Raw genomic sequence first — 57671 nt, 5'->3', positions numbered from 1 at the left:
ACACCTGCCCCAGCAGCGACAGCCCCGCTACCTTCGACACCCGGCCTTTGTTCGACACGGGCTGGTGGTCGGGCAGCGGACTGTTGACCACCTCTGTCAGGTCGGCTACGATCTGCTCGTAGACCTTTTCTTTTTTCTCGCGGAACGTATTGGCCTGCACCTCATCGGCGGAATTCAGCGGCCTGGTCACCAGGGGTACATCGCCCCATTTGCGAACCAGGTGAAAGTAGACCAGCGCCCGGATGAATTTTGCTTCGGCCTGGTACTGCGCTTTGGTCTGGGCATTGGCGAAGGTTACGTTCTCCATCCCGGCCAGTACCTGATTAGCACGGGTGACGATCTGGTACAGGGCCAGCCAGTGCGACTTCAGGTACGTATTGCTGGGCAGGATCGAAAAATCGTTGAACTGGAACGGTTCGCCCGCGTTCGACTGGTTGTCGTTCCGACCAGTATTGTCCGAGCGTTCTTCCGAAAACAGGCCGCTGCTTTCGGCAATGCCGTTGTTGTTACGCAGAGACTGATATACCCCGTTCAACCCAAGCAGTACATCGTTTTCGGAGCGGTAGTAATCAGCCGCGGATACGGCATTGGGGTCCGTCTGCACCAGGAAATCCTCGTTGCAGGAGGCCAGCGGTAAGAGTGCACAGATGCACAATACGCGTAAGAATGTATGGTTCATGAATGTAACGTCTTTTTGTAATCCACTAATTATGAAATGACTACCCAAGGCCTGGACCGTGATTATTCGTTGTCCTGCGGTCAGACCTACCGTTTCGCCTACTCGGTCTGACGGCACGTCTGACCGCTAAACGACTGTCTCGAATCTGCCGGTCAGACGTGCCGTCAGACCTACCGTTCGCCTACTCGGTCTGACGGCACGTCTGACCGCAAAATGGGTATTCCTGAAACCTGACCGCAGGTAGCCTGCGTCTTATCAGAATGTCAGTTTAACCCCTACGTTGTAGCCACGCGCCAGCGGGTACACCCCGTAATCAACGCCCGGCGTCAGGTTGCTGCCCGCGCTGGTCGTACCGCCCGTTGTGCCGGTAGCCGCATCGTAGTACGTGTTGTAGTTATAATCCACCTCCGGGTTGTAGCCTTTGTACTTGGTCAGCGTGAAGGCGTTGTTGATGTTCGCGTAGACGCGCAGACCGCTCACCCGCACTTTGCTCAGCAGACTAGCGGGCAGGTTGTAGCCCAGCGTAATGTTCGAGCACCGCAGGAACGAGCCATTTTGCAGGTAGAAGGTCGACAGACGGGTGCTGTTCGATTGCGTACCACCCCGCGACGCCCGGTAGATCTGCCCGTTGCCCGGCTGTGCTTCCGAGCGGTAGCGCTCCGTCACGACCGAGTACTGGTTGCCCGACGCTTCCATGTTGAATACGTAGTAATCCTGCCCGTCGAGCACCTGGTTGCCATACGTACCGTTGAAGGTTGCGTTGACATCCAGCGCTTTGTAGCTGGCCGTTACCGAGAAGCCATACGAGAACTTCGGATAGGGCGAACCGATTACGCGCTTATCGGCATCATTGACAACCCCATCGCCGTTGACATCGTCAAAAATCAGGTCGCCCGGGCGTAGCGGGTTGCTGGATGCCGTCGACCGGGGAGGTCCTTTGCGGACGTAGCCCGGGGTAAAGGTCTGCGTCGCGGAGTTATAATTGGCATTGTCCTGCGCGATGGCTTCCATATCCGACTCGCGCACCATGCCGACCACCTTGAAGCCGTAGAACATACCGATGGGTTGCCCTTCCTGCGTAATGTGCGTAATGTACGACCGCTCGGCTCCGATCCCGAAGATGGTGTTGGCCCCACCCATATCAAGAACCTTGTTGCGGTTCAGAGAGAAGTTACCGCTGAGGTTCAGCCTGAAATCACCGCTCGATATAGCCCGGCCGTCTACCTGGAATTCAAGACCTTTGTTCTGGATTTTTGAGTTGCGCAGGTTGGTCAGGATGCTCGAAGTACCCGATACGGCCGAAATCGGCTGGTTGAACAGCAGGTCGTACGAATTACTGATGTAGCCGTTGGCAATCAGCAGCAGGCGATTGTTAAACAGGCCAAGGTCAACTCCCAGGTTGTACTGCGACGTCGACTCCCAGCCTAGCCCCTGGTCTTTGATGGCACCGGCCCAGACGGCCGTCTGGATGGTACCGTTGCCGAACACCGTACCGCCGGGGCTGGCCATCGTTTGCAGGTAGTTGTAGTTCCCGATGTTGTAGTTTCCGGTCAGACCCCAGCTTGCCCGCAGTTTCAGCGTCGACGCATCGCCCAGCCAGTCCTGGTAGAACGGTTCGTTCGATACGGTCCAGCCGGCCGACACCGACGGGAAGTTACCCCAGCGGTTCAGCGGACCGAAGCGCGACGACCCATCGGTCCGGAACGCGGCCGTCAGGAAGTACTTTTCGTTGAAGTTGTACGTAGCGCGGGCCAGGTACGACAGCAGCGTTTCGTTGTATTTACGCGTTCCGTTGTTCAACGCAAAAAAGCTCGGATCAGCCCCTTTTGCCGTGATCTCCTGCACGCGGTCGTTCTGGAATCCCTGCGCCGTTACGCTGATGATATCGCCGGTCGTTTTCTGGGCCGTGTATCCCGCCAGCAGGCTCAGGTTGTGCGGACCAAACTGCCGGTTATACGTCGCGGTAAATTCCCCCAGCAGGTTCTGCGTCGACGTAGTAGCGGCCGTTGCCCGCGCGGCTGCAATGGCGGCCGGCGAATACGGCGGGTTGTTACCGCTGCTCAGGCTGGTCGGCAGGTAGTATTCGTATTTCTCGTTATACGTCTGGAAACCCAGATTGGCCCGAGCCGTCAGCCCCGGGATAATCTCGTAGCTGGCCGTTCCATTGATCGTGCTCCGCAGTCCTTTGCGGGTGATGTTGTTCTCGCGGGCCAGCGCCAGCGGATTCTCGATGGTCTGGTAGCCGAACTGCGGAGCTTTTGAAGCCGCTTCGTTTTTCAGCAGGTTGCCGTTATCGTCGAACGCCCGGAAGATCGGCATGTAGATCAGCGCCCCCAGAATCGGGCCCTGATTGAAACGTCCTTCCTGCACCTCCCGGCTGTTGGTCGACGTCACGAAAATGCTCGTTCCTACCTTGAACTTCTTGCTGATATCGCCGTCGATGTTGGCCCGTACGTTCAGGCGCTCCTGCCTGGTCGGGTCCAGGATGCCCTGCTGGTTCAGGTAGCCCGCGCTGATCAGGTAACGGGTAGTGGCGTTACCGCCCGAGAAGGTCAGGTTATGCCGATTAACGGGCGCGTTCCGGTACAGCACATCCTGCCAGTCGGTGTTGTATTGCGGGGCGATCATTCGCTGGTTCGCGAAATCGTAAAACTCGGTCGGGATCTGCACCGCACCCGCGTTACCTACGTTGCCCACCCGGGTTGCGTTATCGTCCGAAAAGTTGGCGTTGGTAAACGGCTTCCCGGCGTTCTGCATCAGGTCGCGGTACGTATTGTTGCGGGCGTCGATCAGCAACTCAACAAACTCAGTCGAGTTCAGCAGCTTCACCTTCTTAGCCAGTTGATTGATCCCGAACTGGTATTCGTAATCGATCCGGGCTTTGCCTTCTTTGCCGCGCTTGGTCGTAATGAGCACTACGCCCCCCGACGCCCGTGAGCCGTAGATAGCCGCCGAAGCCGCGTCCTTCAGGATGTCGATGCTTTCAATATCGTTGGGGTTGATGAACACGTCGTTACCGGCCGGAAATCCGTCGATCACGTACAACGGATCAGAACTGGCGTTGATCGAGCCGATACCCCGCACCCGGATTTTGGTAGCAATGTAGGGCGCTCCACTCACCTGCGATACCTGCACCCCGGCCAGCTTCCCGACCAGCGCCTGCCCCAGCGTTGGGGCCGTTACGTTCAGCTCGCGGGCTTTTACGTTGGCGATCGCACCGGTTACGTCGCTTTTCCGCAGCGTCTGGTAACCCACCGCCACCACTTCGTTCAACTGCGTAGCACTTTCGGCCAGTTGCACGTTCACCGTGGTCTGCGACGTAATGGGTACTTCCTTTGTTTCAAAGCCGATAAACGAAAACACCAGCGTAGCGCCCGACGCTACCTCGATCGAGAACTGCCCGTTCGCGTCCGAAACGGTGCCCCGCTTGGTTTGTTTTTCTACGATACTTACCCCGGCCAGCGGCTGATTGGCCTGGTCGGTAACGGTACCCGTGATGCGCGCCAACTGGCTGTCCGGCGCACCGGCGGCTTCGGCCCTCTGCCACAGTAACGGGCTCAGTGTTAGTAGTAAAGCAAGCAGATACCGTACGTATCCACTCCTACAACTTGCGTAAAGGTTCATAGTGCATTTTGAGTTGGTTAGAACTATAGAGCAAAAAGAGAATACGAGGAAGCACCGGGCCAGCATCCACCGGGTTTCTCGTAGGTGGATGCTCAACTGGTCATCAAAAGCGTCGGTTGCTTACTGCCGGCGTGGCTACCAGGCCAGTTTCATAAAATGTGCGTTGTTTGACCGGGAAGACGTAACGGAAATGCCCGTTGTCAGATCATCGAGGAGCGTGAATCCTTCCAGTTCATCGGCCTTGTCGACGTCGATGGTGTTGATCACGGCCTCCCTACCCGACTCGATGGATTTCGCCAAATCGACGAACGTGAAGCGCCACCGACGTCCTTCAATCTGGTTCTGAATCAGCACCAGTACGCCCTTCGACGGAATCCAGTGCAGGTTCTGCACCCAGGGTGAGCAGGTGAATTTTTTGACCACTACGCCCGCTTCACTGGTCTTCCTGGCGGTGCGCAATTTTTCGGGATCGTATAGCCGGACTTCGTTGCGCTTGTTGCCATAATCGGCCGTTGCGACGTACCATTTGTTGTTGTACCGAACGTATTCAGGGCGCGTTCCCTGAATGCAGGCATCGTCCTCAATGGTATTGAGCAGGTTACCATCCAGGGTGCCGGTGCGCAGCAGCCCTTCCCAGTTGATACAGTAAATCACCGCCCGCCAGGCCGTTCCTTCCGGATTCAACCGGATGCTGTTGCCCATGAACGTGGGACCGGTTCCGTTGTAGGCAATGCCCGTCGGGTGATTGATGACGTCCTTGCCGTTCTCAGTCAGTTTAATTTCCCGTTTTGTGTAGACCAGTTGGCGGTCCTTGACGTCGTAGATACGCATCATGCCTACCTCACGGTCGCCGTAGAGGTACGCCTTGCCGTTCAGGTAACTGACGCCCTGGCAGGCTCCCAGCGAATCGATGGTGGTCGAACTAACCAGCTCCACGTTCACATTAGCCGTCAGAAATGGCAGCGCACCCAGCAAACCAATCAATACAAGTGTTTTCATAGCGTTCGTTTATGGATCAAGCGGTTCGGTTGGGTTAATCTGAAGCGATTCCAGCAGCGGGTAAAACTCGGACTCGGTATCCGACAGGCGTTTGCCGTTGCGGTACGGAACGTAGCCCAGCTCCTGCTGACACCGTTTTTCGAGTACTCCTTCCGATATGTAATAGCTCTGCGACTTGGTAGTCGACGTCAGGCAGGGCTTATCGAACGGCATACCGTACCGGAAAATCAGCCGGGCGCAGTTGCGCATATTCGTGGTCGTATGCCGGGCGTGAGGTTCGATGATAATGGCATCTTCGGGAATCCCCATGACTGCCATCAGGTAGCGCTTCATTTCAAAAGCCTCACTGAATCGGGTCTTGTAGGGATGTACGCGTCCGCCCGACACGACCACAAACGGGGCCATTCCCTCGCGGTACCGCAGGGCCGCCACCCGGCAGCGCAGCATCCCCGACGCACTGAGCGGAACCGTCGGGTCGTCGGGACCGGCACCAGGCACCAGAATGACCGTGTAGGGATACTTGCTCCAGTTCACCTTGGCTACCTTCTCGTAAGCGGCCCGGTTTTCGCCGGTTGCCATCGGCTCAAAATCGGCCGCGTGTTCGCGCTCGTTAATTTCCAGAAACCGCAGGGCACTGGTCAGCGACGGCTCGAAGAACAGCGTCGAGTTTCGGGTTTCGTCCCAAACGGCCTGCGTACAGGCGTTAACCAACTGGGCGTAGCGGGCGTCCCTGACATTAAACCCGATGGAATCAATCGCGGGGTAGTTCGGTTTCTGCCCCTGGGCATAAACACCAATAGCGAAGTTGATGCCGGCAGCGTCCTGCTCCCAGGCTTTCACCAGCAGTTTGTCGGGTGACAGGTTCTTGTGCAGGTAATACGTGCCCGAGGGAATGAGGTGATCGGTAACCAGCTTCCCCAAAGCATTGCTGGGGCTATAGAGCCGGGCCAGTTGACTGCCGATTGTCTGGATGTCGTCGGGCGAAAACTTCATCCGCTCGGTGTAACACCGGCTCTCGGATTTACACTCGCTCAATGATGTTTTTAACTGCTGCACTTTAGTACGGGCCAGTCGGACCAATACCGAATCCGTCTTCAGCAATGTTCTGGCTTCTTTGTTTGCCTGGATTAACGCAAGCAGGTAATAATTTTTAGACTCAACACTATTATTACCCTGAATAATCCTATACTTCTGACTAGGTGAGAGATGCTGGGAAAGGGAGAAATAAGGAATTGAAAAGAAAAGAAGTAACAAAAGTCGTTGCTTCATAAGCGCTGAAAAGAAAGCACAAAACAACAGCCTGTAAATTACTTGAATGTTATGACAGTGTTTCGATATTGTTGTCTTTACGTAGCCTACACACATGAAACTATGTGGTAATCAGCGCAATGCAACAAATTCCCGGTAATTTTCCGGGTTTATTTTGGCTTTTCTCAACAACTAATGAAGCTACTTAGTAAGAGTTTTAGCCCTAAAGCGTTGGAAAAGCGAAAAACGAACGGTAGTTTTTGTTCATGATCCGATTATTCCTTTTCCTGCTCCTTTTGCCTGCATTATGGCAGCACGCAACGAAACCCTTGCCCCTGTTCGATGGCCGCAGCTTCCAGGGCTGGGAGGGCGATACGGCAACGACCTGGCGTATTGTCGACGGCGCACTGGTAGGTGGCTCATTGACGACGACGGTGCCCCACAACAATTTTCTGTGCACGCGCAAGTCTTACGATGATTTTCAGTTGACACTGCAGGTAAAGCTCGAAGGAACGGGCTTTGTGAACGGCGGCATCCAGTTCCGGAGCAAGCGGGCGCAGAACCCGGCCTACGAAATGATCGGCTACCAGGCCGACATGGGCGATAAATTCTGGGGGTGCCTGTACGACGAATCACGCCGGGACAAGGTGCTGGCTGGCCCCGACTCAACCGCCCAGCGCAGGCTCGTAAAGACTAACGACTGGAACGACTACCGGCTCCGCTGCGAAGGCCGACACATCCAGATCTGGATCAACGGCCAGCAAACCGTCGATTATACCGAGCCAGATCAGAACATCCCGCAAACCGGCATCATCGGATTGCAGATTCACGGGGGCGGCAAAGCCCTGGCGTCGTTCCGGAATCTGATGCTGGAGGAGTTGTAAGATTTTTTTGCACGGCACCTTGCCCCTTCAATTGCACGCTTACAATCTCTAGGCTTTACCAGACAAGATAACCCTTTCGTCGACACTCTAAGTAGTCGAAAATTGCTGTCAGGATTACAGCGAAATCAACTGCTTGCGGTACTGCGCGGGCGACATGCCCATTTCCCGACGGAACAGCTTCATGAAGTAGGTCAGGTTATTGAAGCCGCATTCCAGACTGATGTCGGCCAGACAACGGTTGGTCGTGCGGAGTAGTTTGGAGGCTAGTGCGATCCGCTGCTGATTGATGTAGTCGACGGGCGTCATGCCGAAGGTCTGCTTGAAGGTCCGGTAAAAATTCGGTTCGCTCATGCAGGCTTCGTCGGCCAGCTCCCTAATGTGCAGACTCCGGCTCAGGTGTTTGTTGATGTACTGCGCGACATGAGCCAGCCGATTTACGTTCGCGTACGACGCCCCGGAACTCAGCAGCAGGGTCCGGGCCTGGGTTTGCATCAGACGAACCACTAACTCCTGCAACACCAGATTAGCAATAACCTCCTTAGCCCGGTTGTTTTCCGTAAAAATGTAAATCAGGCGGGAAATGAGGTGATAAATCGGTTCGTCGTTGGTCAGGTAGAAATTGGTCTGTCCAAACTGCCAGCCCTGGGGCGTATCGACCAGCGGCACCTGATCGTTCAGCAAATCAGTCACCTGCCGGACCTTATCGGGAGCGATGGCCAGGGCCAGGCACTGCGTCGGGTTCTGGGTCTGCGCTTCGGGAAAGTCGATGCGCATGGTTTCCTCGCTGGGTACGATCACGGATTCACCGGGTAGGAAATCAAAAGAAGGAGTACCGGGAAGGTGCATCACTTTTTTGCCCCGGATCATACTGGCCAGCACTGGACTATTGAAGGTAAGCTCGACCTGTTCGGCAACGTGATGCGTTTCGTAGATATTTAGTTCGGCCGTATCGATCGTGTAAGCCGTCCGGTTTTCTACTTCCTGTTCCAGTCGCCGGGCGGTCAGGTGGCGGGAAATATCAAAGGTCGGTGTCTGTACACGCTTCATGTGAAAGGCCGGGTTAGTATTCCATCGATTGCTGATGAATAGCGCTTAGAGCCTAAAAATAAGCGTTTACCTCCGTAATAAAAATAAAAAACGTTATAATCTTTATTGGTATCGCCAAATACGTTACGCTGCCTCTTTAGTCTGATACCCTGTTGATTAAACCCAATTTACCCGCTGGAATTAACCAGGCTTACTACAAAAACCGAAAATCAGCCAGGCGATCCATTGGCGTATCAGGACGAAGCAATACGTACTGGGGTTGGTGTCAGGTTCGGAACCTGACACCAACCCCAGCCCTGTAGATCACCCACCGCCAGTAGGGCATGAATTGATGACTTACTCGCGATACGACATGGCCTCATCGATCATATCCAACGACCCAATGTACAGCGGACTTCGCTGGTGTAACGTCCGCAGGGGCACATCCAGGATACGCATCCGGCCGTCGGTAGCGGCTCCGCCAGCCTGCTCAACCAGGTAGGCCAGCGGGTAGCATTCGTACAGTAACCGCAGCTTGCCGGTGGGCGTTTTGACCATCGGTGGGTACAGGTAAATCCCCCCTTTGAACAGGTTTCGATGGAAATCAGCGACCAGCGAACCAATGTAGCGGGCCGTATAACGCTGGTTCCGGCAGGTGTTCAGGTAGCTTTGTATCGGCTTCGGAAAATCAATAAAATTGCCTTCGTTGCACGAATAGATGGTGCCGCTACGGGGCGTTGTGATACGGGGGTGAGAAAGAAAAAACTCGCCCAGCGACTGCTCGTAGGTAAACCCATTTACGCCCGATCCGGTGGTGTACACCAGCATTGTTGAGGTGCCGTAAAGCACGTAACCGGCCGCGATCTGCGTGTGACCACCCTGCATGAAGTCTTCCTGAACGGCCAGCGAATGCACCGGACTGACGCGTCGATAGATGGAGAAAATCGTACCGATCGATACGTTCACGTCAATGTTCGACGACCCGTCGAGCGGATCGAGTGCTACTACGTATTTGCCGTGGTTGTTGCCGGTGAAGATGATCCCGTCTTCTTCCTCCGAGACGATGGCGGCCACCTCGCCCCCGTTCCGTAACGCCCGCAGAAACCGGACATGAGCACTCACGTCGAGCCGTTGCTGACGTTCACCGTGCAGGTTCTCGGTACCGAACGCCCCCGTAATGTCGGCTAACCCCGCCCGGTTAACCTCGCGGTTCACGATTTTGGCGGCTAATGCAATGTCGCGCAGCAGTTGCGACAATTCGCCGGTGGCCTGCTGGAAGTGATCCTGGCTCCGTTTGATAAAGCGGTCGAGCGTTACGCCGACCGGCGTGGCAATGGTATCCTCATTAACCATAGGGCGAATTAAAAAGCGTGAGACACCTGATTTATAGTAACTACCTGACTATCTGCATATTTGCTAAAATTCACCTGAAAGGCATCCTGTAGTCTCAGGGCCTGCTCCCGATAAGCAACCGGATCAGACCACGACAGCTCCGGCCGCAGCAGTTCGGCCGGTACGTCGGGGCAGCTTACCGGAATCTGCACGCCAAATACGTCGTGGTTCTCAACCGGTACGTCGGTCAGGTCGACGTTCAGCACAGCCCGCAGCAGCGCCCGGGTATAACGGAGCGAAATGCGGCTCCCGATTCCGTATGGCCCTCCTACCCAACCGGTGTTCACGAGCCAGACCGTCGTGTTGCTGCTGCGGAGTTTATCGCCCAGCAACTGCGCGTACCGCTCAGGAGCCAGCGGCAGGAAAGCCGCACCAAAACAGGCCGAGAACGTAGCAACCGGCTCGGTCACTCCCATCTCCGTACCGGCCAGCTTGGACGTGTAGCCCGACAGGAAATAAAACATGGCCTGCTCAGGCGTCAGTTTCGATAAGGGAGGTAACACGCCAAACGCATCGGCGGTCAGGAAAAAGATAGTGGTTGGGGGAGCCGCTACCGAGGGGATCAGTGCATTATCAATATAGTTCAATGGGTAAGCCGTGCGGGTGTTTTCGGTAACCGAGCCATCCGAATAATCGACTTCCTGACCGTTGGGTCGGAAACGGGTATTTTCGAGAATGGCACCGAACCGAATAGCGTTGTAAATCTGCGGCTCCTGCCCGGCGCTTAGGTTAATCACCTTGGCATAGCAGCCACCTTCAATATTGAACACTCCCTCGTCGGACCAGCCGTGTTCATCATCGCCGATGAGCTGGCGACCGGGATCGGCCGAGAGCGTCGTTTTGCCGGTTCCCGACAGCCCGAAGAACAGGGCCGTATCCGGTTTTCCGTCGCGCCCCTGCTGGCCAACATTTGCCGAGCAATGCATGGACAGTACGCCGTGCTCCACCGGCAGGATGAAATTGAGGGCCGTAAAAATGCCTTTCTTGATTTCGCCCGCGTAGCCCGTTCCGCCGATCAGGATCATCTTTCGGCTAACATCAACGATGGTAAAGTTTGCTTGCCGCGTCCCATCCACCTCCGGATCGGCTTTGAACTCCGGGATACTCAATATGGTCCAGACGGGCTCAAAATCAGCCAGTTCCTCGTCTGTCGGCCGAATGAACAGGTTATGGCAAAACAGGTTCTGCCAGGCTTTGGTCGTCACGACGGCAATCGGCTGTCGATAGGCAGCGGCTGCCCCTGCATAGGCATACCGGACAAACGTTTCCTTTCCTTCCAGAAAGCGCAGCATACGAGTGTGCAACCGACCAAAGGCGTCGGCATCAAACGGGCGGTTGATGTCCCCCCAATCCACCTGGTTCTCTGTCGTGTCGTCGCGCACGATGAATTTATCCTTAGGCGAGCGGCCGGTGAACTGCCCCGTATCGCACATCAGTGCCCCCGTACTGGTCAGCACCCCTTCGTTTCGGGCCAGCGCCAGTTCGACCAGCCGCGACGGCTGTAGGTGCAGAAAGACCTTCCGACAGGACGACAAGCCAAGTTGCCGAACTGGCTCAATGGTTACGGTGTCCATAGACCGGATAATGGTAGTGTTTAACATATAAAGGTTGTTTGTTGATGAAGAGCTGTGTTGCAACAAATGTATTTTTGCGAATTGATATATTCAAGCGAATATTCGCTAATTTATCATAAGTTCGCTAAGTAGTATATTTCAGCTACCTTTGTCCAAACGATTTGTAGTATGATTTCGGCAACTGAGCGCGTACGGGTAATTTTTGGCTTAAAATTGAAGCAACTCCGGCAGGATAAAGGATTTCAATTGTACGAGTTAGCCGATAAAGCCGGCTTGTCACCGTCGTATCTCAATGAGATTGAAAAAGGAAAAAAGTATCCAAAATCAGAGAAGATATTTGCGCTAGCCGACGCGCTTGGGACCGACTATGATACGTTGGTTTCGGTTAAGCTCAGCAAACAACTTGAACCCATCGCCGAACTACTCAACTCTAACATCCTTAGCGAGTTACCACTTGAACTATTTGGCATTGAACCCGCCGATCTGCTGGAACTGCTGTCGCAGGCTCCGTCGCGGGTCAGTGCGTTCATCAGCACCATTATCGAGATCAGCCGTAACCACGGCATGAACGTCGAGCAGTTTTATTTCTCCGCACTACGATCGTTTCAGGAACTCCACAACAACTATTTTGAGGACATCGAATCCGTAGCCGCTGACTTCCTCAGCCAACATACGGGGAACAACCAACCGACGGAACCACCGTTTGGTGAGTCAAGTCTTCGGCAGATTCTTGAAGCAGGATACAATTACCGTATTGACGAATTTACGGAGTTGGATTTTCCGGCGCTGACTGGCATTCGGTCGCTGGTGCTGCCGGGCTCCCCCACGGTGCTTATGATAAATCAGGCGCTGGAGCCCCAGCAGCGAGCTTTCACGTACGGTCGTGAGATTGGTTTTCGGGTAATGCAACTTGCCAACCGACCGCTGGTTTCGTCGCAGCACGAAGCCGAATCGTTTGAGCAGGTCCTGAACAACTACAAGGCGTCGTATTTCGCCGGAGCAATTCTAATACCCCGGCACATGCTGATTACGGGTCTGGCAAGCTTCTTTGTCCAACCTACCTGGGAGCCCCAGATGCTTCTGAATCTCATGTACCGCTTTGACGCAACGCCCGAGGTATTTATGCACCGGATCAGCAACGTCATGACGAGTCATTTCGGCATCGATCAGTTTTTCTTTCTGCGCTTTGACAACGCTCTGGCCGACAACCGCTTTACGTTGGCGAAGGAATTGCATCTGGTCAAACATCAGGCTACGCACGGCACCATCTATGAGCACTATTGCCACCGCCTGGTCTCTTTGACGCTGCTTCAGGAGCTTGCCCGGCAGCAGCAGACAGGCGTCTGGAACGGGCAGCCACTTTGCAGCGGGCAGATTGCAGCATACATGGATACCGGCAATCAATACCTGATGCTGACCATCGCCAAGCCCTCGCCCCCGCGGGTTGGCTACAACAGCAGCGTTACGCTTGGTTTCGCGATTAATGAACGATTGCGTGCGCAGATGCGCTTCCTCGACGACCCGAACCTGCAACATCGGGCCGTAAACGAAACCTGCGAACGATGCGGGGCTCTCGACTGCCTGGAACGGGCCCATGCTCCTGTACTCTGGAAAAAACAACGGCGCAACGAGCAGATCAAACAGGAGCTTGCATCGTTGCGAGCCGGGTTGCCGGCCACATAAGGCCTGAAAAGCCACGTATCGCTTTGTGTACACCCAAAGCCAGCTCCATCCGGTTGAGGTACGCTGTCTACCTTTGGGGCTGAGCCTCCACCGTCCTGATGCGGTTTCGCGTATGTACCATAAACACGTTTACCGCTAAGTCAAGAATGCGATACGCAGGGTGGTAGATTGCGTAGCTTTAAGCTGTTCACCTTCTTTTGTATGGCCAATGAAAGCCTCTCGGTTAGTCAACCTTCTTTTTAGTCTCTGCTGCCTGTTCTCCCCCCTGTCCCTCGCTGCGCAAAGTAAGGCCGACACACTCGCCCTACAAGCGATTATCGCCGAAGAAACCAGTGCCTGGAATCAGGGCGATGCAGTGGCCTATTCACGCCATTTTGCTCAGAACGGTACGTTTACCAACATTGCGGGTATGTTCATGACGGGGCATCCGGAGTTTCTGAGTCGGCACGAGGTTATTTTCAAGGGAATTTTCCAGAAAACGACCCTGCAACAAAGCATTGTGTCCCTGCGCTTTATTAGTCCGGATGTGGCTACGGTGGAAACGCTATGCCGGGTGAGCGGATTTACGGGCTCCGGACCAGCCGTTCCGGCACAACTGGATACAAAGGGGCGCCTGCATACCCGACTACTCCAGGTGTTTGCCCGACAGGCTGGAGCCTGGCAAATTGTCAGCTACCACAACGTAGACGTAAAGCCCGGCGTACCGATACCTGAGTAGGCCAATTCCCCTTCGGGAACGCAAGTACCAGCGCTTTCTTCTGACGTTGGGTTTCTGGCCGAGGGCGGAGGAATGCCAACTGATCCGGGGCTTTGTCCCAAAGCGTCACTTGGCGGGCAGCCTGTGGACCGCACGTCCACGTAGCTCAGGCACTAAGCCTGAAGGTAGTCGACCAGCGGGGCCCGCTGGTTGATGAGCTGGTGACGCCAGTAGCTCAGGCCATGGAGGTGCTGCGGGTGTGAGAAGCGGCTGGCCTGTTACGTGGCCGTTACATCGACCCGTGAAGTCCTCCCCTGCGTGCGAAATCGACGCTGCCACAGATTACACCTTGAGTGCTTTAGGCGAATACCCGAACTGCTCCTGAAATAATTTAGCAAAGTATGACTGCGAGCTGTAGCCTAATTCATAGGCAACCTGGGCCACATTAAATTCACCCGACTGCAAAAGCTCGGCCGCCCGATCGAGCCGGACGCGGTGAATAAACCGATTAGGAGTAAGCGATGTAAGCGCGGTTAGTTTGCGATGAAGCTGGGTACGGCTCATACCAGCTTGTTCGGCCAGCCAGTCGACATCCATCCGGTCGACTTCATGCAGGTTAGAGAGGATGTGCTGGCGTAGGGTATTAATAAACCGCTCTTCCCGATCAGACGCTGGAGTAGATGAGGTAGCCTTCAATGCGGAAACTGCCTGCTCTGTAAATCGCTGCTGCCACTGCTGACGAGTGCGGAGCGCATTGCCCAGCCGCAGGTTTAATTCGGCTAAGCTGAACGGTTTGCCCAGGTAGTTGTCGGCCCCGGCCTGCAAACCCACCAGTCGACTGTCGGGTGAGGAACGGGCCGTGAGCAGTACGATGGGAATATGGCTGGTCCGGTCGTCGGCTTTGAGAGTTCGGGTAAGCTCATAGCCGTCCATTTCAGGCATCATCACATCGCTAACGATCAAATCGGGAATCTCCGCAATGGCCATCTCCAGCCCTTCCCGACCTGTAGCGGCCGTAGCAATCCGGTATTGTTTAGACAAATACGTAGCCATCTGCATCCGGAGGTCGGAATTGTCTTCCACCAGCAGCAGCAAAGGCTTCTCGCCAATCGACGTATCGGAATTTTTAGCCGGCAACGGACGATTCCTGGCCGCGGTTCCCAGTGGAACGGTTTGGCGTTGCGCTGTCTCTGGCGCTGATTGGCTGACCGGCGCTGCCTGCCTCTGCGGATTGTCGCGGTCTGAGTCAGAGGTTGTGTCTGTTTCGTTCAGTTGCTGGGCATACGGGTTCGTGATGGGCAATTCGACGGTGAAAACGCTGCCCTTCCCTTCGTCACTCTCGACGGTCACGCGCCCTCCGAGCCAATCGGTCAGTTCCTTCACCAGGGCCAACCCAATGCCGGTTCCAGAGTAGGCGCGGGTTGAGCCGGAGTCAACTTGATAAAACCGGTCGAAGATATGCGTAAGCTGCTGCGCCGGAATGCCAATACCCGTATCGGCCACGCGCAGCACGAAACGGTCGGGGGCTACAATACGCCCCGATACGTTCACCTGCCCGCCTTCGGGCGTAAACTTAAGCGCATTCGACAGTAGGTTATACGCAATTTTCTCCCATTTGTCATCATCAAAGCTGTACACCAGTTCATCCGTACCCGGATCGCCCTCCCAGGTCAGGGTTATACCCCGTTGTCCGGCCAGCCCGTCAAACTGGGCAGCCACCTGTCGGATAAACGCTACCGGATCGCCCAGTTGGGGATGAGCGTCCAGTTTTCCGGCATCCAGCCGCGACATATCGAGCGTTTCGGTGATTAGCCGCAGAAGCTGATGAGCGTGCCGCTGAATGGCATCGGTTTGTTGCTGCTGCGTGGCGTTCAGGGGCGTATCAACGAGCTGCTCGGTTGCGTTGAGGATGATGGTCAGGGGCGTCCGGAACTCATGGGTAATGTTGGCGAAGAAATTACTCTTCATAATGTCCATCTTCCGAAGGGTTTCGGCTTCGAACTCCCGGCGGGCCAGTTCCTGCCGAAGCCTACGCCGGCGGTTCCAACTTCGGATGAGCCAGAATCCCGTAACGCCCAGCACCAGAATTGTCAGGCTAAGAAACCAGGCTGTTCGCCAGAACGGCGGCTCCACCTGAATTCGAATGTAGGCCACCTGAGGGTCCCAGCCGCCCATAGGTCTGGCCCGATTAAGCGCAAAGGAGTAGGTACCGGCTCTAAGCTGGTACGTAGCGTGTCCGTAAGTATCGCTGTAAACCGCCCACTGCGAATCATGGCCATCGAGTTTATAACGGTAGTTCGACGATACAACCCCAACCTGAGGCAGAAAACGCAGCGACAGAAAATCACCTTCCTTCAGGTAAATAGAAGCCTGCCCCGACGTATCGCGCCTGAAGCGCTCTTCCCGTTGCTTTTCGTTCTGGACGAGCCGGGTACCGTTAATTGATACGTCGAGAATATTCAGTGGAGGAACGGCCCGCAGCCGACCCAGGTCATACGCGTACAGTTGCTGCCCCGCATTCACCCAGAGCCGGTTGTTGCCCAGCCGTTGCCCCTGGCTGACCCAGATACTGATCACTTTTTCGGCTGGATAGGCAAATTCCAGCCGTTGCAATTGATTCTGTGGGTTCATCCGGAAAACCAGGGTACCCACAGAAAAATAGGCGTTCTTCTGACTGTCAACGACAATCTTATTGGTCCATAACCGACTGGTTGGCGTGGGAAGCGGCAGGTCAACTTGCCGAATCTCTCCCGACGACGGATTGACAACAGCCACTTTATTGTACAGCCCCAGTACGAGTTCTCCACTTGACCGGACGCGCAGGGCGGTGATGGGATTATCCGCCTGAATGCGGAGAGGGCCATCCTTATCAAAGTAGCGCCGAACCTGGCGGCTGACCGGATTAACCGAGTACACCCCCGTGGAAGTCCCAGCCCAAAGCATACCGTCGGAACTTTGGTCAATGCTGTTCACCTCCGTTTTGTCGAGTAAAAACGGCTCAACGGAAAGAGTGCGGGGATCGACGCGCAGCAATCCGGTCTGTATCCGGCCAATCCAGAGGTGATCGTGCCGATCGACAAACAGCGTTCGGATACCGTCTTTGGCCAGGAACTCCCGCACCAGCCGGGTGGTGTCGGAAATAAACTGGATTTGCTGGGTCTGTGGGTCAAAATAAGCCAGCTTACTCTCATCGTTGCCGAAGGAATAGCGTAACCAGACCCGCCCCCGACTATCGGTAGTTACCCGGCCCAGGGCATCGTCCTGAGGGTGCCCCGGGGCATGGAACACGCGCAATTGCCGACCATCGTAGCGGATCACACCATTAGACGAGCTAAGCCACAAATTCCCCCGGTTGTCCTGAGTCATGAACGCACTGAACAGATTGATACCGGGCGGTTGCGTAAGCGTGCGTTCAGCCGGGGGCAGCATGAATTGCTGGGCTTTTAAGGGTGGCCCCGTTAGTACGCTGCCGACCAACAGAGGGCTAAGAAGTAAAAAGCGGAATAGGAGCATCATGAGGCTGACATGACTACTCCGAAGGTACTAAAATATGTTGGAAAGTTTGCTGACTTGGTATAATTCTGGCCAAAATGGAACAATCCTGGTAGACTTTGGCCCCGGCTGTGGGCTAGGTTTGCGCAGCTTAATTACGCTCTATCATCATGCTCTTAATACATCTTTTTGTCCGACCAGCTGCTCGTATGACCTCAACGCTGCTTTGTGGGCTGCGCCTAGGACTGCGGGGTCTTTCTTCCTTCTCCACTTTTGTTTCCAACTAACTCAATGCAACCAACGTTACCTTATCGACTCCGCATCAGCGCCCGGACGCTGACCTTACTTTGTTTGACCTTGTTGGCAGCGCTGCTGCCCTGGAGCGGGCAGGCCCAGTTCTGCCCCAACGGCACCACCGTAGCCGGGGGCAATGGTATAGGCTCCGCCCCCAATCAGTTGAGTTTTCCAGGCGGGCTGTTTGTGGACAGCTCGGGCAATGTCTATGTGGTTGATACTAGTAACGACCGCATCCAGAAGTGGGCCCCCGGGGCCAGTGCGGGGGTGACCGTGGCCGGGGGTAATGGAGAAGGCTCCGCTCCCAATCAGTTGTTCTCTCCATATGGGGTGTTTGTGGACATGTTGGGCAATGTCTACGTGGCCGATGCTAGTAATAACCGCATCCAGCGGTGGGCCCCCGGGGCCAGTGTGGGGGTGACCGTAGCCGGGGGTAATGGAGAAGGCTCCGCTCCCAATCAGTTGAATTTTCCAACTGGGCTGTTTGTGGATGGGTCTGGCAATGTCTATGTGGCTGATAATTTCAACCACCGCATCCAGAAGTGGGGCCCCGGTGCAACATCCGGCACTACGGTCGCCGGGGGCAATGGTCTAGGCTCCGCCCCCAATCAGTTATTAAGTCCAAATGGGCTGTTTGTGGATGGCGCGGGCAATGTCTACGTGGCTGATACTGGTAACGACCGCATCCAGAAGTGGGCACCGGGAGCCCTATCCGGCACCACAGTGGCTGGGGGTAATGGAGCAGGCTCCGCCCTCAATCAGTTGGATTTTCCAACTGGGGTGTTTGTAGACGTGTCGGGTAATGTCTATGTGGCTGATTATGATAACTACCGCATCCAGCGCTGGGCACCGGGTGCCGGTACAGGGGTGACCGTAGCCGGAGGCAATGGACAAGGCTCCGCCCCCAATCAGTTGAATCGTCCAAGCGGGGTGTTTATGGATGGCGCGGGCAATGTCTATGTGTCCGAGCAATTCAACCACCGCATCCAGCGCTTTTCGCCTGGTACCGAAGTCGGTATCACCAACCAGCCCCCCACCAGCCAGAGCGTCTGCGCCGGGGCCTCGGTCACCGCGTCGGTCAGCACCAGCGGTACCGTCAGCGCCTACCAGTGGTACAAGGACGGGGGTGTGGTCAGTGGCCAGACCTCGGCTACGCTCTCGCTGCCCACCACCACCACGGCCAGTTCAGGCAGCTACTACGTGGTCGTCACAAGCTGCAACAGCGTTACCTCCACGGCCTTCAACCTGACAGTTCAGCAACCTACGGTCAGCATCAGCCCCTCGGCCCCGGCCATCTGTGGGGGCCAGACCGCCACGCTCACCGCTTCCGGTGCCGATACCTACCGCTGGAGTACGGGTCAAACCTCCCCCGCCATCAGCGTCTCAGCCACCGGCACCTACTCGGTGACGGCCACCACCACGGCCGGCTGCTCGGCCACCGCTGCGGCCAACCTGACGGTCAACCCCACTCCCACCGTCAGTCTGTCCAGCAACGGCCCTCTGAGCTGCTCCCAGACCAGCGTCAGCCTCACGGCCCTGCCCGCCGGGCTAGGCACTTACACCTTCAGCGGACCCGGCCTCAGCCAGAGCAGTGACAACAACGCGGCCAGCGTCAGCCAGCCCGGGACCTACTCAGTGACCCTTACCTCGCCCCAGGGCTGCTCAACCACCGCGACCACCACCGTCACCGGTGCTACGGCCCTTACTATCACCCAGCCCCCCGCCAGCCAAACCGCCTGCGTGGGCACTTCAGTTACCTTCGCCGTGCAGGCCCAGGGACCTCAGGGCCTGACCTACGCCTGGTTCAAGAACAGCGCCGACGCGGGCCAGCCTGTGCTGGCTACTACGCCCACTTATACCGTCAACGTCAACGAGGGTGGCAAGGCCGGCCGCTACATCGTCCGTGTCTCGGCCGAGGGTTGTACCAGCCAGCAGGCCGAAGCCCGCCTGACAGTCAACCAGCGACCGGTGGCTCCCCCACCCACCTCCACCCGCCGTCAGCTCTGCCCCAGTGAGGGGCCGGTTGAGCTCAGCCAGTTCGTCAGCCGCACCAATGCCAGCTACCAGCTCCGCTACAGCACTGAACAGGGCCAAGTGCTCACTGGCTCACAGGTGGTGTTGGCTCAGGCCGGCAGCTACGCCTACCAGGTCAGCCAGGTGGACCCGGCCACCGGTTGTGAGAGTGTGCCCACCCGCTTCACGCTGACAGTCAACGCCACTACCCAGCTCCTGAGCGTCCCCCCGGCACAGAGCGTGTGCGCGGGCAGCGATCTGACCCTGACGGTACAGGCCAGTGGCACTGCTCTCAAGTATGAGTGGTTCCGCGGCAGCGTGGCCACTGTCAACAAGCTGCCCGACAACCCCAGCAAGCAGACGGGCACGACCACCAACAGTCTGAAGCTGATCAGGGTGAGCCAGAGTGAGACCTACCTTGTACGCATCAGCGGGGAGTGTGGGGTGGTTACCTCCGAGCCCATCGCGGTGACGGTGCAGAGCTGCCAAGCCCGGCAGGGGGCAGCCGAATCACCCGAGGTGGCCTTGCAGGTGGTGGTGCTGGGCAACCCAGTGATGGGGGAAAGCGTGGAGGTGGACGTACGCGGAACGCAGGGCCAGCCGCTGAACCTGCAGGTGGTTGATCAGCGAGGTCGGCTGGTTGATGGGCGTCAGCTCAACGTAGCCCGGGCCGTGGAGGTGGTGCGGCTGCAGGTAGGCCAGGCAGCTGGTCTGTATCTGTTGCAGGTAGCCACGCCCACGCAGCAGCAAACGGTGAAAATACTCAAGCGATAGCTACTCGATGGCTCGTCCCGGCTCACTCGCCCAGCGTGAGAACGAGCCGGGACGGTTGTTGCCCCGGTAGGCGCTGAAAAAGGCATCGTTTCGCTCGTTTTGGTATAATTCTGGCCAAAATGGAACAATCCTGGTAGCCTTTAACCTACCCTACGACCTACGTTTGCCCCATACTTTACTAATCCATTACGTATGAAACTACCTTTACTTCGTAGGGGGCTCATCAGGACGATGACGATACCCCTGCTTTGTTTGACGCTGCTGACGGCTCTGCTGCCACTAAGCGGATGGGCTCAGTGTCCAACCGGTAAAATCATCTTATCCACGCAGGCCGATGTCGATGCATTTCCACCGGGATGCGTCAACCTCCCCGGAGCGTTAGAGATTAGAGGGCCTTTTATTTCTAACCTAAACTCTTTGAGCGGTATCCAGTCTGTCAATGGTAATTTAGATATTCGGTTAAGCCCGGGGTTAACCAGTGTTGATGGCTTTAATAACCTTACTACCATCACTGGAAGTTTAACTATAGATGAGTGCGTCCGGATCGAAAATCTGTTCGCCCTAAGCAAGCTGACCAGCATTGGCGGAAACCTGCGAATCTCAAATTGTGGCTCGCTACTAAGTTTGGGGGGCCTAAATAACCTGACAAACATCCCCGGAAATTTAACTCTGTTCTTCAACGATGACCTGGAAACCCTGGGGGCTCTTAACAAAGTAACCCAACTGACACGAGTATTTATTGACAATAATCCGAGGTTAAGTAACCTCGAAGGACTAAATAACCTGACCACGGTCTCACAAGCCTTAGTTATTCATACGAACGGTAGTCTAACCAGTCTGACCGCCCTGAACAAGCTGACCAGCATTGGCCATTTAGCCATTTTTGATAATACTAGATTAAGCGAATGTGCAATCACGGCATTCTGTCAGTATCTTGCCCAGCCATCAGGATCAGTCGAAATCAACAATAATGCCCCAGGCTGTAGCTCGATAGCTGATGTACAGGCGGATTGTAATCCGCTAACCATTACTACCCAGCCCCCCAGCAGCTCCACTGTCTGCCCCGGAGCGACCGTTACGGTCGGCGTCGCCACTTCGGGTAACGTGCGGACCTACCAGTGGTATCGCAACGGACAAGTTATAGCCGGCCAAACGTCGAGCACGCTCTCGCTGGCTAATGTGCAGCCTTGGGATACCGGTGCGTATGTAGTCGTCGCCAGCAACTCGGTTAGTACTCTGACTTCTACGACCTTCAACCTGATGGTCAACCCCAATCCCAGCGTTAGCATCAGCCCCTCGGCTACGGCTATCTGCCAGGGCCAAACGGCTAGGTTTACCGCTTCAGGAGCGGATACCTACCAGTGGCAGGGGCCGGATAATTTTACTAGCTCGACCAACCCCGTTACGGTCACACTCCCCGGTACTTACACCGTAACCGGCACCAACGACCAAGGCTGTTCGGCTTCGGCTTCTACTACACTCATAGTCAACCCGATTCCCAATCCTCCCACCGTTAAAACCCCTTCCGGCCAGCCCGGACAACTCTATCCTGCGGGGCAGTCTACCCTTACAGTGCCTCAGTATTCCGGCACAGTCACCCTGCTTATTGAGGGTTGCCCGGGCGCTATAAGCTGGACAGGACCCGATGGCACCACTGGCTTAGGCACCACCATCACCGTGCCAACCATTCAGACTGGCACCCTGGTCTATCAAGCCACCTGTCAGGTAAGTAGTTGCGTCAGTGAACCCGCATTTGCCACTATTATCGTGCAGGCCCAGCCGCTCAAGTTACTGGTGGAGAGCTACGACTGCGCCAGCCGCCAGCTCACGTTACGCAGCACGGGGGGCAACGGCCAGCCTGTTGAGTACCATATTAACAGTGTGACCAACGGTTGGGAGAGTATGAGCAATCGCTTCGTTCTGGAGAGCAAGCACCTGGGTCGGGCTCTCAAACTGCGGGCTCGCCAGCGCAACACCAGCGGGGGCTGGAACGAAACTGACCTTAGCTTCACACCCAAGGCATGCGGAGCCCGTCAGGGCGTGGTTGAAGCCGTGGACGAATTGCAGGTGGTGGTGCTGGGCAACCCTGTGGTAGGAGAAAGCGTGGAGGTGGACGTACGCGGAGCGCAGGGCCAGCCGCTGAACCTGCAGGTGGTTGATCAGCGAGGTCGGCTGGTTGATGGGCTGATTCGGCCGGTGGCCCAGGCCGTGGAGGTGGTGCGGCTGCGGGTAGGAGAAGCGGCTGGTCTGTATCTGTTGCAGGTAGCCACCCCCACGCAGCGCCAAACGCTGAAAATACAGAAGCAGTAGGATTAGATCGGTACCCTTAGTATACTCGTATGATCAGTGAAAAATGCTGATGGTACCGACCACGCGACCAACAACACGCTCATCTTCAGCATGAACTATATCCAACGAATAGGAATAAGCCTCATACTCGTAACGAGTGTTGTGACAGGTTACGCACAATCTGACGAGGTCGACAGCCTCAACCGAAAATTAGCTACGCAACCCCAAGATACCCTCCGGGTGCAGATGTTGTACCGCCTGGCGAATCTGTATAAATACGAAAAACCGGATACTGCCTACCGTCTGGGGCAACAGGGGTACCAACTGGCGCTGCGGCTGGGCGACCGACGCGGAGAAGCCAAGGCATTGAACATCATGGGGGGCGCCCTATCCGATCTGGGCGATTACCCGAAAGGGATTCGGCTCCTCCAGCAATCACTGTCCATCACTCGGTCGATCAATGACCTGGAAGGTACCTTCAAAGGGTTAAACAACCTGGCAATCCCTTACGTTGAACAGAAAGATTACCAGCGTGCACTGCAGTACTTTAGAGAAGCGATGGAGCTTTTCGAGCAGTCAAGTCGCCAGAATAACCGCTTTGACGGATTAACACCCAGTATCTTATATGGAAATATCGGCGAAACCTATCTGTATCTCAATGAGCTGGATTCCGCCGAGCATTATTTGCAACAGGCACTTCCGCTGGCCCGCCAGCCGGTCGGACGGGCAAACCTGGATAACCTGCTTCATGTGATGGGGCAGATACAGGCCAAACGGGGCAGAAATGCGATTGCGCTCGATTACTTTCGGCAGGCAATTCCTATAAGCCGTGAAAATAGCAATGCGTTTGTTGAAGCTGATGCCCGGCTGAATATGGCGCGCCTGTTTCAACAGCAGGGCGCTGTTGATTCCAGCCTGATGTATGCCCGCTCGTCGCTCGATCTGGGCCAGCGTAGTAAGTACCTCCGGGGAGTCTTGCGCGCCAGTGAACTGCTGGTTGAGCTTACCCGGGGGCGTAACGACGCTCAGGCCCTGCGTTACTTCCAGGTAGCCGTGGCCGCCAAAGACAATCTTTTCAACCAGGAGAAGGTTAAACAAATGCTTACCCTGGATTTTGAAGAGCAGCAACGCCAGCAGGATATCGAAGCCGCTAAGGCCGAGTACCAGAATCGCATCCGTATCTACGGTCTGCTGACCCTGGTCATAGGTGCTCTCCTGGCCGCCCTGCTGCTGTGGCGCGTCAACCGGCGACAGCAACGTACCAACGCCCTGCTAAGCCGCCAAAAAAAAGACATTGAACAGGAGCGCAGTAAAGCCGAGCAGGCGCTGGCTCAGCTACAGGCTGCCCAGCAACAACTGATTCAGAAAGAAAAAATGGCTTCACTGGGGGAGCTAACGGCCGGCATTGCTCATGAAATTCAGAACCCCCTCAACTTCGTCAACAATTTCTCGGAAGTAAGTTCAGAGCTGATTACCGAACTGGCCGAAGGTCCTATCCGGCAGTTGCCCGACGCGGAAAAAACCTACGCCGACGAACTCGTGAACGACCTGACGCAGAGCCTGCAAAAAATTCACCAGCACGGGCAGCGGGCCAGTGCGATTGTCAAGGGAATGCTGGCCCACAGCCGCCAGCGATCAGGCGAAAAACGCCCGACCGACCTGAACGCGCTGGTTCATGAATACCTGAATCTGGCGTATCGGGGCCAACAGGTAAACGATAAGCAGTTTCAGGCTGAGCTGGTTACCCGTTACGATCCAGGCATCGGCCCGGTTGAGCTGATTCCGCAGGACATCGGGCGTGTACTGCTCAACATCTACAATAATGCCTTTTATGCTATCCGGCAACAGCAACATACGGATGGCGACACTACCTACCAGCCCCAACTGATCGTCCGGACGCAGGCCGTTGACGGACATGTGGAGATTCGGGTCAAGGACAATGGAACGGGCATTCCTGACGCCCTCCAGCCCAAAATATTTCAGCCTTTTTTCACAACGAAGCCCACCGGCGAGGGAACCGGCCTTGGTCTTTCTCTGAGTTACGAGATAGTTACTAAAGCTCACCAGGGACAACTACACGTAGAAAGCAAGGAAGGCGAAGGCACGGAGATTATTATCGCCTTACCAGCCCATCCCCCCATCGTCAGCTAATTCCCGATTATCAGACTACTTTATTGATTTATCGCTGGTTTTCAGATGGATTTCTGAAGCAGCGACGGTACGTTTACGCTGTTCACTTACATTCCAACATCTAATTGTACTGATTTTTCTAACAATACTTCAATCTATTAAGTTATCCTATTCGTATATATCTAAACAACGCAGTATCACTACATACCTTATCATAAATAAGCAAACCCTTGATTCTGGCCAATTGCCCTATACACAAGGCATTAGACGTAACAACATTAGATTTTGGACGACTTTTTGTGGTTTAGTAAACCATGATCCGGAGTTCAACCATCTGATGTCTGACGCTGAGAGCAATTGACTACATCCGTTCCACCTATCACCTGACTGTATGAGACCCACCTGCATCCTCCCTGTCCGTTCCAGTCGCTTCAACCAGGACCTTTCCAGGTGGCTTGTGGCCGCCAGTCAATTCTATGGCGTATACGGGCAGGTCTGTCAGCGGTTTGCGTATCAGTCTCCCAACCGCTCTGTCTGGGGGACTCAGGCCCTTATGCTGGAGGATGAGGAATTATCGTACGCGCTGACTCAGATGCGTCAGCAAATCAAAGCCATGCTGGTGTCGATCGATCAGCGCTCCTTTACTACACGCGAGTTTACGGTACCAAACTGGGGCGTACTACCTGCTCAGACAAAACAACTAAACCAGCTTACCCTACAGCTTCAACTTTTGCTAGCCAGCACTCAACTACCTCAGGCTTAGACTACTTCGTTTCTCAATACTCAAGATCAGCCGGCCAGCCGATTTAGTTATCCGTGGTTAACGGTACGCCATGACTATTGGATAGTTTGATAGGATTGTGCAATGAGACGATATGATCGCTCAACTTTTGTTTGAACTATACAAACAAACTTTGTGACGAATCCAATTTAACATCTCTGCACGATATGGAAGTATTAGAAGCCCCCAGCAAGATTCTGCCCCGGCCGATGTTTAAGACCCAATACGAAAACTACATTGGTGGTAAGTGGGTCGCTCCCGTAGATGGTGAGTATTTCGCCAATCACTCACCCGTCGACAACAGCCTCATCGCCCGGGTACCTCGCTCGAAAGCTGCTGATATCGAGCTGGCTCTGGATGCCGCCCACAAAGCTTTTCCGTCGTGGTCGAAAACATCGGCGACGGAGCGTAGCAACATGCTGCTGAAGATTGCCGACGTTATCGAACAGAATCTGGAGTTTCTGGCTCGGGTCGAAACGGTCGAAAATGGGAAAGCCGTTCGCGAAACGCTGGCCGCCGACCTGCCGCTTTGCGTTGACCATTTCCGGTATTTCGCCGGGGTGATCCGCGCCGAAGAGGGTTCCATTGCTGAACTGGACAGCACCACCGTATCGATGATTATCAAGGAACCGATCGGTGTGGTTGGTCAGATCATTCCGTGGAACTTCCCGCTGCTGATGGCCACCTGGAAACTGGCCCCGGCCCTGGCTGCCGGCTGCTGCGTAGTCATGAAGCCCGCTGAGCAGACCCCAACCTCAATTTTGGTGCTGATGGAATTGCTCGAAGGGCTGATTCCGCCGGGCGTCGTGAACATTGTCAACGGCTTTGGTCCGGAGGCCGGAAAGCCGCTGGCGCAGTCGAAGCGCGTAGCTAAGGTGGCTTTCACGGGCGAAACCACGACGGGCCGTCTGATCATGCAGTACGCGTCTGAAAACCTAATACCGGTTACGATGGAACTGGGCGGTAAGTCGCCGAACATTTTCATGGAGTCGGTCGTAGACGCCGATGACGAGTTTTTCGACAAGTGCGTGGAAGGAGCCGTAATGTTTGCCCTGAATCAGGGCGAAGTCTGTACCTGCCCGTCACGGATGCTGGTTCACGAAAAAGCATACGACCGCTTCATGGAGCGGGTCATCCAGCGCACGGAAGCCATTAAGCTAGGCCACCCGCTGGACCCCGAGACGATGATGGGGGCGCAGGCATCGAACGACCAGTACGAGAAAATCCTGTCGTATATCGACATCGGGAAGAAAGAAGGGGCCGAAGTGCTGACCGGTGGCGGTCCGGCTACGCTGAACGGCGGACTGGAGCAGGGCTACTACATCCAGCCGACGATTTTCAAAGGCCACAACAAGATGCGTGTTTTCCAGGAAGAGATCTTCGGCCCGGTGGTGTCGGTCACTACGTTCAAGAACGCCGACGAAGCGCTTGAAGTCGCCAACGATACGATGTATGGCCTGGGCGCTGGTTTCTGGTCGCGCGATGCCCACGAACTGTACCAGATCCCGCGGGCCATTCAGGCTGGTCGGGTGTGGGTTAACTGCTACCACCAGTATCCGGCCCACGCTCCGTTCGGCGGCTACAAGAAATCGGGCTTTGGTCGGGAGAATCACCACATGATGCTGAACCACTACCGGCAGACAAAGAACCTGCTGATTTCGTACAGCAAGAATAAGCTGGGATTCTTTTAAAAAAGGAGGAAGTGAGGAGAGGAGAAAAGGAATTTCCCCTCCTCCTTTCCTCCCTTTCCTCCTCTACTCCCTTTTTCATGACTCCCCAAACCATTTCCCGCGTTGATGTGACGCCCGCTGCGGCCGAGGTCATTCACCAACTACGCGACCAGCACGGTCCGCTGATGTTTCACCAGAGCGGTGGTTGCTGCGACGGCTCTTCGCCCATGTGCTTTGCCAAAGGTGATTTCATTATTGGCTCGTCGGACGTATGGCTGGGTCAGATTGAAGAGTGTGATTTCTGGATGTCGGAAGACCAGTTCGAGTACTGGAAACACACCCACCTGACCGTTGATGTTACCCCCGGTCGGGGCGCCAGTTTCTCACTGGAGATTCCGCTGGGCGTCCGGTTTATCATCCGGTCGAGGTTGTTTGATTACGAAGAACTCGACCATTTAACCCCCATTCGTAGTGGGGAGTAACAGCAAAGGCACGCCGGTTGACGTGCCTTTGTTCGTTTTAAGCTGACTGATGAAATCCTGTTTTATTCAATAGCTCCAGGCAGGTTTTGTCACCTGATGTTACGGCTGTTAGCGGTTAAACAGCTCGGTCCACTGCCTGAGCTGCTGCTCGACAGCCGTAGTTAACTGGCCGGGCGTCAGACGCCATATCCAGTTATGTTCAGTGGAGCCGGGCGTATTCAACCGGGCCGTTTCGTCCAGTCCCAGCACATCCTGAATGGGCAGAATGGCCGTCTGCGCAATCGATCCATAAGCCAGCCGGGCCAGCACTTGGTGGCTGTTTTTCTCCGTCACCGAAAGGCCCGTGTACTGCTCCAGTTGTTTCCGGTACGCTTTAGCATTTTCGTTAAACCAGCCCCGCGTCGTATTGTTATCGTGAGTACCGGTGTAGGCAATGCATACGGGCGAAGGGTAATTATGCGGGATATACAACGACTCCGGCATGGTGTCACCGAATGCAAACTGTAGCACCCGCATGCCGGGAAAGGCGAACATATCCCGCAGTTCATAGACCGGCTCGTCAATGTCGCCCAGGTCTTCAGCGATGAAAGGCAGCTCACCGATTTCATCCAGCAGTACCTGAAAAAACTCGGCGCGGGGGCCGGTTTTCCACTGACCGTTACGTGCCGTTTTTTCTCCGGCCGGTACTTCCCAGAAGTCGGCAAAAGCCCGGAAGTGATCCAGCCGAACCACATCGTACAACTCCAGATTTTTCCGCACCCGGCTAACCCACCAGTCGTACCGACGTGCTTTCAGGACATCCCAGCGGAAGGTTGGCATCCCCCAAAGCTGCCCGTCTTCGCTGAAATAATCGGGAGGAACGCCGGCCACACCGGTCATGTTGCCCTCCTCATCCAGGCAAAAGATATCGGGGTTCGACCAGACGTCGACCGAATCGTAGCTTACGTAGAACGGCAAGTCGCCGAAAATCCGGACGCCGAGGTTATTACAGTACGTTTTTAGCTCACTCCACTGCCGGAAGAACAAGAATTGCAGCCACTTGACTTTTTCCAGTGCTTCGGCTTCCTCTGCCACTACCTGCGCCAGAGCATCGAGCTGACGTAGTTTGTACTCCTCCGGCCAAGCAAACCAGGGCGTTTTGTCGTGGCGCAGTTTCAGCACAACGTAGAGGGCATAATCGTCGAGCCACGCGGCTTCCCGTTCGCAAAACTGCCGAAACGGCTGGTGCAACTGGGCGGCTTTGCCCTGCTGGTAGTGCAGCCATGCCTTCCCGAAGAGTTCATCCCGAATCCGCTCGGCCGCTGCGAAGTCGGCCTGGCTTTCAACCGGCAGTTTGTACTGTTTCAGTTCTGCCGGATCGATTAGTCCATCGGCCGCCAGCAGTTCGGGACTGATCAGCAGTGTATTACCGCCCATGCTGGAAATGGCGCTGTAGGGCGAATGACCCTGCCGGTCCTCCGTCGGGCTGAGCGGCAGCAACTGCCAGTACGTTTGGCGACTGCGGCTCAGAAAATCGGCAAACGCCTTCGCTTCCGGGCCTACATCCCCTACTCCAAACGCCGACGGCAGCGACGTAACGGCCAGCAATATACCTGCGTTCCGGTCTTTTTGTCGTCGTTGTAATTTGAGTACAGCCAGCGGCAGTGGCCCAACGATGTCCTGCACATCGATACCCTGATCCACCTTACCCGTTGTTCTCAGCCACAGATGCTCCCATTCATTGGGTGCTTCATCGGGCAGTATAATCCGGGTATCGTTCCAGTCGAGCGCAGGCACCTCCTTTTTCTGTTGTCGACTCAACTCGGCCAGGTGGAGCGGCACCACGGTTACGTACCATAGCTGCCCCTGCTTCCGGGCAAACGCCAGTACGTAGTCCTTGTATTGGCCCGTTACCTGAAGCGGAATGTAGTCACCCTCGGTGAACAGGTCAGCCGCCTGTTTTCGCTCCTGCAGCAGTGTGTACACCAGCCAGAGTTTAATACGAGCATCAAAACGGTTGTCCCACAAATCCTGCAGCAGTTCTACCGGCTTATCCACCGCCCGGGCTTCGAGTTCGTTGAGCCACCGCTCGCGCTGGTCGTAGCCTACAGCCCGGCGATTGTCGGGGTCAACCAGACTGAAATCCCAAAGCTCGGTACCCTGATACACGTCGGGCACACCCGGACAGGTAAACTTCAGTACGACCTGCGACAGCGAGTTTACGACACCAAAATCGGCCACTTTCCGGTGAAGCTTTTCAAAGGTTTTCCAGAAGGGGCGTTTCTTGTCCAGCAGGCCCACGGCAAACGCCTTGGCTGCGTTTTCGTATTCTTCGTTCGGCGTCGTCCAGTTGGAATGTCGTTTGGCCTCCCGCAGGGCCTTTTCGAGGTACTGCTGGAGCCGGTTGGCGTAGTCATCGTCGTCCTGGTTCGGCATGCGGTACGTACCGATGAGTGTCTGATAGATGAAATACTCATCGTTGGCGTCGGGGGCATATCCATGCAGGGCACTGCTCTGCTTCAGGTCGGCATTCAGCTTCTGCCACTCAGGAATCGACTTGACCCACTCGTCGGCCAGGTCCGTCAGGACGTTCAGCCGGGCGCGGGCATCCTCCCCGCGTTTGGTATCGTGCGTCGACGTACCGTTGATGGACAATGGCCAGTTTTTCCGGCGTTCCTGCATCGTCCGGTGAAACTCGTCGGGCGAAATACCGACCACCTCGGGCGAATCCCCTACTTCGTTATGACCAACGAAACGGCTGTACGTATACATCAACGTATCTTCCACACCCTTGGCCATCAGGGGGCCGGTAAACTGCATGCACCGCTGGTAGAACCGGGCCACCCGGCGGTTGTAGTCTTCATCGTCTCCTTCCTGGGGTTTGTTCAGCAATACCGTTTCGAGCACATCAACGGCCAGGGCCAGGGGCCTATCCGTTGCAGGGGGCACAACTGCAATGGGTGTGGTCACGGGTTCGCTCTCCCGGATGCTGGCCAGAATGGCCTGTACGGCCTGGGTTTCCTCTTCGCCCAGCGGAAAGTTGTTGCCGTAGTAACGGTAGACCGGGCAACGAATCAAAAACTCGCCGATGGCGTGTTTCAGCTCCTCGGCATTTACCGCCGTTTCGTCATCGACCAGATTCAGTTCCATGAACAGGTGAAACAGATTGTCGAGCTCACCGGCCATGTGTTCGTACAGAATGTGAGCCTTTTTCTCGAGGATCTGTTCATGAACAGCGGCTTCCTCGCCGACCAGCCTGCGGTACAGTTCCGTAAAGGCCGATTCGCTACGGCTCTGGGTAAACAGATTATTGACGTACGCCAGAAAATCATAGCCTGTATTCCCCTGTATCGGCCACCATTTTGGCAGGTCCTCGCCCGGCTCCAGAATCTTCTCTACCACGATGTACGCATCTTCGCCGACCAAGGCGCGGAGTTGCCGGAGGTAGCCGCTGGGGTCGTACAGACCGTCGATGTGATCGACCCGTACCCCCTGAAAGACCCCATCGTCGACCAGTTGTTTGATGTACTTGTGATAATACTCAAATACATACGGGTCCTGTATATTCAGGCAGATCAGCCCGTTTACGGTGAAGAATCGACGGTAGTTAATCTGCTTGTCGGTATCCTGCCAGTAGGTCAGCCGATACACCTGCTCGTCGGCAATCTGTTTGATCTGTTCGGGGCTGCGGTTGATGATGTCCAGACAGGCATCAACGTAGTCGCTGACGACCTCATTTTTCATCAGCGATGCCAGTTGCAGCCGGAGTTCAGCGAAACGCGTTGCGTAGGCATCCTGATCATCGATCTGGTGAATCTGTTCCAGTTGGGTCAGCAACTGCTGAACAGCCTGATTTTTCTCCCCACCGGCCAGCAGTATCGTGGCGTAGGAGCGCAGATGCAACGGATACGTCGAGTCAAAGTAGTTGAATACGAACCGATCCTGTTGGTAAGCAACAGTCACTTCGCCGTGCTGAATCACCTCGTTCAGCGGAGCGCCCAGAAACGGTACCATCAGGCGACCGTGGTAAAGTTCACTGTTCCAGGCAATATCGAAAAACCGGGCATAGTGCGACAGTTGGCCTTTTTCCAGTACGTCCATCAGCCACGCATTACCCGAATCGAATGCCATATGATTGGGTACAATGTCCTGCAGCCAACTGATGTTTTTCTCCTTGAGTTGGTAGCTGATCTGCTGGAGTTGGTCTTCGGTGCCGATTACAGCATTAATGCCGTGCGGGTTTATCCCGTCATAGCCATGATTGCTTTCGTCGGGTGCGTCAAAAACCGGCGACGCATAGATTGTCCCTACGCCCAGTCGCTGCAGATAAGGCAGAATCCGCTCAAAATCGTCGAACGTGAAGCCTTTATGAAACTGAATGCGATAGGTAGAAAGAGGATTATTCATAGGGTTGAGTGTTTTAAGGAGCAAACCGCAAAGACGCCAGGGGTACGCACAGATCGCAAAGCAACCCTACTGTTCTTGGTGTCTTTGCGGTTCAATCATTTTGAAAAATCACCAGCGACTCCGGTTGCAGTGTAATGCGCTCGTTCGCTGAGATGGTTTCGGGAGCAGCCGCCGGGCCATTCCACTCCGGGTCAGCCGAATCCAGCAGTTTATGCCATTGCTCCGCCTGATCTGATACGGTCACGGTCTGCGGCTCCGGCGAAAAGTTCATCAGACACATTACATGCCGACCGGCGTGCCAGCGGTGCAGCACCAGCGTTTTCCTGGCTTCGTTTGTCGTTACGTCCAGATCGTTGCGGCTGAGATGACTCAGCACAGGATGCCCTTTCCGCAACGCAATGAAGGCCTGGTAATAGCGCCACATTGTCCGATGAGGCTCCTGCTCCAGCAAGTCCCATTGCAGTTTCGAGAGCTGAAACGTATCGTCTGCCATAGGGTCGGGGGCTTCGCCTTCGAGGTGGAAGTACGCAAATTCGGCTTTCCGGCCTCTGCGTACCGCTTCAGCCAGTTCAGGATCGGTATGACTTACGAAATATTGAAACGGATGTGGTTCGCTCCACTCCTCCCCCATAAACAGCATCGGCAGATACGGGCTGACCAGCACGGCTCCGGCCATCAGCTTCTGCATCTCGAAGCTAACGAGCTGGCTGGTTCGTTCGCCCAGCATTCGGTTGCCAACCTGGTCGTGGTTCTGCGAAAAGACCACAAACTGCTGTCCCGGCTTGTTCTCAGCCGGGATACCAAACATCTTGTTCCGATGGGGCGAGTACTGGCCGTCGTATACGTAGGCATCCCGGTAGGCTTTAGCCAGGTGCGCGATACCCGTAAAATCGGAGTAGTAGCCGCTCTGTTCGCCGGTGGCCGTTACACGTAGCGCGTGGTGAAACTCGTCGATCCACTGCGCATCCATGCCATACCCCTGCTCCGACAGCGGATTGATGAAGCGTGTATCGTTCAGGTCCAGCTCCGCAATCAGGTAGTGCTGTCGACCGGTTTGCGCTATCAGTTGATCAACGCGCAGCTTAATCTCGCGCAGAATGTGCGTTGGACTCAAATCCTTGATGGCATGAACGGCATCGAGCCGGAGCGCATCGATATGAAAATCCCGGAACCACATCAACGCGTTCTCGACGAAGTAGCGCCGGACACCGTCGCAGTAAGCATCGTCGAAGTTGATGGCTTCCCCCCAGGGCGTATTGTATTTGGAGGTGAAATAAGGCCCAAAGTCGCGGAAGTAGTTGCCTTCCGGTCCCATATGGTTGTAGACTACATCGAGGACCACCGCCATCTCCTTCCGATGGCAGGTATCGACCAGATGCTTCAGCCCCAGCGCCCCGCCATAGGAATTCTGCACAGCAAAGGGATAAACGCCGTCGTAGCCCCAGTTGCGCGAACCGGGAAACTGCGCTACCGGCATGATTTCGATGGCATTAACGCCCAGGCTTTTCAGGTAGTCCAGCTTTTCCTCAATAGCCGCGAAATTACCTTCGGGCGTAAACGTACCGGTATGCAGTTCATACAATACGTATTCGTTGAGGGGCAGATTCGACCAGTCTTTGTCAGTCCACGGAAAGCTAGTGAGGTCTACGGCCTGCGAAGGACCATGCACCCCCATCGGCTGGGCCAGCGATGCCGGATCAGGGCGTTCGATTTCGCCGTTCAGGTAAAACTGATACAGATCGCCGGGCTTCAGTTGATCCGTCGTGAGGGTCCAGTACCCGTAGTCCTGCCTGTCCATTGGAAGCAGCGTCTGGCCACCCGTGACAGACAAGGCAACCCCATTGAGGAGGGGTGCCCAAACAACAACCTGAGCGACCCCGTCCGACGTAAAGTTTACGCCCAGCGCTCGTTTTGATACGTCAACTGAATCCATCATAGTCCACTATACGGCTGCATGAGTACCACGATCGATCGGCCCTCGACCAGTATCGAATCGCCGGTTTGGTACACGTCTCCCTCTTCTTCAATCATATCCTCGCTGGTATCAACTACTTTACGCCACTTCTTTCCCCACTTTTTGGGAGGCAACGAAAACGTCAGCGGTTCGTGATAGGCGTTGAAGATAACATAGAAGCTATCGTCCAGAATATGCTCTCCTTTCGGGCCGAGCGACCGGATACCCCGTCCATTCAGGAACACAGCCAGCGACTTGGCAAAGTCATGGCTCCAGTTCTCTTCGGTCATTTCTTCGCCACTGGGCTGAAACCACGCTATATCCTCTATACCAACTCCTTTGATCGGCTGGCCTTTGAACCAGCGACGTCGGCAAAATACGGGATGATCTTTCCGCAACTGAATCAGTTTTTGCGTAAACTCCAGCAGCCTGGTATCAGCATTCGCCCAGTCGAGCCACGATATTTCGTTGTCCTGGCAATACGCATTGTTGTTCCCATTCTGGGTCCGGCCAAATTCGTCGCCTGCAACCAACATCGGTACGCCCTGCGACAGAAACAACGTAGTCAGGAAATTCCGTTTCTGCCGGTCGCGCAGTACGCAGACGGCCTTATCGTCGGTTGGTCCTTCGACACCGCAGTTCCACGATCGGTTGTGGCTTTCGCCGTCGTTGTTGTCCTCGCCATTGTCTTCGTTGTGTTTTTCGTTGTACGACACCAGGTCGTTGAGCGTAAACCCGTCGTGGGCCGTAATGAAGTTGATGCTGGCGGTTGGTCGGCGGTAGTCTTCCTTGTAGAGGTCCGGACTGCCCGTGAAGCGTTCGGCAAATTCGCCCAGCATACTATCGGCCCCCCGCCAGTAATCACGTACGCAGTCGCGGTATTTACCATTCCACTCGGCCCAGCCCGGCGGGAACTTACCAACCTGATACCCGCCTTCACCCACGTCCCAGGGTTCGGCGATGAGCTTCACCTGCGAAATGACGGGGTCCTGGTGAATAATGTCGAAGAAGGCACTCAGGCGGTTCACTTCGTGCAGTTCCCGGGCCAGTGTTGACGCCAGGTCGAAGCGGAACCCGTCGACGTGCATCTCAAGAATCCAGTACCGCAGGCTGTCCATAATCAGGCGCAGCACGTTCGGATACATCGCATTGAGCGTATTTCCCGTGCCGGTATAGTCCATGTAATAGCGGCCATTCTCAGCCAGTCGGTAGTAGGCCGCATTGTCAATCCCTTTGAACGACAAGGTCGGCCCCATCTGGTTCCCTTCGCCGGTGTGGTTATACACAACGTCCAGAATCACCTCGATTCCGGCCTTGTGCAGTTCCTTCACCATCGTTTTAAACTCCGCTACCTGGTCGCCCATCATGCCACTGCTGGAGTAGCGCACATCCGGAGCGAAGAACCCGATGGTATTGTATCCCCAGTAGTTCGACAGGCCTTTTTCCTTCAGGTGCCGGTCGTTGACGAACTGATGAACAGGCATAAGCTCCACCGCCGTTACGCCCAGTTTTTTGAGGTAATCAATGGCCGCCGGATGCGCCAGCCCCGCATACGTACCCCGTATTTTTTTAGGAATATCAGGATGTAGTTTGGTAAACCCTTTGACGTGGGTTTCGTAAATGACCGACAGGTGATAGGGTATCTTCGGCGGTTTATCCCCTTCCCAGTCAAAGTCAGGGTCAATCACAACGGCCTTCGGCATAAACGGTGCACTGTCCACATCACTGAAACTCAGGTCACCGTCGGGATGTCCGACCTCGTAGCCGAAGAGGGCGTCGTCCCATTCAATAGTTCCGCCGATGGCTTTGGCGTAGGGGTCCAGCAGCAGTTTATGGGGGTTAAAGCGGTGACCATTTTCGGGTTCATATGGCCCATACATCCGATACCCGTAAAGCTGGCCGGGTTTGAGCCCGGGAACGCACACGTGCCATACGTGGTGGTCACGTTCCTTCATCCGGATTTTTAAAGGTTCAGTTTCCCCGTCGGGTGCATCGAATAAACAAAGATCAACACCAACGGCATTTTCAGCATAGATAGCAAAATTGACGCAATCGTCTTTCCAGGTGGCACCCAGAGGGAAGGGTTCGCCAGGGTATACAGTTATGTTCATACCCACTCCAATCATATTGCCCGGCAGAATGTTTGATCTCCCCGCCCATTTTTATAAAACAGGGCTTGATAACTGAACGGGTGTTTTTTTGTTTATGCCCAAAAGAATACGTTTCTTTGCACCTTCAACGCTTCGTCGTCAGGCGCCACTCATTCGTGGCGTTTTTCATAAAACAGTTAGTATATTAATTCGATATACTTTATTCACTATGCAAGTAAAGCCGGACGATACGTCTTCATCAACGGAAGTAATAGTCCCTTCCACTCCGCTTCCGTTCGATCTGAATGGCCTGCATATCACGCTTGAAGGAGAGAATGCCACCGCGCAGGCTGAGGCTTTACAAACCTATTTTCCGCTGGCTCAGGTAACCACGGCCCCTTTGGTCAGTGAAATCCCAAACTCGCCGATTAGCAAGCAATCGGTGCTGCTACGTCGGCGGACCCGCACCGAAATTGCGATCTACGTTTCGGCGGCCCTGGCTTTGATGATTGTTGGGCACCTGGTGTTCACCTACGTCACCCTCGATCGCCTGACACTGCTGTACCACTCGATTCCCGTTACGGAAGACATTTTTTACTACATCCTTGGTGGTTTCATCGCGCAGATGATTGATGGTGCGCTCGGTATGGCCTATGGCGTTACGGCCTCCACGTTTCTGCTGACGGCCGGGGTATCGCCGGCTGCCATCAGCGCCAGCGTTCATGCGTCCGAAATCTTTACCAGTGGCGTATCGGGCTATATGCACCTGCGATTCGGCAATGTCAACAAAAAGCTATTCCGGACTGTGGTAGTACCGGGAGTTATTGGGGCCTTTCTGGGGGCTTATGTACTCGTTACACTGGAGCAGTATTCAGGTTTTATCAAACCTGCCGTAGCGGTCTATACGTCCATTCTGGGCATCCTGATCATTCGAAAGGCCCTGGCCAAACGTACCGGCCGAAAGCAGCGGCTCAAGCGCGTCGGCTGGCTGGCGTGGTTCGGCGGCACCATGGATTCGATTGGAGGTGGCGGCTGGGGACCCATTGTCTCGTCAACATTGATTGCCAGTGGCCGACACCCGCGCTACACCATCGGTTCGGTAAACCTGGCCGAATTTTTCGTCTCGCTGGCCAGTTCCCTGACGTTTGCCACCCTGATCGGCCTGCAATTCTGGCAGGTGGTCGTCGGGCTGGTGCTGGGCGGGATGATTGCCGCGCCCATTGCCGCTCATCTGTCCAAACGGCTCCCCATAAAAGCCATGATGATACTGGTCGGGGTTGTGGTGATTATCGTAAGTTTGCGGAATATTTTATCAGTTTTATGACGTTGGGTACCGGACGTTAGATGTTAGAGCTACTGCTGTTGAGTGCCTGACATCGAGCGTCTAATGGCCAACGTCTAAGTACCATGAGAAAACAAACCAGAGCCATACGTACGCAGACGGATCAGTCGCAGTACCGCGAACACTCAACGCCGTTGTTTCTGACGTCGAGTTTTACATTTGAAACGGCCGAACAAGGGAAAGCGTTGTTCGACGAAACCGAGGAAGGCAATATCTATTCGCGTTTCTCGAATCCGAACGTAACGGAGTTCGTTGATAAGGTGTGTATGCTGGAAGGGGCTGAGGAAGGCATCGCCACCGCAACGGGTATGGCCGCCGTTTTTGCCAGCATGGCCGGTCTGCTGAAATCCGGCGACCACATTGTGGCCTGCCGCGCGTTGTTCGGATCAGCCCACCAGATCATTACGCAAATCCTCAGCAAATGGGGCATTACGCATACCTACGTCGACGCTACGGCCAGCGAAGCCGAGTGGGAAGCCGCCATCCAGCCCAATACCGGAACCCCGGCCGCCCGTATGGTGTACCTGGAAACCCCGTCGAACCCAGGTCTCGAACTGGTGGATCTGGCTATGCTCGTGCGGCTCAAAGAGAAATACGGCTTTATCCTGAACGTAGATAACTGTTTTGCCACACCGATTCTACAAACTCCTATTGAACTGGGCGCAGATCTGTCGGTGCATTCGGCCACGAAATTCATGGATGGGCAGGGTCGCGTGCTGGGCGGGATCGTTGTGGGACGGGCTGACCTGATTCAGCCGATCCGGTTTTTTGCACGGCATACGGGGCCGTCGCTGTCGCCGTTCAACGCCTGGATTCTGTCTAAAAGTCTTGAAACACTCGATCTGCGGATGGAGCGGCATTGTGCCAACGCCTTTAAACTGGCGCAGGCGCTGGAGCAGCACCCCGACGTAGCAACGGTAAAATACCCGTTCCTGCCGTCGCACCCGCAGTACGAGCTGGCGAAGCAGCAAATGGCGGCCGGTGGTGCCATCGTGACCCTGGAACTGGAGGGTGGTTTTGAGCGCGTGAAAGCGTTCTACGACGCGTTGCAAATCCCGACGCTATCATCGAACCTCGGCGATTCCCGAACGATTGTTACCAACCCGTTCACCACAACGCACTCCAAACTAAAGCCGGACGAAAAAGCTGCGCTGGGTATCACGGAGGGCCTGATTCGCGTATCGGTCGGTCTGGAAGCGATTGACGATCTGATTGACGATTTTACCCAGGCGGCAGAGGTGAGCGCCGAGGTGGTGAAGGAAAAGATTATGTAAGGGCTACCTTTAGCTTTTCACAATAAACTCTCAAAGATTATGCAATTCATGTCCTGCTTAGCGTTGCTTACACTGGTTCTTACTTCGGTTTTGAACTCAGCCGCCAACGCTCAAGCGCCCAAAAAACCGGTTCGCGTCGGCGTGGTGGGTCTGGTGCATACGCATGTTCACTGGATACTGGGCCGGGCCAAGCAGGACGACATTGAAATCGTTGGTATTGCCGAGCCGAACCGCGAACTGGCCGAACGGTTTCTGAAGCAGCATAAACTACCGATGAGTCTCCTTTATCCAACCGTTGAGGAGATGCTCGACAAGACAAAACCAGAAGCTGTCACCGATTTTGGAATGATCGTGGATCATCTGAAAACGGTGCAGATCTGCGCCCCTCGCGGGATTCACGTGATGGTGGAGAAACCCCTGGCCGTGAGCCTCAACCACGCAAAACAGATGGAAGCGCTGGCGAAAAAGCACAACATTCACTTGCTGACCAACTACGAAACAACCTGGTACGGCAGCAACCACAAGGCCTATGCCATGGTGAACGACGGAGCCATCGGCGACATCCGTAAGATTGTTGTACACGATGGTCACCAGGGTCCCAAGGAGATCGGCGTGAACAAAGAGTTTCTGGATTGGCTGACTGACCCGGTCACCAACGGTGCCGGCGCCCTCTTCGACTTCGGCTGCTACGGTGCCGATCTGGCTACGTGGTTGCTGAAAGGCCAGCGCCCACTGACGGTTACGGCCGTGACCCAGCAGATCAAGCCCGACATTTATCCAAAAGTCGACGATGAAGCCACCATTATCCTAACGTACCCGAAAGCGCAGGTGGTTATTCAGGCTTCCTGGAACTGGCCCTTCAGCCGGAAAGACATGGAAGTGTACGGTCAACATGGCTACGTGTTCACCGTGGATGGCAAACGGATGCGCATTCGCCTGAAAGATGACAAAACGGAACAGGTTCAGGAAGCAGCTCAGACCGAAGCGCCGGCTGTTGACCCGTTTGCGTATATGGCTGGTATCGTACGAAATGAAACCAAAAAAGAAGACGGATTGTCTTCCTTGCAGACAAACCTGATTGTCATGGAAATTCTGGATGCAGCCAGGCAGTCGGCAAAGAGCGGCAAGCCGGTAGCGTTGAAATAGTAGGTCTGACTCCCACTGATTTCAAAAGTAATGATGCAAAAGCTTTTTGACCGGGAAACTGAGCGAAAAAGCTAAACCATTCAGGTCAGCCACAACAGTTGGCGAACCATAGTTGCTGGTTTACAGAATGACTGGGGCTAAAGGGACGAGAATTACTGATTGACATTTTAAGGCAATTGACCATTGTAGCCATAAATCTTGAGCCGATCATCCAGAACTACGCTGAGATAGACGCTTTTAGTCAGAATGAACTGGCAGAACACCCACTTGGAGTTTCGGCCAGAAACATGGGCAAGGATGACCTTTGGATTGCAGCTTCTGCCTCATTAGAAGGAGCTTCGCGTATCACAACAGACAAAGATTTCGACCATTTGCATGGGCAATTCGTGGAAGTAATTCGGATTGACCCCGATTTATACTGATAAAACTAGATGATAGCTGCACAACCGTACACCCTCGAAGCGCTGACCGAACAGTTAGCCGGTAAAACCGAAGTGGAAAGCCTTCGGACGCTGGCCGACCTGTTTCCGGGCGAGGTTATTTTCTCGACCAGCCTCGGCTACGAAGACCAGGTCATCACCGACCTGATTCTCGCCAACGACATCCCCATTAAGATCTTCACCCTTGATACGGGCCGGATGTTCTCAGAAACGTATTCGGTCTGGAAAAAAACCAACGACCGCTACGCCACCCGAATCGATACATACTTTCCGGACCAGGCCGCCGTGGAAAAGCTGATGACCGAGAAAGGCCCGTACAGCATGTACGAATCCATCGAAAACCGGAAAGAGTGCTGCTTCATCCGCAAAGTACAACCGCTGAACCGGGCGCTGGCGGGCAACAAAATCTGGATCACCGGCATTCGGGCCGAGCAGTCGCAGAACCGGCAGGGTATGACCCACTTGGAATGGGATGGTAGCCATAACCTCTTCAAATTTCACCCACTGATGGACTGGACGTTCGATCAGGTGAAGGAATACGTCCGCGTTAACAACGTACCGTACAACCCGCTCCACGATCGGGGATTTGTGAGTATCGGTTGCCAGCCCTGCACCCGCGCTATCCAGGAAGGCGAAGATTTCCGCGCCGGACGCTGGTGGTGGGAAGACAATTCCAAAAAAGAATGCGGACTACATGCTAAATGAGCGAAAGAGAAAAAGAGCGAAAGAGTGAACTACTGCTTGTGTTGACCTCTTTCGCTCTTTCACTCATTCGCTCTTTCACTCTTTAAACATGAAACTTGACTATCTCGATCAGCTCGAATCCGAAGCGATCCACATCATGCGGGAAGTAGCCGGGCAGTTTGAACGGCCGGCCCTGCTGTTTTCGGGCGGTAAGGACTCGATAACGCTGGTGCATCTGGCCCGTAAAGCCTTCCGGCCGGGTAAGTTCCCGTTTCCGTTGGTTCATATTGATACGGGGCATAACTTCCAGGAAGCGCTGGATTTCCGCGACCACCTGGCCGAAAGCCTAGGCGAGCGGCTCATTGTTCGCTACGTCGAAGACACCATCCGCGAGAAGAAGCTGAAGGAACCTACCGGTCGTAACGCTACCCGAAACGGGCTGCAAACGTTTACGCTGCTCGACACCATCGAAGAGTTTGAGTTCGATGCCTGCATTGGAGGTGCCCGCCGGGATGAGGAAAAAGCCCGCGCCAAAGAGCGTGTGTTTTCTGTCCGCGATGAGTTTGGTTCATGGGACCCCAAACGCCAGCGGCCCGAACTCTGGAACCTTTACAACGGCAAAATTCACAAGGGCGAGAACGTCCGGGTGTTCCCGATTTCTAACTGGACCGAGCTGGACGTATGGAATTACATCCGACGCGAGAATATTGCTCTGCCCAACATCTACTTCGCCCACGAGCGTGAACTGATTCAGCGCGACGGCAAGCTGATGGCTACTGAAGGCGGCATCATCAAACCCGATGAAGGTGACCAGATCGTGACGCGCCGGGTTCGTTTCCGAACCGTCGGTGACATCTCCTGCACAGCCGCCGTTGAATCGGAGGCCAGCACACTTGATGCAGTTATTGCCGAAATTCAGGCCACGCGTATCTCCGAACGGGGCGAAACCCGTATGGACGACCAGATGAGCGAAGCCGCCATGGAGGATCGAAAAAAGGGAGGCTATTTCTAATGAGTGAACGAGTGCATCAGCGACAGAGTGATCTACTGCGTGTCGTGACGCTTTTCGCTGATTCACTCGTTCACTCGTTCACTCAGTAATATATGGACTTACTTAGATTTATTACCGCAGGCAGCGTCGACGACGGCAAAAGCACACTGATCGGACGCCTGTTATACGATTCAAAATCCATCCTGGCCGACCAGTTGGAAGCCATCGAACGGGCCAGTAAAAACCGCAACACCGGCGATCAGTCCGGCCGGTCCGCCAGTGCGGCTCCGGTTGACCTGGCGCTGCTAACCGACGGCCTTCGCTCGGAGCGTGAACAGGGCATCACCATCGACGTAGCGTACCGTTACTTCCAGACGCCGAAGCGCAAGTTTATCATCGTCGATGCGCCGGGCCATATTCAATACACCCGGAACATGGTGACGGGCGCGTCGAACTGCCAACTGGCCATCGTGCTTATCGACGCCCGACAGGGTGTCGTAGAACAGACGCGACGCCACTCGCTGATTGCATCGCTGCTGGGTATTCCGCACATCGTCGTGGCGGTGAATAAAATGGATCTCGTTGGTTACTCGCAGGATGTGTTCTCCAATATCTGCATTCAGTACAATGAACTGGCGCAGAAACTGAATACAAAGCACGTAACCTACATCCCAATGAGCGCCCTGAACGGCGACAACGTGGTCGATAAATCGGAAAATATGCCGTGGTACGAAGGGCAGGCGCTGCTCGACTACCTCGAAACGGTTGAAGTTGATGACGATCTCAACGTCGATCAGGCCCGTTTTCCGGTGCAGTACGTGATCCGTCCGCAAACGACCGAACTGCACGATTACCGGGGCTACGCGGGTCGAATTACGAGCGGTATTTTCCGCAAGGGCGACGCGATAACGATCCTGCCGTCGGGCGAAACCTCAACCATTGATGCGATTGAGGTAGCCGAAACCCACTATGACGAAGCCATTTCACCCATGTCGGTGGTGCTGCATCTGGCCGATGACGTAGACGTTAGCCGTGGCGATCTCATTGTCCGTTCGAATAGCCAGCCGGTGGTTACACAAACCGCCGAAGCCATGCTGTGCTGGATGGATACCAAAGAATGTAAAGTAGGCAGTAAATACCTGTTACAGGTGGGTACGTTCCGGACGCGCTGCTCGATTCGTGAGATTCTGTTTCAGGTAAACGTAAACACCTACGAAGAAATAGAAGGCGTAGAGAGCCTGAAACTGAACGATCTGGCCAAAGTAGTGCTGCGCACGGCTCAACCGATCAGCTTCGATCCGTACGACCGCAACCGCACTACAGGCAGTGCTATCCTTATCGATGAAACATCGAACGTAACAGTAGGAGCCGTCATGCTCGTTACTGAAGCATAAGGAAGCTGCCAACGGGTAGCCGATAACTTTTGTTTATCCTTCATAACGAAAAGCTATCGCCTTCCGGAACCTATCCCAATAGGATTTACTTTATCATTGTACAGTAATTAACGAAGCGCCGGAGATCCGGCCTTTGTTTACATGTATTAGTTGATTAATTCTATAGACTACATACTATTATGTCTATCCGAATCTCAGATAATGTTGGTGCTGCCGCCCGGCGCGACATCATAGACCTCGAAAAGAAGATCAGTAATTTCGTTTCCGGTGCTATGACCGACGAACACTTCCGTAAGTTTCGACTCACGCGGGGAGTATACGGACAGCGCCAGCCGGGGGTGCAGATGATTCGGATCAAATTGCCTCACGGACGCATCACGGCCGATCAGCTTATCCGAATTGCTGACGTATCAGACCGCTATGCAACCGGCAATCTCCACGCCACGACTCGTCAGGATATTCAGCTTCACTTTGTAAAACTGGCTGATTCGCCCCAGCTCTGGGCCGATCTGGAAGATGCCAGCGTTACGTTGAAGGAAGCCTGCGGTAATACCGTTCGGAACGTAACGGGTTCGGCCCGCGCCGGTATCGACCCCGAGGAGCCGTTCGACATTACACCCTACGCCTATACCATTTTCGATTACTTCCTGCGCAACCCGATCTGTCAGGATATGGGCCGCAAGTTCAAGATTTCTGTGTCGTCATCAGAGCAGGATTCGGCCTATGGCTACATGCACGATGTTGGCCTGGTTGCCCGGGTTCAGGACGGTAAGCGCGGCTTCAAAGTTATGCTTGGCGGTGGACTGGGGGCGCAACCCTTCGCGGCCCAAACAGCTTTTGACTTTCTGGAAGAAGACCGCATCATCCCGTTTATTGAGGGCGTTATTCGCGTGTTCGACCGCTATGGCGAACGTACGAAGCGCCACAAGGCCCGGATGAAGTATCTGCTCAATGACCTGGGTCTGGATGAAATGCTGCGCCGGATTGAGGAAGAAACCCCGGCGTTGAAAAATAAAACGTTTGAGGTTCCGGGTTTAGCGCTTGACGTTCGTCCGGATCGGCCGGAAGTCTCCGGCTTCAAACTGGAAACCTCCGATGCAAAATTGAGCACCTGGTTCAGAACCAACGTTTTTGAGCAGAAACAAAAGGGCTGGTACGCCGTACAGCTTCGGGTGTTGCTGGGCGATATGTCGTCCGATACGGCACGGGCGCTGGCGGGTATCGTGAAGAAATATGCGGCCGACGATATTCGGGTAACGGTGAACCAGGGCTACCTGCTCCGTTTTATTCGTCCGGAAGATTTGACCGCCGTTTTCCATGAACTCGACGCGTTAGGTCTGGCCGAACCCGGCTTCGACACCACGGCCGACATCACCACCTGCCCCGGCACGGATACCTGTAACCTGGCCATTTCGAGCAGCTACGGGATCACGCGGGCGCTGGAAACGATGATGCGCGAGGAATTCCCGGACCTCGTTTTCAACGACGACATTAAGATCAAGATCAGCGGTTGCATGAACGGCTGCGGTCAGCATTCGGTCGCGAACATCGGCTACCACGGCTCGTCACTCAAGAACGGTGCCTACGTCTTGCCTGCCCTGCAGGTACTGCTGGGTGGTGGCTTCAACGGCAAAGGTGAAGGCCTCATTGCCGATAAGGTCATCAAAATCCCGACTAAGCGCGGACCGGATTCGCTACGTCTGCTGCTACGCGACTACGAAGCCAATGCGTTTGACGGCGAATACTACAGCGATTACTACGCCCGGCAGGGTAAGAACTATTTCTACACGCTGCTGAAGCCGTTGGCTGATCTGAAAACCGTGGTTGACAGCGATTACATTGACTGGGATCATACCGAGCAGTTCGTAACGGAAGTGGGGGTCGGCGAGTGCGCCAGCGTTATTCTCGACCTGGTGGCCACTACGTTGACCGAAGCCCAGGAGAAATTGAATTGGTCCAACGAAGCCCTGGCCGAAAGCCGGTGGGCAGATGCCATCTACCACGCTTACAATACGTTCATTACCGGTGCCAAAGCGGCCCTGATGAGCCGCGACGTACCGACGAACACCCAACACGGTATCGTCAGCGACTTCGATAAGCATTTCGTCGGCGAATCGGGTTTCCACGAAGCCGAAGGCGACTTCAAAACACGGGTCTTCAGCATCAACAAGCAGGAGCCTTCCGAAGCATTTGCCCGGCAGTTCATCGCGGATGCTATAGAGTTCCTGACCAATGTTCAGGCCTACCGCGAACGGCAGATCGAACTTGAAGGTGCACCTGAATTGCAGGAACTTACGCAAGCACAGGACAGCTAATTCAATGAGCGAAAGAGTGAATGAGTGAATGAGCGAATACAATTCCAGACATTCATTAATTCGCTCATTCACTCATTCACTAATTGAACCCATGAAGTTAACCCTCGTAGGTGCGGGTCCTGGTGATCCGGAACTAATAACTCTGAAAGGCATTAAAGCACTCAAAGCGGCCGACGTTGTTATGTACGACGCGCTGGTAGCTCCTGAGTTGCTGGAATACTGCCGTCCTGATGCACTCAAAGTGTACGTCGGCAAACGCCGGGGTGCGTATTCATGCGTGCAGGAAGACATAAACCCGCTGATTGTACACTACGCCCAGCAGTACGGCCATGTCGTACGGCTGAAAGGTGGCGATTCGTTCGTCTTCGGCCGGGGGTATGAAGAAATGGAGTACGCCCGTCAATACGGTATCGAGACGGAGGTGATTCCTGGGATTTCGAGTAGTTACGCCGTACCGGCCAGCGCTGGTATTCCACTGACGACCCGCGGGGTGTCGGAAAGCTTCTGGGTCGTAACGGGAACGACAAAAGAAGGCAAGCTTTCCGGAGATCTTCAGCTAGCGGCTCAGTCATCGGCTACGGTCGTTATCCTGATGGGTATGCACAAGCTGGCTGAGATTACGACTTTGTTTGCTCAGATTGGCAAGTCTGAAACACCCGTCGCCATTGTCCAGAACGGTACATTGCCGGATGAGCGGGTGGTCGTTGGTCGTGTTTCGGATATTGTTGAGAAGGTCGAAGAAGCTAATGTGGGCAACCCGGCCGTGATTGTGATCGGCGAGGTAGCCGGTTTGCGGAACGTGGATTATTTCCAGTTTGTGAACGCTACGGTTAATGAATCTGCCGAGTAAAACAAGGTAACTAAACAACCTGAATTGAATAGTGGGTGGCCTCGGCCGCCCGTTTTTGTTTGAAGAGCGGCTTCATGACTCTAACAGGAGGCTACCGGTTGTACTTTTGCCCCTACTCTCTCTTGCCCAAAATTATGATGACCTTACACGTACTTGGCATCCCTTTTACGTTCGACAACAAAAACGATATATTGTACCCGGTCATTCTCCGGGACCAACACCACCGAATTCTGATTGACTGTGGGTACGCCGGTTTCATGCCTCTGCTTGAGACGGCTGCCAATCAGCATGGGTTGTCGCTGGCCGATCTCACGGGTATCCTCATTTCTCACCACGACATCGATCACGTTGGCGGACTGTACGAACTGAAACGGGAGTACCCATCGCTTACAGTCTATGCCTCATCTATTGAAGCCCCTTCTATCAATGGCCAGGTCAAATCAGCCCGGCTACAACAGGCAGAGGCTTTGCACGATTTACTGCCGGAGGAACAGAAACCAGGGGCTATAGCTTTCCAGGAGATGCTGAAACGCATTCAGCCAGTGAACGTTGATGTCATATTCAGTGATGCTCAGCCGACTCGCTGGGAAGATGTTCAGATTATCGACACACCGGGTCATACGCCTGGCCATATTTCCGTTTATTTGCCGGGCTCGCGCACACTGATTGCCTGCGACGCTCTGGTTATTGAAGATGGTTCATTCAACATTGCCAATCCGCAGTTTGCCATTGATTTAAAGCAGGCGGTGGATTCGGCCCGCAAACTGCAGTCGCTTGCCATTGAACGGGTTGTATGTTATCACGGTGGCGTAATGGAAGGCAACATCCAGCAGAAACTGAGTGATCTCATCGATCGATACGCCTAAACCGGCTACCTAGCTGTCAATTTCGGAAGTTCTGCGTGACCATCAGACCATGCATTCCCCCATCGAGGATACCGATTCCAACCCGTCCGAACGCCGGTTGCAGGATGTTGGCGCGGTGGCCGGGCGAGTTCATCAGGCCGGTGTGGGCAATATTGACTGTTTGCGCCAGTGCGAGGTTTTCGCCCGCCGACCGAAATCGTACGTTGGCGGCCCGTATCCGATCGAAGGGGTCCTTGCCATCGGGAGTAACGTGCGAAAAATAACCACGGACAAACATATCGCGGGAGTGGTTGCGGGCAACCCTGGCCAACTCGGGATCGGCTTTGAGTGGTTCCAGACCTTCTTTCGCCCGTTCTTCGTTGACGAGTTCCAACATCCGGGTTTCCAGATCGGGACGGACCCGGGCATCGGTTACGGTGAATGGCAAGGTAATGGACTTGCTCGACGACGGCTCCACCATCATGTTGTTCATCGACCGCCCGATGGCTTCTTCAAAAACCGGCGCTAGTTTCTGTTCGAGCCACTCAACGGGCTGCGACAGGCGGCTGGCCAGTAGGCTGTTGCGGCTACTGGTGGTTAATCCCTCAGAAAGCGGCAAAGCCATTAATAATGCTCCAGCAAACGACGCGTAGATAACGCCCATGATCAAGCCCGGAATCATACCCAAAAACCGGTTCACGTCATGAACGTGAGCCTTGATCGGTACATCGCGCAGGACCCGATTGGTAATCAACGACAGTACCAGACGAGCCAGCATCAACGTTATCAGAAACGACACTGGCAGATTCCACACACCCAATGAGGGAAAATAGGTGGCCAGCCATGCAGCGAGGTATTGATACAAAGTGAGAGCGATTACCAGGCCAGCCACCAGTGATAGTAACTGGATACTGCCCAGAATAAAACCTTTCTGCCAGCCACTCCAGATTGACAGCAAGACGATAACAAGAAGGAGCAGATCAATAACTGTCAAATCCATAGTCACCGGTTTGCTTCGGTAGTCCCTAAAAGGAAACACTACATTTTAAACGTACTTACCTTGCCTGGTTCGTAGACAGAGGCAATTAGATATGAGGTATAAACTTAATATACCCGCATTTTGATTCAGCAACTGTCTGGTGGCATCAACATTGTCCTGATATGACATGGATTACTCTTTATTGTCAGAGTACTTTACTCTTCTTACCTGGCTACTATTTATCAATAACTAACTCATCAGGCGCAAAACTAAAAGCTAAGGTCATTCTGGCTATACCATTAAGCGTGAGGTCTATTTTCATCGTTTAGAATCCGTTCGAACACTGTATCAAACGAGTTTTGAGGTTAAGCAAAGGCTGGTACTCACACATTGGCCAATTACAACCCCACCTCAATTACGAAGTAGATAAAACAAAGGTCTTATTGATGCAATTGATGAATTTAGCCAAAAGTGAAAAGTCTGAATGAGCCAATCTATTGTTTGTGGGGTAGTTGGGTGCGCACAACCACCTAATTGGTTTTTAGGCGTCTGAGCTAACTATTAATAGGCTCTTATTGGTCAGGTTGTTCCAAAAACTGGGATTTGATTTCCTGCCTGAATGCATTAGGACCGATTTCTAAACGCCTTGCATAAATTGCTTTTGCATCTTCTCCTGCTACATAGTTTACCTGGTCTTTTCCATCTGTTACGGCTTCATAAACCACAGCCGCTATTTGGGTGGCATCGGCTGCAACACTCATCATTTTATCTACGTTTGCAAAGAGTTTATCTTCCAGGCTTGTGTATTCAGAGGACGGTACTTTGTCCAGTGAACGCCCTGTGAAATCGGTGGCAATGGCTCCTGGAGCAACCGTTTTGATCTGAATATTGTGCATGGCTAATTCAAACGACATACTTTCGCTCCAGCCCTCCACCCCAAACTTGGCGGCATGATATACGCTATGCAACGGAAAAGCTAATAATCCACCCATCGACGTTGTACTTACAAAAACTCCGGATTTCCGTTCCCTGAAATGAGGAATAAATTCTTTTGTTACCCTAATAACGCCCAGAAGGTTGGTATTAAGCTGATTGACAATCTGGTCATCGGAGAAAGCTTCTAAGGCTCCCATTAGTCCGTAGCCAGCATTGTTGAACACCGCATCAATTTCATGAAGGCTGATCGCTTTAGCTACCGTGTTTTTTATTTCGACTGGGTTGGTAACATCGAGTGGTAACAGCGTCACATTCTCGAGCTGATTCAACTCTTTTTCGCTTTCTGGCGACCGCATAGTTGCTATGACGTTCCAGCCTTTTTCATGAAACAACTTTGCCGTTGCCTTGCCCAAGCCGGAGGAAGCCCCTGTAATAAAAATGGTTTTATTCATGATAATCAATTTGTTGTGTTTTTCCTATGAACGCTGATTCTTAAAACTTGTCTGTTTCAGTGTAATACGCTCATCTGTCCGTTGCATCGACAGTGTAAACAGGTTCTTGGTCAATTAATTAAACGAAGCCCTGAACTCCAGCGGGCTTTGGTTTGTCTTGGCTTTGAAGAGCTTATTGAAGGACTGAGAGTGCTCAAAACCTAGTTCGTACGCAATCTCGCTGACGGTCAGCTCTGTGGTTGATAGCTTTTCTTTGGCTTTGTCAATCAGCTTTTCGTGGATGAGTTGCTGTGTAGTCTGGCCGGTCAACGATTTAAGTAACCCTCTTAAATAACTTTGCGAAATGTGTAAACTTTTTGAAATGTATTGAACAGTCGGCAACCCTTTCGTTGATAATTCTTCATCGTTAAAATAGTCCGACAAGAGTTCTTCTAATCGAGCTAGGATTTGATGATTGTTAATTTTTCGAGTGATGAACTGTCGTTGGTAAAATCGCTCGGCATAGGTCAGAAGAGTTTCTAAATGTGAAACAATAATATCCTGGCTGAACCTGTCAATGTTTGAGAAATACTCGATTCTTATATGTTTGATTATATCATTGATGATTGTTCTTTCCTTGTCAGATAGAAACAGCGCTTCGTTGATTGCGTAATTGAAGAATTCATAATTTTTTATTTTGCTCGCCAGTGATGTTCCCCACAAAAGATCCGGATGGACAAGTAAAATCCAACCAGACAGGTCGTCTTCGGGGCTGGCACCTGCCCCTCTTATTAGCTGATTAGGCGCAACAAAGTATAACATACCCTCATCAAAATCATAGGTCTGCTGGCCATAATATAATTTATTTTTGAAGCCTTTTTTGAGGGTGATGTAATAGAAATCCAATAGTAGCCCCTGATTTATATCTACGTTGTTACTGGTAGACGATTGAAGGTCGGTGTAATCAACAATGCTTATAAGTGGATGTTCGGGGTTGGCCAACCCAGATAGCTGATGCGCTTCCGTAATGGTCTTTAGTCGTATCGGTTTCCGGGTTGGCATGGCATGACTTGAGTTAACGTTTCGTTCAACTTCCTGTCTCCTGATAATATGAATCCAACGCAGCCTGCAAGGGAAGCGACCGCAATCGAATTCCGGTTAAATTATACAGAGCATTGGCGATGGCCGGGGCAACCGGCGAAAGAGGAGGCTCGCCTACACCGGAGGGCATCTCCGTACTTTCCCGAATAAGTACGTCTATTTGTGGCGTATCCTTGAGCTTTGCGACCTGATAATTGTGAAAATTGGTCTGCACAAACTGACTGTTTTCAATCGTTGCTTCCTCGTACAGCGAAGCACTGATGGCCATCATGGTAGCGCCTTCTACCTGTTGTCTTACCCCGTCCGGATTGACCAGTAAGCCAGCGTCGATGGCCTGAACTACGCGCAGAATTTTTATTTTTTTCTCGACGATTTCCAGTTCGACGATAGCTCCCGAAATGGTGTCATGATCTTCGCAGACAGCAATGCCCCGGCCAATCGTATCCGTTTTCGGTTTACGCCAGCCTCCTTGTTCACCCAGTTTCTGCAACAGTTTTTTCCGACGTTGCAATAATGCGGTGTTCCCACAATGAGCCATTCGGAAGGTTAACGGATCGGCACCGGCTTTAATGGCCAGTTCGTCGATGAAGCTTTCTATTGCAAACGTGTTCGCAAACATGCCCACACCCCGCCACAGACCGGTCTGAAAGGGAAGGTCGCTGCTCCATATGCTTGTTTTTTTGTTGGGTATGGCATAAGGAACTCGTCCTCCATGCCCGGCCGCCATAAAGTCAGCCCCTAAAAGAGGTTTTGCTACAGGCATTCCTAAAAAAGCCATAGATCCTGTGGCAAATTCATGCTGAATGGCCTGGATTTTTCCCTTTGCATCTACTTTTCCGTTTAGCCTGTGATGCGTGTTGGGCCTCACATGGCCATTTTGAAACTCCTGTTGCCGGGTAGAAAGTAAATGGACGGGCTTGCCTGCGGCCTCAGACAGTTTGATAGCCTCAATGGCATTGTGCTTAAATGCTCTTCGACCAAATCCGCCCCCTAAAAAAGCGGGCATGATTTGACTATTTTCTGGCTTAAAATGGGTTTGGTCGGCAATAGACTGTTGTATGAACGCTACATTCTGCGTGGACGTGTAAAGCTTCACGGTTTCGCCCGATACGTCAGCCACGACAATACTCGGCTCCATAGACGCGTGAAAGCCCATTGGGGTTCGGTATTCGCTGGTCAACACGTCACTGTTCAGCGCATCCGTTGCGTTGCCTTCGTCTTCCATCACCACCGTTACGCCGTTACCGACCGTAATGGCCTCAATGGCATCTTTGGTGGAGTAGTTCGGTTCAAAGTCCCAGGTAGCCTTGATCCCGGCAATCGCTTTTTCAGCAGCAAACCTTGTTTTAGCTACGACCCCGATCCAGTTTTTGTCCTGAACGACACTTAAGACAGCCGGATTCGTTCTGGCCAGCGTTGTATCCGCCGTTTTCAACACTCCGCCAACGTATGGACAGTACAAAACCGCACCGTAAAGCATGCCCGGAATGTCCGTATCGATGCCATACACGGCCTCGCCCATTATCTTTTCGGGCAGATCAATTCGCTTCTGGGCTTTGCCGATGATTTTGAACGACGATGCCGGCCGTAGCGCGGGTGTTTTGGCGATTTCCCATGTCTGGGTTTGTCCGGCGATTTCGGCATAACTCGCCCGGCGACTGCCGGCCGTCAGAACACCATTGGCTGTCTGGATACCCGAAATCGGAACGCCCCATGCTTTCGAGGCTGCCAGCTTTAGGGTTTCGCGCAAGGTGGCTGCTACTTCCCGAATAGGGGTGTATAACGAAGCAGTACTATTACTGAGCCCAGTGGCAGCCGTGCTTTGTGGGCCGGTTGAAGTGGATGCATGGACAACCTTTATGTTGTCGATGGGTAGATCAAGCTCTTCAGCAGCCAGCATCGCAAAACCAGTAAAAACGCCTTGCCCCATTTCTATTTTGGGTGATCGCAGGGTAATGGTGTTATCCTCATTCACCTCGAACCACAGCATTGGGTCAAAATCGGTAATACCCGCATCAAATTTTACGTCGGCAGCTAATTGACTTATGCCGCTCCGTATGTTGGATCGCCCGAAGTAGAGCAGAGCAAGAGAACCCGCTATGGTCGCCCCAGATCGGGCCAGGAATTTTCGCCGGGAAAAGCCCTTCTTCGGTTTATCAGTTGGTTGTGCCATTGTTTTTCAGTTTAGCAGCCAGAAGAATCGCTTTAATAATGCGCGGGTGGGTTCCACAGCGACAAATATTGGTTATGCCGTTTTTGATATCTTCTTCGGTTGGGTTTGAGTTTTCTTCCAACAGGTGAGCCGCTGCCATCATAAATCCAGATTGACAGTATCCACACTGCGGAACCTGGACTTCCAGCCATGCCTGTTGGATCGGATGGAGGTGGTTGGGGTTGGCCGATAGCCCCTCAATTGTGGTTATCTTTTTTTCGTGCGCCAGATGAACCGGGTACGAACAGGTACGAACCAGTTCACCATCTACGTGGGCCGAACAGGCACCACATTGGGCCATTCCACAGCCAAACTTGGTTCCTTTCAGCTTGGCTTCGTCCCGAATGAGCCATAGCAAAGGCATATCGGGGTCGACGTCAAAGGCGCTGGCTACATCATTAATCGTGACGTTTATTTTCATCATTTACAATCAATTTGAACACCATAGTGAACTCATTGGTGAATAATACCTACTTGACAAGTACATGCTGGCCAATCGAAACCCTACCTAACTGAGGTTAGGAAGTTGATGCTACGAAGGTCTTATTGATGGAATTAGTGGAGTTAGTCTAAATGACTTTTGTTGTAGCCAAAAGTGAAAAGCCCCAATAAATAGCTTTATTATCTGGGTGGTAGCATCCCAGCTGATTACCCATACGCTTTTTTACGGTAGGTCTATCCTAAAAATTGGGCTTTGATTTCCTGCCTGAATGCATTGGGGCCGATTTCTAAACGCCTTGCATAAATTGCTTTTGCGTCTTCTCCTGCTACATAGTTTACCTGGTCTTTTCCATCTGTTACGGCTTCATAAACCACAGCCGCTATTTGGGTGGCATCGGCTGCAACACTCATCATTTTATCTACGTTTGCAAAGAGTTTATCCTCCAGGCTTGTGTATTCAGAGGACGGCACTTTGTCAAGTGAACGCCCTGTGAAATCGGTGGCAATGGCTCCTGGAGCAACCGTTTTGATCTGAATATTGTGCATGGCTAATTCAAACGACATACTCTCGCTCCAGCCCTCCACCCCAAACTTGGCGGCATGATATACGCTATGCAACGGAAAAGCTAACAAGCCACCCATCGACGTTGTACCTACAAAAACTCCGGATTTCCGTTCCCTGAAATGAGGAATAAATTCTTTTGTTACCCTAATAACGCCCAGAAGGTTGGTATTAAGCTGATTGACAATCTGGTCATCGGAGAAAGCTTCTAAGGCTCCCATTAGTCCGTAGCCAGCATTGTTGAACACCGCATCAATTTCATGAAGGCTGATCGCTTTCGCCACAGTGTTTTTTATTTCGACTGGGTTGGTAACATCAAGCGGCAACAGTGTCACATTCTCGAGTTGATTCAACTCTTTTTCGCTTTCTGGCGACCGCATAGTGGCTACAACGTTCCAGCCTTTTGCCTGAAACAACGTTGCAGTTGCCTTGCCCAAGCCAGAGGAAGCCCCTGTGATAAAAATGGTTTTACGCATGATAATCGATGGTTTTGTTTTTTGTATAGACGCTGATTTGTAGGACGTGCCTGTTCCATTGTCCTACTCCCATCTGTCTGTTGTATCGACAGTGTAAACAGGTTCTTAGTCAATTAATTAAACGAAGCCCTGAACTCCAGCGGGCTCTGGTTGGTCTTGGCTTTGAAGAGCTTGTTGAAGGACTGCGAGTGCTCGAAGCCTAATCCATAGGCGATTTCGCTGACTGACAATTCTGTGGTGGAAAGTTTTTCTTTGGCTTTGTCAATCAGCTTTTCGTGGATGAGTTGCTGCGTCGTTTGGCCGGTAAGCTGCTTGAGCAAACTGCTCAGATATTTGGTGGAGACGTTTAGCGTTTCGGCAATCTGCTGTACCGTAGGCAGTCCTTTAGAAATCAAGTCGTCGTCATTGAAGTAATCCGTCAACATGTCGTCTACCCGTTCTAACAGCTTGCTGTTGGTTATTTTGCGGGTGATGAACTGGCGCTCGTAAAACCGCTGGGCATATGTAAACAGCACCTCCAGATGAGCAACGATGACGTCCTGACTGAATTTATCGATATTGGCCTGGTACTCGTTTTTGATGGTTTCGATAATGCCATTGATGATTGTTTCTTCTTTGTCAGAAAGAAACAACGCTTCATGGGCAGCATAGCCGAAGTAGTCGTACTGCTTTATTTTTCTGGAAAGTGACGTGTTCCACAAGAAGTCGGGGTGAATAAACAGCATCCAGCCTTCAAGCTGATGCGGCACACCGTTCTCCTCACCCCGCAGAATCTGTCCGGGTGCCAGGAACGCCATTAACCCCTCATCGAAATCGTATTTCTGCTGTCCGTAAAACAGTTTGTCGCAACCTCGCTTCATCGATACCACATAGAGGTCAAACACAACGGCTTGAATAGCCGGATTCGCTGCCAGGTCTTTTAAACCTTTCAGATCGATCATGCCGATGAGGGGATGGTGCGGCTTGGGAAGCCCCATCAATCGGTGTATTTCCGTGATGGATTCGATGCGATACGGTTTCGTAATAGCCATGAGCAAAAGCTGGTTTTAGAATTTAAACGGATACTTCAGCCAAATCAGGGCCAGCGGCATGGCTAGAAAAGGTATTTCCATCAACGCCATTGTTGAATTGCCGGCTCGTAACGATAAAGCCATAATCAGGACAATGGTTACCGCGTTCAGCACATTACCGATGAAAAAGGTTTGCGGGAAAAGCAGCATCAGGCCGATAATGATGGAAAACACACCAAAAAACGGCATAATGGCTTTACTGATGCCTAAATCGGCCATCATTTTTGTTTGCTCAGCATTGGCAGGCTGGAAGGCATCCCAGCCGTGCTTGATGCTTAGGAAGGCCGAAATAGCCAGCAACAGGACGGAGATTACAGTCTTGATCATTGCTTGCTCAGTTGTTTAAATTTCTCAAACTCACGGTGGCCTAGGTTTCGCTCAATGAAGTCGGGGGCAATTCGGCTCGCTAATTTTATCACCTTCACGGGGCCCGGCTTAATCTCTAACGTATCGTTCGACAACCCTTTGACGACCTCCTTTACTAATTTGTCGGCGTCCATCATTTGGCCGGGGTTGGGTTGTAGCACCCAGTCATTCTGAAGGTTTGTATTAACCCCCGGCGGTATCACTTCAAACACGTTTACGTTTGTGCCTTCAAGTTGTAGCCGTAACGCTTTTGTATACGCGTGAACCCCTGCTTTTGAAGCACTGTAAATAGGTGCCGACGAATAGGCCATAAAGGCAATGGCCGATGAAACATTGACGATGGCAGCTGATTTTTGCTTTAACAGGTGCGGCAAAAAGTGATGCACCATCTGGATCGTCCCCGTGAGGTTGGTGTTGATTTCACGAACTATGTTTTCTGAATCAAGGCGGGTATCCTGCAAATCGATCAGCCGCATCAGCCCTGCGTTATTGATGATGATGTTCAACGCGGGGAACTGTTGTGTAACGTCCTTGTAAAGCTGCTCAATGTCCTTCGATTTGCTTACATCGCTTTGAAAGACCTGAACGTTAGGAAATTGCCGTTTCGTCTGGTGCAATGCGTCAAGGCTACGCCCGGTAACGATGAGGTTTGCCCCTTGCTGGCTAAGTTGTTTGACAAGCTCTAAACCAATTCCGCTGGTTCCGCCTGTAATGAGGATGGTGCTGTTTGCTACGTTCATTGTTTTCGTTTTTTGTTGCTACAAAGTTCAGTCGTAGCCAAAAAACGGATGTAGCCAAAAGTCGCGATGTTGTAGTGAAAAGGGAAGATATTTCATTGCAGGCGTTCTGCCTGTCTTATTCATGACACTCCTATCAATGGCAACAGGACTTTTTGAACAGAATACGACAGGGTAAAGCTGCCACCGGTACGCCCGCGCCTATGCGGTACGTCCCAAAGTACGGATCGCTTACCCAATCGCTGATGTCGATCCATACGACAGGGTACTAGCTCCGTGCACCGTACTTACGTTCGTGGAAGGATTTAGCCTGCCCGACCCAGTCGTCGCGTTCGATGCGTCCGGGGAAGAATTCAATGATTTCGTTTACCTTGACAATATCCTCCTGGGTAAAATTGGCTACCTGCCGGAAAGTGTAAATGCCGAGACTGTGCAGTTTACGCTCCAGAAATGGCCCAACACCGACGATGTCTTTCAGATCGTCGGCTTCGGCGGCTGTAGCGCGGCCAATCCGGTCAAAGTTCAGTTCATGCGCCCGGGCCGCGATCCGACTCAAAACGGCCGCTTCAGAATTTCCGGCTGCAGCAGTCGTTGAGAGCGGTACGGGAGTTCCCACCATCGACGGGATGGGTTGATCAGCCACGGGATGGGGGGTGGCATCGCCGTTCAGCGCGGGCAGCAGCGGGTCCGCTTCGATATAAGCCGGTATCACGGGCGTTTTTTCGATAACCGGAGCGGGTTGGTCAACCGCTGCACTTAGTCCTTTCCCCTGCCGACAATCTTCCAGTTCAGCTTTTTTCTGCCGGATTGACCTGCGCAGTTGACCGACCCGGCCATTGAGCACAAGTCGGCCGAGCAACCAGCCGACGAAGGCCGCCAGCAGCAGCAACAACAGTATTTCGGTGATGGCAGTGAGCG

General features: G+C 53.6%; 40 protein-coding genes (2 of these 40 cut by a window edge). 19 read left to right on the top strand and 21 right to left on the bottom strand.

The annotated features are described in order from the left end of the window. The 4 genes from BN8_RS09555 to BN8_RS09540 all read right to left on the bottom strand — a co-directional run. A protein-coding gene (locus BN8_RS09555) for a RagB/SusD family nutrient uptake outer membrane protein (RefSeq protein WP_009281645.1) crosses the window boundary here: on the bottom strand, positions 1-679 show its start. Its footprint begins 854 nt before the window's first position; 679 of the gene's 1533 nt are visible here — the first part of the coding sequence; its start codon is at positions 677-679; the stop codon falls past the left edge of the window. Positions 680-934: 255 nt separating this feature from the next. Continuing rightward, the gene (locus BN8_RS09550; protein WP_040005685.1) at positions 935-4303 is read right to left on the bottom strand and encodes a SusC/RagA family TonB-linked outer membrane protein; all 3369 of its coding nucleotides are present in this window, start codon (positions 4301-4303) and stop codon (positions 935-937) included. A 135-nt stretch (positions 4304-4438) separates the two neighbouring features. Continuing rightward, positions 4439-5302, bottom strand: a complete 864-nt coding sequence (locus BN8_RS09545) for a hypothetical protein (protein ID WP_009281643.1) — start codon at positions 5300-5302, stop codon at positions 4439-4441. Between the two features lie 9 nt (positions 5303-5311). Beyond that, positions 5312-6571, bottom strand: coding sequence for a YdcF family protein (locus BN8_RS09540; RefSeq protein ID WP_040005684.1), 1260 nt, complete (start codon positions 6569-6571; stop codon positions 5312-5314). A 245-nt stretch (positions 6572-6816) separates the two neighbouring features. On the opposite strand from BN8_RS09540, the gene BN8_RS09535 reads away from it, so the two are divergent. Next, the gene (locus BN8_RS09535; RefSeq protein ID WP_009281641.1) at positions 6817-7434 is read left to right on the top strand and encodes a 3-keto-disaccharide hydrolase; all 618 of its coding nucleotides are present in this window, start codon (positions 6817-6819) and stop codon (positions 7432-7434) included. 114 nt (positions 7435-7548) lie between these two features. Here the strand turns inward: BN8_RS09535 and BN8_RS09530 are convergent, their stop codons facing one another. The 3 genes from BN8_RS09530 to pckA all read right to left on the bottom strand — a co-directional run bounded on the left by BN8_RS09530 (position 7549) and on the right by pckA (position 11453). Further along, a complete protein-coding gene (locus BN8_RS09530) occupies positions 7549-8481 on the bottom strand; it encodes an AraC family transcriptional regulator (RefSeq protein WP_009281640.1) in 933 nt (310 codons plus the stop codon). Positions 8482-8817: 336 nt separating this feature from the next. Beyond that, on the bottom strand, positions 8818-9813 hold the full coding sequence (fbp, locus tag BN8_RS09525; RefSeq protein WP_009281638.1) for a class 1 fructose-bisphosphatase: 996 nt from the start codon (positions 9811-9813) through the stop codon (positions 8818-8820). 8 nt (positions 9814-9821) lie between these two features. Then, entirely contained in the window at positions 9822-11453 is a 1632-nt protein-coding gene (pckA, locus tag BN8_RS09520; protein ID WP_009281637.1) for a phosphoenolpyruvate carboxykinase (ATP), read from the bottom strand. A gap of 141 nt (positions 11454-11594) precedes the next feature. Between pckA and BN8_RS09515 the strand changes: the two genes are divergently transcribed. The 3 genes from BN8_RS09515 (at position 11595) to BN8_RS33215 (ending at position 14069) form a co-directional block, all read left to right on the top strand. Continuing rightward, positions 11595-13109, top strand: coding sequence for a helix-turn-helix domain-containing protein (locus BN8_RS09515; RefSeq protein ID WP_009281636.1), 1515 nt, complete (start codon positions 11595-11597; stop codon positions 13107-13109). Between the two features lie 208 nt (positions 13110-13317). Continuing rightward, the gene (locus BN8_RS09510) at positions 13318-13827 is read left to right on the top strand and encodes an SgcJ/EcaC family oxidoreductase (protein ID WP_009281635.1); all 510 of its coding nucleotides are present in this window, start codon (positions 13318-13320) and stop codon (positions 13825-13827) included. A gap of 92 nt (positions 13828-13919) precedes the next feature. Then, positions 13920-14069, top strand: a complete 150-nt coding sequence (locus BN8_RS33215; RefSeq protein ID WP_009281634.1) for a hypothetical protein — start codon at positions 13920-13922, stop codon at positions 14067-14069. Between the two features lie 79 nt (positions 14070-14148). On the opposite strand, the gene BN8_RS31635 is transcribed toward BN8_RS33215, so the two are convergent. Next, positions 14149-17322, bottom strand: coding sequence for an ATP-binding protein (locus tag BN8_RS31635; RefSeq protein WP_009281633.1), 3174 nt, complete (start codon positions 17320-17322; stop codon positions 14149-14151). A 267-nt stretch (positions 17323-17589) separates the two neighbouring features. Between BN8_RS31635 and BN8_RS31630 the strand changes: the two genes are divergently transcribed. From BN8_RS31630 to BN8_RS09475, 6 genes are all read left to right on the top strand, one after another. After that, on the top strand, positions 17590-20379 hold the full coding sequence (locus BN8_RS31630) for an Ig-like domain-containing protein (protein ID WP_009281632.1): 2790 nt from the start codon (positions 17590-17592) through the stop codon (positions 20377-20379). A 192-nt stretch (positions 20380-20571) separates the two neighbouring features. Next, on the top strand, positions 20572-22689 hold the full coding sequence (locus tag BN8_RS09495; RefSeq protein WP_144051634.1) for an immunoglobulin domain-containing protein: 2118 nt from the start codon (positions 20572-20574) through the stop codon (positions 22687-22689). Between the two features lie 36 nt (positions 22690-22725). Next, positions 22726-24819 carry a tetratricopeptide repeat-containing sensor histidine kinase gene (locus BN8_RS09490; RefSeq protein WP_083882493.1) on the top strand — a complete coding sequence of 698 codons (2094 nt, stop codon included), beginning with the start codon at positions 22726-22728 and terminating at the stop codon, positions 24817-24819. A gap of 370 nt (positions 24820-25189) precedes the next feature. Beyond that, the gene (locus BN8_RS09485; RefSeq protein WP_009281629.1) at positions 25190-25561 is read left to right on the top strand and encodes a hypothetical protein; all 372 of its coding nucleotides are present in this window, start codon (positions 25190-25192) and stop codon (positions 25559-25561) included. 185 nt (positions 25562-25746) lie between these two features. Beyond that, positions 25747-27270, top strand: a complete 1524-nt coding sequence (locus BN8_RS09480; RefSeq protein WP_009281628.1) for an aldehyde dehydrogenase family protein — start codon at positions 25747-25749, stop codon at positions 27268-27270. Between the two features lie 77 nt (positions 27271-27347). Continuing rightward, positions 27348-27731: a DUF779 domain-containing protein gene (locus BN8_RS09475; protein ID WP_009281627.1), complete on the top strand. Its 384-nt coding sequence runs from the start codon at positions 27348-27350 to the stop codon at positions 27729-27731. 108 nt (positions 27732-27839) lie between these two features. Here BN8_RS09475 and treY read toward each other — a convergent pair whose 3' ends face one another. The 3 genes from treY to glgX form a co-directional block, all read right to left on the bottom strand. Continuing rightward, a complete protein-coding gene (treY, locus tag BN8_RS09470; protein WP_009281626.1) occupies positions 27840-32117 on the bottom strand; it encodes a malto-oligosyltrehalose synthase in 4278 nt (1425 codons plus the stop codon). 91 nt (positions 32118-32208) lie between these two features. Continuing rightward, on the bottom strand, positions 32209-34050 hold the full coding sequence (gene treZ / locus BN8_RS09465) for a malto-oligosyltrehalose trehalohydrolase (RefSeq protein ID WP_040005681.1): 1842 nt from the start codon (positions 34048-34050) through the stop codon (positions 32209-32211). After that, positions 34050-36182, bottom strand: a complete 2133-nt coding sequence (glgX, locus tag BN8_RS09460) for a glycogen debranching protein GlgX (protein WP_009281624.1) — start codon at positions 36180-36182, stop codon at positions 34050-34052. The genes treZ and glgX overlap by 1 nt, the downstream gene beginning before the upstream one ends. A 208-nt stretch (positions 36183-36390) precedes the next feature. Here glgX and BN8_RS09455 point away from each other — a divergent pair, with 208 nt between their 5' ends. The 9 genes from BN8_RS09455 (at position 36391) to BN8_RS09410 (ending at position 47463) form a co-directional block, all read left to right on the top strand. After that, positions 36391-37485 (top strand): sulfite exporter TauE/SafE family protein, encoded by a 1095-nt coding sequence (locus tag BN8_RS09455; protein ID WP_040005680.1) that lies wholly within the window; start codon positions 36391-36393, stop codon positions 37483-37485. An 83-nt stretch (positions 37486-37568) separates the two neighbouring features. Continuing rightward, positions 37569-38777 carry a trans-sulfuration enzyme family protein gene (locus tag BN8_RS09450; RefSeq protein WP_009281622.1) on the top strand — a complete coding sequence of 403 codons (1209 nt, stop codon included), beginning with the start codon at positions 37569-37571 and terminating at the stop codon, positions 38775-38777. A gap of 39 nt (positions 38778-38816) precedes the next feature. Continuing rightward, positions 38817-39923 (top strand): Gfo/Idh/MocA family protein, encoded by a 1107-nt coding sequence (locus BN8_RS09445; protein WP_009281621.1) that lies wholly within the window; start codon positions 38817-38819, stop codon positions 39921-39923. Positions 39924-40354: 431 nt separating this feature from the next. Continuing rightward, positions 40355-41068 (top strand): phosphoadenylyl-sulfate reductase, encoded by a 714-nt coding sequence (locus BN8_RS09435; RefSeq protein ID WP_009281619.1) that lies wholly within the window; start codon positions 40355-40357, stop codon positions 41066-41068. A gap of 88 nt (positions 41069-41156) precedes the next feature. After that, complete coding sequence (gene cysD / locus BN8_RS09430; protein WP_009281618.1) at positions 41157-42059, top strand: sulfate adenylyltransferase subunit CysD; 903 nt, start codon at positions 41157-41159, stop codon at positions 42057-42059. 92 nt (positions 42060-42151) lie between these two features. Beyond that, the gene (locus tag BN8_RS09425) at positions 42152-43432 is read left to right on the top strand and encodes a sulfate adenylyltransferase subunit 1 (protein ID WP_009281617.1); all 1281 of its coding nucleotides are present in this window, start codon (positions 42152-42154) and stop codon (positions 43430-43432) included. Positions 43433-43611: 179 nt separating this feature from the next. Continuing rightward, positions 43612-45747: a nitrite/sulfite reductase gene (locus BN8_RS09420; RefSeq protein ID WP_009281616.1), complete on the top strand. Its 2136-nt coding sequence runs from the start codon at positions 43612-43614 to the stop codon at positions 45745-45747. A 91-nt stretch (positions 45748-45838) separates the two neighbouring features. Continuing rightward, a complete protein-coding gene (cobA, locus tag BN8_RS09415; RefSeq protein ID WP_040005679.1) occupies positions 45839-46597 on the top strand; it encodes a uroporphyrinogen-III C-methyltransferase in 759 nt (252 codons plus the stop codon). A 134-nt stretch (positions 46598-46731) separates the two neighbouring features. Beyond that, entirely contained in the window at positions 46732-47463 is a 732-nt protein-coding gene (locus BN8_RS09410; RefSeq protein WP_040005678.1) for an MBL fold metallo-hydrolase, read from the top strand. 16 nt (positions 47464-47479) lie between these two features. Here BN8_RS09410 and BN8_RS09405 read toward each other — a convergent pair whose 3' ends face one another. From BN8_RS09405 to BN8_RS09360, 10 genes are all read right to left on the bottom strand, one after another. After that, positions 47480-48442 (bottom strand): CvpA family protein, encoded by a 963-nt coding sequence (locus BN8_RS09405; RefSeq protein ID WP_009281613.1) that lies wholly within the window; start codon positions 48440-48442, stop codon positions 47480-47482. A 551-nt stretch (positions 48443-48993) separates the two neighbouring features. Next, on the bottom strand, positions 48994-49809 hold the full coding sequence (locus tag BN8_RS09400) for an SDR family oxidoreductase (protein WP_009281611.1): 816 nt from the start codon (positions 49807-49809) through the stop codon (positions 48994-48996). Between the two features lie 114 nt (positions 49810-49923). Then, positions 49924-50850 carry a helix-turn-helix domain-containing protein gene (locus tag BN8_RS09395; protein ID WP_009281610.1) on the bottom strand — a complete coding sequence of 309 codons (927 nt, stop codon included), beginning with the start codon at positions 50848-50850 and terminating at the stop codon, positions 49924-49926. Positions 50851-50875: 25 nt separating this feature from the next. Next, a complete protein-coding gene (locus BN8_RS09390; protein ID WP_009281609.1) occupies positions 50876-53062 on the bottom strand; it encodes a xanthine dehydrogenase family protein molybdopterin-binding subunit in 2187 nt (728 codons plus the stop codon). After that, complete coding sequence (locus tag BN8_RS09385) at positions 53046-53525, bottom strand: (2Fe-2S)-binding protein (RefSeq protein WP_009281608.1); 480 nt, start codon at positions 53523-53525, stop codon at positions 53046-53048. The genes BN8_RS09390 and BN8_RS09385 overlap by 17 nt, the downstream gene beginning before the upstream one ends. 251 nt (positions 53526-53776) lie before the next feature. Continuing rightward, a complete protein-coding gene (locus tag BN8_RS09380; protein WP_009281607.1) occupies positions 53777-54580 on the bottom strand; it encodes an SDR family oxidoreductase in 804 nt (267 codons plus the stop codon). 113 nt (positions 54581-54693) lie between these two features. Next, positions 54694-55611, bottom strand: coding sequence for a helix-turn-helix domain-containing protein (locus BN8_RS09375; RefSeq protein ID WP_009281606.1), 918 nt, complete (start codon positions 55609-55611; stop codon positions 54694-54696). 15 nt (positions 55612-55626) lie between these two features. Beyond that, positions 55627-55977, bottom strand: coding sequence for a hypothetical protein (locus tag BN8_RS09370; protein WP_009281605.1), 351 nt, complete (start codon positions 55975-55977; stop codon positions 55627-55629). Further along, positions 55974-56756, bottom strand: a complete 783-nt coding sequence (locus BN8_RS09365) for an SDR family oxidoreductase (RefSeq protein ID WP_009281604.1) — start codon at positions 56754-56756, stop codon at positions 55974-55976. The genes BN8_RS09370 and BN8_RS09365 overlap by 4 nt, the downstream gene beginning before the upstream one ends. A gap of 265 nt (positions 56757-57021) precedes the next feature. Then, positions 57022-57671: the 3' portion of a helix-hairpin-helix domain-containing protein gene (locus tag BN8_RS09360; RefSeq protein ID WP_009281603.1), read on the bottom strand. Its footprint extends 25 nt past the window's final position; the window shows 650 of its 675 coding nt (coding positions 26-675); its start codon lies beyond the right edge, outside the window — the gene reads right to left on this strand; the stop codon is at positions 57022-57024.

Origin of the sequence: Fibrisoma limi BUZ 3 (assembly GCF_000296815.2) — a bacterium.
GTDB lineage: Bacteria > Bacteroidota > Bacteroidia > Cytophagales > Spirosomataceae > Fibrisoma > Fibrisoma limi.
The sequence above is the reverse complement of the archived record's forward strand: the minus strand, read 5'-3'. Positions and strand labels throughout refer to the sequence as shown.

Bases quoted from the DNA above. Each gene is read 5' to 3' on its own strand.
- BN8_RS09550 (WP_040005685.1), bottom strand. From the start codon at position 4,303: ATGAACCTTTACGCAAGTTGTAGGAGTGGATACGTACGGTATCTGCTT.
- BN8_RS09545 (WP_009281643.1), bottom strand. From the start codon at position 5,302: ATGAAAACACTTGTATTGATTGGTTTGCTGGGTGCGCTGCCATTTCTG.
- BN8_RS09540 (WP_040005684.1), bottom strand. From the start codon at position 6,571: ATGAAGCAACGACTTTTGTTACTTCTTTTCTTTTCAATTCCTTATTTC.
- BN8_RS09535 (WP_009281641.1), top strand. From the start codon at position 6,817: ATGATCCGATTATTCCTTTTCCTGCTCCTTTTGCCTGCATTATGGCAG.
- BN8_RS09530 (WP_009281640.1), bottom strand. From the start codon at position 8,481: ATGAAGCGTGTACAGACACCGACCTTTGATATTTCCCGCCACCTGACC.
- fbp (WP_009281638.1), bottom strand. From the start codon at position 9,813: ATGGTTAATGAGGATACCATTGCCACGCCGGTCGGCGTAACGCTCGAC.
- pckA (WP_009281637.1), bottom strand. From the start codon at position 11,453: ATGTTAAACACTACCATTATCCGGTCTATGGACACCGTAACCATTGAG.
- BN8_RS09515 (WP_009281636.1), top strand. From the start codon at position 11,595: ATGATTTCGGCAACTGAGCGCGTACGGGTAATTTTTGGCTTAAAATTG.
- BN8_RS09510 (WP_009281635.1), top strand. From the start codon at position 13,318: ATGAAAGCCTCTCGGTTAGTCAACCTTCTTTTTAGTCTCTGCTGCCTG.
- BN8_RS31635 (WP_009281633.1), bottom strand. From the start codon at position 17,322: ATGATGCTCCTATTCCGCTTTTTACTTCTTAGCCCTCTGTTGGTCGGC.
- BN8_RS31630 (WP_009281632.1), top strand. From the start codon at position 17,590: ATGCAACCAACGTTACCTTATCGACTCCGCATCAGCGCCCGGACGCTG.
- BN8_RS09495 (WP_144051634.1), top strand. From the start codon at position 20,572: ATGAAACTACCTTTACTTCGTAGGGGGCTCATCAGGACGATGACGATA.
- BN8_RS09485 (WP_009281629.1), top strand. From the start codon at position 25,190: ATGAGACCCACCTGCATCCTCCCTGTCCGTTCCAGTCGCTTCAACCAG.
- BN8_RS09480 (WP_009281628.1), top strand. From the start codon at position 25,747: ATGGAAGTATTAGAAGCCCCCAGCAAGATTCTGCCCCGGCCGATGTTT.
- BN8_RS09475 (WP_009281627.1), top strand. From the start codon at position 27,348: ATGACTCCCCAAACCATTTCCCGCGTTGATGTGACGCCCGCTGCGGCC.
- treY (WP_009281626.1), bottom strand. From the start codon at position 32,117: ATGAATAATCCTCTTTCTACCTATCGCATTCAGTTTCATAAAGGCTTC.
- treZ (WP_040005681.1), bottom strand. From the start codon at position 34,050: ATGGATTCAGTTGACGTATCAAAACGAGCGCTGGGCGTAAACTTTACG.
- glgX (WP_009281624.1), bottom strand. From the start codon at position 36,182: ATGAACATAACTGTATACCCTGGCGAACCCTTCCCTCTGGGTGCCACC.
- BN8_RS09455 (WP_040005680.1), top strand. From the start codon at position 36,391: ATGCAAGTAAAGCCGGACGATACGTCTTCATCAACGGAAGTAATAGTC.
- BN8_RS09450 (WP_009281622.1), top strand. From the start codon at position 37,569: ATGAGAAAACAAACCAGAGCCATACGTACGCAGACGGATCAGTCGCAG.
- BN8_RS09445 (WP_009281621.1), top strand. From the start codon at position 38,817: ATGCAATTCATGTCCTGCTTAGCGTTGCTTACACTGGTTCTTACTTCG.
- BN8_RS09435 (WP_009281619.1), top strand. From the start codon at position 40,355: ATGATAGCTGCACAACCGTACACCCTCGAAGCGCTGACCGAACAGTTA.
- cysD (WP_009281618.1), top strand. From the start codon at position 41,157: ATGAAACTTGACTATCTCGATCAGCTCGAATCCGAAGCGATCCACATC.
- BN8_RS09425 (WP_009281617.1), top strand. From the start codon at position 42,152: ATGGACTTACTTAGATTTATTACCGCAGGCAGCGTCGACGACGGCAAA.
- BN8_RS09420 (WP_009281616.1), top strand. From the start codon at position 43,612: ATGTCTATCCGAATCTCAGATAATGTTGGTGCTGCCGCCCGGCGCGAC.
- cobA (WP_040005679.1), top strand. From the start codon at position 45,839: ATGAAGTTAACCCTCGTAGGTGCGGGTCCTGGTGATCCGGAACTAATA.
- BN8_RS09410 (WP_040005678.1), top strand. From the start codon at position 46,732: ATGATGACCTTACACGTACTTGGCATCCCTTTTACGTTCGACAACAAA.
- BN8_RS09405 (WP_009281613.1), bottom strand. From the start codon at position 48,442: ATGGATTTGACAGTTATTGATCTGCTCCTTCTTGTTATCGTCTTGCTG.
- BN8_RS09400 (WP_009281611.1), bottom strand. From the start codon at position 49,809: ATGAATAAAACCATTTTTATTACAGGGGCTTCCTCCGGCTTGGGCAAG.
- BN8_RS09395 (WP_009281610.1), bottom strand. From the start codon at position 50,850: ATGCCAACCCGGAAACCGATACGACTAAAGACCATTACGGAAGCGCAT.
- BN8_RS09390 (WP_009281609.1), bottom strand. From the start codon at position 53,062: ATGGCACAACCAACTGATAAACCGAAGAAGGGCTTTTCCCGGCGAAAA.
- BN8_RS09385 (WP_009281608.1), bottom strand. From the start codon at position 53,525: ATGATGAAAATAAACGTCACGATTAATGATGTAGCCAGCGCCTTTGAC.
- BN8_RS09380 (WP_009281607.1), bottom strand. From the start codon at position 54,580: ATGCGTAAAACCATTTTTATCACAGGGGCTTCCTCTGGCTTGGGCAAG.
- BN8_RS09375 (WP_009281606.1), bottom strand. From the start codon at position 55,611: ATGGCTATTACGAAACCGTATCGCATCGAATCCATCACGGAAATACAC.
- BN8_RS09370 (WP_009281605.1), bottom strand. From the start codon at position 55,977: ATGATCAAGACTGTAATCTCCGTCCTGTTGCTGGCTATTTCGGCCTTC.
- BN8_RS09365 (WP_009281604.1), bottom strand. From the start codon at position 56,756: ATGAACGTAGCAAACAGCACCATCCTCATTACAGGCGGAACCAGCGGA.